Raw genomic sequence first — 55672 nt, 5'->3', positions numbered from 1 at the left:
TTGTAGCGGCGAAGCCGCTACAACCGGTGATCGGCTTCGCCGATCACCGCCGGCCGCTTCGCGGCCGAGAGTGACCCGCTTCGCGGGTCACGATGTCGGCTCTCTGTTGAGTGTGGGAACTAGGTGGAACCCGCCAATCGGTGCACCCCACCGATTTTGATCGTTTCCGCAGGTCAGACGCCATTTTCGACCACACTCAAGCCCTGATACCCACCTGAAGTGATCACCGAAACCGCCAATCTGTGCACGGTTTTTCCACAGTGCGGAAATCGAACAGAGGGGGGGAGGTGCACGGATTGGCGGTTTCGGGCCCGACCAGCGGAAACGATCACTTCCGCCCCCTCCTTACTGGCAACGGTTTCCAAGTAGCTGTTCGAGTAAGGATCGGCACCAAAGTTTCACCCCTTACCGCTTGCAGTGCACGGCATGGCGGGATCGGCAACTCGGCCCCGTTTTCAGGGGAGTTGCCGATCGTAGACACCGAAACCGTCATCTAGTGCACCCCTTTTCCCCAACGTTGTCCACAGCTACCGCCACCAGGAGAAAAGCCCTGTGCGCCCCGTAGCGGCCTCGGCGCCCCGTCCGGCACTCCCGGTCGGACAGGGTACCGAAAGGCCGGGAGAGAGGCGCGCAGGCCCCTTAACGGCCGCGTGGCGCAGGGTGACCCGTCGGAGTGGCGGGAGGTGTTCGAGGGGCGCGGGGGCAGGGTGCGCCGTCGGGCCGGTGCACCCGTGGCGGGGTCGGTGCGCCGGTCGCTCGACATGCAACACAACTCACAGTTGAACTTGTAGTTCACCTACGACTCGTCTAGGGTGGGGACCACAACGAAACACGCCGCGCCGAGCACGGCGGACCGACCGGAAGGAAACCCACCTTGACCAGCACGAACGCACTCCCGATGCCCGTTGCCGAGGCTCTCGCGAACGGTGCGCCCCGGAACCTGGGAGCGCTCGCCGCTACCGCCACCGCCCGTGGATGGGGCGCCATGGTCGAGCGGGACGGGGACGCGTGGACGCTGGTTATCGCCACCCCTTCCGACTCCCGTACGGGTCGGTACACCTGGGTCGGTGGCAAGTGGGGGAAGAACACGCACGGTTACCGCGCAACCGTCGCGTTCTACCAGTCGGACGCGAGCGGGGCGCCCCGCGCCGAGGCGCCGGTCGAGGTTCCGGCGGTCGAGGTTGTCCCGGACCCGGTGGCGGACGCCGAGGAGCGCGCGGAGGCGGAGGCGGCCGAGGCGTTCCGCATCAAGGCGACGCGTGCCCACGACCGTGTGGCCAAGGGTCACAAGCGGGTCGTTGCTGCGGCCGAGCGTGCCGGTAAGGCGTGGGAGCGTGCCGAGGCTGCGCAGGAGCGTGCGAACGCTGCGGAGGCGGCGGAGAGTGAGCGCGCACACGTGCGGGTGGCCGAGGCGGACGCCCTGATGTGGTCGCACACTCCCGGGACGGCGGAGTACCGCGCAGCGTTCGGCGAGTTCCTGACGGCCCGTTTCGACGCCGAGAGCCTGCCCGCTGCCGAGGCGGCCGAGGAGGCGGCGGACCACGCCGAGCGTGCGCGTGCGGCCTCGGCGGACGAGTGGGAGACCGCGGACGGCGAGACCCGTACCGGCGCCGGTACGGCCCTTGAGACCGCCGATCATGCGCGCGCCGAGGTGATGATCGAATACGGGACCTTTGAGCGCTCCACCCCCGCCGGTCGGTTCGACGCCGAAACGGCGTGCGACATCATCTGTGGTCACGCTCGCGACATGTCCGCCGCCGTCCGGCACGCCGAGGCGGCGGCGGACGCTGCGGAGGCTGCGGCCGTTCAGGCGGAGGAGTGGGCGGACGCTGCGGAAACGGAGGCGGACGCCGAGGCGGACGCACTGTTCAGTCTCGGGGCGGCGGACCGGCGACAGGTGGCGTTGGCGCGTGCTCACTGGGGCGTGTCGGACGTCGTGGCGGAGGCTGTGACGGAGGCGGCGGAGACTGCCACGGAGGCGGCCGAGCGTCGGTCCCGCGTGGCGGCGGCCGAGGAGCGCACGGAGGCGCAGCGTTCGGCCGAGCGTCCGGCCGAGCGTGAAGCGGCGCAGCGTGCGGCGGAGTGCGCCGAGGCGGCGGAGGCGGCGGCGGAGCACTCCGGACGGGCGGCCGAGGCGTACGAGATCACGCGCGACCTGATGTTGCACACGTGGAACATCTACGCAGCGCGGCCGGTCGAGCTCCTCCCGCCGGCGGAGGGGACGGAGGCGCGCGCGTTGCTGCGACTCCTCGACCGCCGGTCGCGCGTCGCGCACGACGTCGACTATGCGGCGCGGTGCGACTGGTACGACGGTTCCCCCATCACGGACCCGCAGCGTTCCCGGGACTGCGCGAACCGCGCCCGAATCCTTGCGGACGGGTGCGAGGCTCACGCGCGGCGCGTGGCCGAGCTGTTCGCGTGGGAGGAGCACGCGAAGCGTGAGGCGGAGGCGGAGGCGGAGCGGCTCGCGTCGCTCCGCATGGCCGAGGAGGAGCTCGCGCGCGCCGAGGAGCGCGCGAGGAATCAGACCGGTTACCCGTCCCCCCAGGCTCGCCGGATCGGAGAGGGGAACGCGCGGCGCGCGGTACAGAACGCGCGGTGCGCGCTCGCCGAGAAGAACGGGCGCCCGTTCGTGGCGCTCGCCGAGATCAGCAGTGCGGGACATGATCAGCGTTGGTACGTGGTCGACGCGTCCCGGGGGCGCCGGATCATCGCGTCCGGTTTCGGGTGCATGGCCGAGGCGGAGAGCGACGCCGCGCGGCGGAACGAGGAGCGCGCGGCCGAGGAGGCCGCGGCGGCGGCGGCGGTGCGACGGGCACGGGGACGCGCCGAGGCGGCGGAGGAAAAGGCGGCGGAGGCGCGGCGACGGGCCGAGGGTCTCGACGCTGCGGCGGGGGTGCACTACGGCCGGTTTGCTGGCGGTCAGCCGATCTTGATGGGGCATCACTCCGCGCGGGGCGCACTGCGGGACCGTGCGCGGGGGGACGCTGCGACGCGTAAGGCCATCGAGGCGACGGCCGAGGCGGAGCGCGCGGAGCGTGCCGCGCGGAAGGCGCAGCAGGAGGCCGAGCTCGCCGAGACCGCGCACGGCCGGTCGCGCCCGTGGGAGCGCGCCGACTTCCAGCGGGGGGACGTCGTCGAGGTCCGCAAGATCTATACGGCCTCGTACGTGGTGGTCCGCGCGAACGCGAAGACGCTGACGCTCCGGAACGCGCACACGATCGACGACGTCAAGGGCCGGTACGACCAGGTCCTTTCGAGGACGCGGGACGGCCGGACCATCACCAACCCGGGGCAGGACGACGAGCCGTCGGCAAAGGGACCGGCGCTTCCCCAGGAACTTGACGAGGACACGACAACAACGCGACATGCCCCCGCTGGGGTAGGGGGTTTTTCCCGGGAACTTGATGCGTACGCGTCAAAGCGGTGCGCCCCTGACGTGATCAGCGACCCCGGCGCGGCCGACGCGTGGGAGACCGACGGCGGCGCCGTGCCCGGCGTCGAGACCCCGGCCACGGTCCCGCCGGCGGCCGGTCCCACCGAGGAGGCCGAGGACGTCGCCCCCCTGGACGCGGCGGCCGGTCACCCGGCGCTCGCCGAGTGCCAGGCGGCGGCCGATCTCCTCGTTGCGTACGCCGAGGAGCACCCCCTCGACGAGGCGGCCGAGGGGTGGGCGTTCGAGGCGGTCGAGCGGGTCGCCATGTGCGCGTGGGCCGTCGAGGAGGAGGACGAGGAGCGGGCAGGCGAGTACGCCCGTGCGGCAAAGGGGGAGCGCGCGGCCCTCACGCTCGGTCGGCTCGACGAGGCGGGGCCGATGACCCCGGAGCGTCTCGCCGCTCTCGACGCCGACACGCTCGCGCTCCTCCGGTGGTACGCGGGACCGTGGCCGGTGCGGTGGCTGTGGCCCCCGGAGAAGGACGCGCCGCGCGTGATCAACCTGTTCCACGGTCCCGGTGGTTGGTCGGTCGGCATCCGTGACGTTCTGGGTGCCAACGTGGACATGGTCGGCGTGGACCTCGACGGCGGGGCGGTGGCCACGGCCGAGGCCGCAGGGTTCGAGATGATCCGGGCGAGCGTGACGGACCTCGACCCGGAGTGCCCGGCGCTCCAGTGGGTGACCGGCATCATCCTTTCGCCGCCGTGCCAGGCATTCAGCCCGGCCGGTCTCCGCATGGGCCGGTACGCGTCGGCAATCGAGCTCATCGTCTCGGTGGTCCGTGGCGTGGGGGCGGCGGCCGGATTCCTCGCCCTGGTGGACGCCGAGGGCAGGGACGCGGGCAACGCGCCCCGCTCCGGGGAGTCGTGGGAGGACGTCCGCGCGCCCCTCGCCGAGCTGGACGACCCGCGCGCCGGTCTCATGGCCGAGGTCGTCGTCTGGCCCCTGGCGATGCTCGCCCGGGGCGGTTCGGTCGAGTGGGTCGCCGTCGAGCAGTCCAGCGCCCTCCCCTCCGAGATCGAGCGCGGCTTGATCAACGAGTTCGTACAGGCGGGTTGGGGCACCGTCGAGGCCGAGACCCTCGACGCGGTCCGCTACGGCGCGGCCTCCCACCGGAAGCGCCGTTTCCTCACCGCGCACCGCACCCGCTCGCCGTTCGTGAGCGTGCACCCCACCGAGGCGTTCCCCGTGACGACGTTCGCCGAGTGCGCCGGGTGGGAGCGCGGCCGGTCGGTCAACACCCGGGGACAGCGCGGCATCGACCCCAAGACCGGACGGCCGAAGGGTGGGAACGCGTTCAGCGCCGACCGCCCGTCGACCTGCGTCACGGCCACGGCCTACGGATGGAAGGACGACGAGAGCGGCGAGAAGGTCACACAGGCCACCATCGGCCGACTCGTCGGGTTCCCGGGTGACTACCCGTGGAAGCACGTGGGCCGCGGTGCCGGTATCCGCAACCGGGCGCAGCAGGCGGCCGACGCCGTGTGCCCCATGGTGGCCGCCGCCATCATCGGCCGCGCCCTCGACGTCGAGGAGTGGGAGCTCCGGGCACGGGCGTACGCGGATGCCCTGTACCGCCGCACCCTCCGCCCGGAGGCGCCGCTCGTCGCCATCGTGCCTCGACCGCGCCCCGCCGTCCCGGCCGCCGCCGAGGCACCGGCCGCCGCCTTGATGCCGTCCGCCGCCTCGGCCCGGGTGCCGCTCCCGGGGGCGGCCGGGGGCCCGGCGCCGGCTGCGGGGGCTCCTGTCCCCTGCCCCCTGTCGCGTCGCGCGGACGCAGGGGGGTTCGGGGGTGTTCGCGCAGGTCACAGCACGCGACAGGGCGCCACGCGACAACCCACGCGACAGGGCACGCGACAGCCCACGGCGCCGGGGGCCGGGAGCCGAGGACCCCCTCCTCGGCCCGGGGGTGGCCCCGGTCCGTCCGTGGGCGTCTTCCGGGAAACTTGACAGGAGCACATCAAGACGAGACAACCCCCCTCGGTCACTTCGGGACTCGTCGCACGCCGCGCACCCGGGGTGTGGCACGGTGCCGACATGACCGACCCGACACCCGCCCACCTCACCGTGGACGATCTCCCGATCCGTGTCCCGCTCATCCACGGCGAGACCACCGGATCGTTCCTCGCGCGCACGGCCACGGCCAACGGCGTACCGCTCCCGGCGCTCCTCGACGAGCTCGGCGACGGGTACGAACTCCCCGACGACGGCCTCTCTCCGGGGCGCGAGGAGGTCGACCTCCCCGCCGAGGCGCTCGCGCGCCTGGTGCTCCTGGTGGACCGCGACGCCGACCAACTCGCCCGCGCCCTCCCCGGTCTGACGCCCGACCGGATCGCCGAGACCGAGGCGGGACGCATCACTCCTTGGCCGCAGGAACCCGGCGCGGCCCCCTTGCCTGCCTGCCCCCTGTGCATGGAGCCCGGGGCGTGGCTGGTGGCGCACGGGCACCGGTGGCGGCCGTGCGGGTGCGGGCGCCGGTGGATGGCAGGCGATGACGGCGGGTACCTCGTCGACACCGGGCCGCTCCCCGAGCTCGGCCGCGCACTCAAACGGCACCGGGCCTTGGCGCACCGGTTGGGGCCGACCGGTGACGCCCTCCTCGCCGACGCTCACCAAGTCGCGCTGTGGTGGTGGGTCTCCGGACAGGTCGGCGCCAAGGTCTGGCGCGAGCGCGAGGACACCCTCCGCCTCACCCGACACCGCCGGCGGGCCGCCCCGGTCGTGGTGTACCCCGAGGCGGTCACTCTGGCCGAGGCCATGTGGGCATGGGAGGAGAAGCGCCGGCGGCCGGGCGCCTCGGCCGAGGAGTGGGTCGAGGGCCTGGGACGTCAACTCGCCCCGACCGGTGTCATCTCCCGACGCGAGCGGGCGCCGCTTACCTACTGGCTGGAGCAACACCGAACCGAACCGGCGAGCAAGCCGGTAGGACGCACCACCGCGGATCGCCGATGGAACCGGCTTCCGGACCTTCACCAACGCCCCACCGAGTCGGGTCTCCTGCGGGCGCCGTCCTGCCTCATGTGGGTCTACGGCCTTCCGCTCACCGAGACCTCGGCCGTCTGCCCGCAGTGCGACGGACGCGCCCCGAGCTGCCGATGGGTGCCCTACCCGGGGTGCACCGGGGCGCCTCGGAAGTAGGCCGCCGCCCCGTTCCGTGCTCACCCTCGGACGCGGTCCGATACCGTGCTCCCGAGGGCAGACACCGCCGCCCCTACCGCCGCCCGCGCGCCCACGCCGCCGAGGCACCGACGGTACGAAGGTCCCCCGGGATTCCGGTCGTGAGTCAACAAGCTGCGATCCGTTCCGTACCCCGGGCGGGTGGCGTGGGGACCGAGGCCCGGGTCGGGAAGGTGTCGTATGCCCAAGCGCAACGCCGAACAGAAAGCCGCGCGCGAGCTCCAGCTCGCCGAGGGCCTCGGGTATCAGGACGCACTCAAGCGCGTGAGGGCCGAGACCGCAGCCGGACCGGCCGCCACCGAACCGCCGGCGCCCCAACCGTCCGCCGTGGCGTACGTGCTCCAGCCCACCGCGGCCGAGCTCAAGGCCGCGCCCGGCATCACCGCCGAGGAGCTCGGCGTCCGCGCACTCCCCGCCGATGCCACCCCCGGGCGGCGAGCTCACGCCGAGGCCGTGTGGCGGCCCGAGGTCGACCCCGCCCGGCCGTGCCGGTGCTCGGGGACCGGATGCCACCACGGGAAGCGCTGCCCCGTGGGAGAGGGCGAGGGGGCGGCGTACGGCGTCGACCAACAGTGCACAGGCCGCCTTGTCCACGTCGACCGCCACCCGGGATCGCTCTGGGGTCTGGCGGAGTGGTGGGACACCTACGAATGCGCGGAGTGCGGCGAGCGGGCCGAGGGGGGTGTCGAGCTCCCCGCGATCCCCTGGGGCGAGCAGCGCCCCAGGGATGCCGGCGGGATCACGACCGTGGTGTACGACGGCGTCAGGCATCCGAACTTCCCCGGCTTCGACGAGGACCAGGACGAGGGCGAGCTCGACCCCGACGAGTACCCGACCCCCGAGGATGACCTCTACGGCGACGAGGACCAGGACGACGAGGGACCGCTCGCCGAGGAGGGCCAGGAGGAGGAGCTCGACCACCTCGACGACGTCCCCGAGGACTACGACCCGCCCGAGGACTACGACGGCCCCGCCGAGGAGGAACCGAGTACGCCACCCGGCATCCCGGCAACCGACCTCGACCGGCAACCCACGGCCGCCGACTGGTCCCCGGCTTTCGACCTCGACAACGCGCCGCCCTCCGCATGGTGAGGCGCGGTCCCCTCGACCACGACGAGGAATGCGACGTCCTGATGTACGACGAGGGCGCAATCTGCGGATGCGATGACGAGGCGAGGAGTCCGTCCGTAGTCGAGGTGCCCGAGGCGCGGCGAGCGAGCGCCCCGAGGGAGTCCACGGCGGACCACCTTCCCCCGGGCACGACGGGGCACCCTGATTGCCGGGACTGCAAGGGGGAGAGCATTTGGAGTGTGCCCGGCGGCGGCCGGGCACGACTGTGCCGCTCGTGTCGGTCGTGCTGCGAGTGCTACCACGGCGAGCCGTTCCTATCGGACGTGCTGCCTGATTTCTACGACGAGTAGGCCACGACAGCCGCGCCCGACCTCGACGAGGCCGGGCGCGGCTTCCTTATGTCCCCAGGTCACATTTTGTGAGTGTTGCTCATACCCGCAGTTGGCGAGGGGGTGCACGGTTTGGCGGGTTCGGTCCCAGGGGGGTGCACGGGATGGCGGGTTCGGTCGACCTGCGGTTTCTCCCCCTCGGCCCCGTCGCGCGGCCGGCGGTAGTGCGCACCGTGGCGGGTTCGGCCTTCCCCGGGGTGCACGGTGCGGGGGAGACTCTCCTCGTCGCAGCGATCCCAGGAGGACACCCCCATGACCGACACCGCCCGTCCGGCGAGCACCGCCGAGGCCGAGCTCGCGGCCGAGGAGGAGTGGCTCCTCGCCTCCGTGCGCATGACGGCCCGAGAGCGGGAAGGGTGGGCGTACGGCACCCTCGGCGCCTTGCTCCTCGCACACGGGCGCCTGTTCACCCCGACCCCGTGGCCCGGCGGCGGCAACCCTCCGGGCGAACTCGGGAAGTGCTTCATTGAGGCCGTGTCCTGGGCCTGGGGTTCGGACGGCGCCCTCGCGTACGTCGAAGGGGTGGCGTTGGACGAGTGGGCACGCGAGGAGTCGCACGCGTGGTGCGCAGGACCGGAGGGGGCGGCGCTGGATCTCACGTGGCCCCGGCCGGGGCGGGCATACCTCGGCCTACCCGTCCGGGCGGACGCCGCACAACGCATCATGAGCGAGAGAGGTGGACCTCTGCTGTACGGGGCCGAGGGCCTCATCTCCACCACCGCCGAACAATGGATGCGGGACGGACTACCCGACGGCCTCCTCGTCGACATCGGCCGCCCGGTGCCGCGCGACTGAATCCGCGGCGCACCTTCCCGACGTGCGGCCGGTGGCGGGTTCGGTCGAGGGGGTGCACGACGTGACCGAACCCGCCACACGCCGACGGCCCCGGATTCCTCCGGGGCCGTCGGCGTTGTGTGGCGGGTTCGGTGAGGAGCTACTCCCCGGCGGCCTCGGCCGCTTCCGCTTCCTTCTGGAGTCGGCCGAGCGTGGCGAGCATGACCTCGTGAGGCTCCTGCCCGGTCTTCGCTGCCTGCGCCACGAAGAAATCCGAGAAGTGCCGGACGGCGGCCTCGCCCATCCGCCACGGCGCCCCGTTCCCCGCCGGCGCCTCCTCGTCGACGAGCTCGGCCTCGACGACGTCCTCGGCGTCCTGGGTGACGGCCTCGGCCGCGGGCTTGGCGGCGGCTTGCTGCGTCTTGAGTGTCTTTGCCGCCGCCGCCTCCTTGACGGCCCGGGTGACCGCCTTCTTTGCCAGGCTCGACAGCTTGTCGGCGGCCGGTGCCTTCTTGGCGCCCTGGGTGCTCTCTAGAACACCCTTGACGGCAATGTTGGCGATCTTGGCCGTTGGCTTGCCGTCGGACCCTTCCTTGGCGCCGGACCAGATGGCACGGGCCGAGGCCGCCCCCCACTCGCGGTAGACGGGGACGAACTCGCGGGCGGTGCCCTCGTTCGCGATGGAGAGCTCGCGCATGACGGGCGCGGCGGCAATGAGCCGGTCGGCCTGCGAGGCGGAGAGTCCCCAATGGGTGGACGTGTACTCGGCCCAGGTGAGCCCGTAGTGATGGTGGAGCCCGTCCTCCTTGATCATGTCGAACGCCTCGCCCGCGTCGGCGGCGGCCTTGCCGAACGCGCGGATCTGGCTCTCGGCCTGATTCAGGCGCAGGAGCTCGGCCGAGTTGAGCGGGCCGCGCTCCTTCCCCTTGTTCGATTTCTTATCGAACGCTTTCCCGCCAATTGGCGGGACCGCGACCTCGGCCCCCTTGGCGGGTTCGGTGGCGGAACCCTCGGCGTCGGCCTCCTTGGCGTCCTCCTTGGCGTCCTCCTTGGCGGGTTCGGTGGCGGGTTCGGTCGGGACCGGTGTTTCTATGACGGGGGGTGCGGCCTCGGCCTCTGCCGGCTGTGCCGGGATGCCCGGCTCGGTGAACGTCGCGGGAACCGCCGTGGGGGCGCCCGTGCCCGTCCCCGCGCCCTTGCCCCGGGTGGCAAGGGCGTTGCCGAACATCGCGTCCATGGCGTTCGGTTGGCTCACAGGGACACCCGCCCCAGGATCTCGACGGCGATCTTGTGCATGGGGTCGTCCTCGACGAGCTCCAGCGGCTTGCCGAACGCCCGCGAGTACCCGTCCTCACCCATCTGGTTCGGCACGGCGTTGTCCAGGACCGTGATCCCGCTCCGCTCCATCGTCCCCCGCACCTCCCCGCTCGACTTCGCGTTGTGGTGTACGCGGGTGAACAGGACGACGAGCTCGGGGCGACGTGATCCGGTGTCCTCAAGGTGCTTGAGGGCGGCCCAGACCGACGCGGACCGGTGGAGCTCGCCCTCGTGCGGCTGGAGACACAGGACGGCCAGAGACGCCATAGCGAGCGCCGAGTGATGCGTCCCGCCCGGCCGGTTGGCCCACGACCCGGTGTCAATGCCGAGGATGCCCTCCGCGGGCGTCTCCTCAATGATCGTGCCGGGCAGACGCAGGGCGCTGTACTGCGCCTTGACCGTGAGGGGGCTCTCGTCGTCCGCGTGCTTGGTCGGTACCATCCGGCCGTTCGTCATCTGGTTCCAGGTGACGAGTGAGCCGTCCTCGTCCTCCCCCGGCTCGTCGGAGTCGACGGCCGCCACGGGGATACCCATGCGGGACCAGTGGCCGAGGACGTGCGCGAGGGTGTGAGTCTTGGTCGACCCGCCCTTGCCGATGAACACGACTCGTGCCCCCTCGGTGGGGAGCTTGTGCGTAGGTGTTGGCATGGCGGAAGGCTATCCGCCGCGAGGCCACCCGCAGCGCTCATTTACCGCCGTAGGCGCTTCCGCACAGAGCTACGAGGGACGGGTCGGCCACTCCTTGCGCGGACCGGCAGACGTCGGCCATGCCGTACCCGCCGGTCGACGGACGGCGCACCGGGGCCGGACGGCGCACCGGAGGGCGGACCTCGCGACGAGGGGGCGCCGCCGGTCGGACGCGCCGAGGAGGCTCGGGCCGGTACGCACGGCGCGGCACGACAGGCGCGACGGCCGGGCGCCCCGGCGAATGGGGCGCCGCCGCTGACTCCTCGGGCGGGGTGGCCGCCGTCCTCTTGGGTCGCGCCGGCGGAGAGCTCGGGGCCGACCCCACCCGGACGAGCTCCTCGCGGGCCGGGGCCTGGGTGACGGACTCCGAGGAAGGGGCGGGCCGAGGAGCGGCGGCGGGAGAAAGGCGAGGAGTCGGCCCCTGGGGAGCGACGGACACGCATCCGGTCGACAGGAGGACCAGGGCGACGGAGGCGGCGGCGATCATGGGGCGCATTCGTTCACCGTCCCGCATCACCGAGAGCCTGTCCTCGGGGCGCGCGGCGGTCCACCGGTACGGGTGACAGGTCGGGAGGGCGTCGCCTTGTCCGCCCCTCTGTCGCGTCCGGACCACAGAGGGGGGAAAGGGGGAGTCTGCGCAGCTCACAGGCCGCGACAGGGCCCCGCGCGACAGGCGGCGCGACAGGTACCCCGACAACGCGCGAGGGTGCCGTACGCGGACGAGGGCGGCGGGTGCAGTCTCGACCCGGACCTCGGCCGCCCGCCCGGCGGCGGGACGGGCGAGAGGCTCCTCGGCGAGGCCGAGCTCCTCGGCCTGGTCCTCGACGAGCTCGGCCTCGACGGCGACCCGGTGGCGGTCGGGTGCGTAGATATCGGCGAGACGGCCGAGCTGTTCACCGATCCCCCGAGTCCCGGCGAGCGGCTCGACGACGTCCTCCCAGACCTCGCGGGCGAGCTTGGTGTACGCCCGGCCGCCGAGGACCGTCACGGCCGCCCCCGAGATCCCGAGTGCGTGCGCCTGCCGGCGGAGCGTCTCGCCGTCGACCGTGCCCGGGTCACCGGCCCGAAGGTTGTAGTTCAAGAGGTGCTCGTCCAGCTCGACGAGGCCGTACCTCGCCGACAGGATCACCACTCGTCCGGCGCGGCCGTCCCGGGTGAGGACGTCGGCCGCCCGGCGTGCTGCCCGGTGGTAGCTCCCCACGTAGAGCTCACCGGCCCGCGCGCCGATCACCGGCTCACCCTTGCGGAGCCCGTCGGAATACACCGCCTTCCGACCCCCGCACGCCACGACTACGACGAGCTCGCGCTCCTCGCGCTCGGCACGCTGCCGTCCCGCTGCGGTGATCCGAACCTCGCCGCCGCGCGGCTTCCACACGGCCTCGGAGAGGCGCCCGGCATAGGGGCGGGACGATGACCACTCGGCATACCCGGCGAGGCCGAGCGCGCGCACCGTGCGGAGGTTGACCTCCTCGGGGAGGTGGCCCTCGGGGTGCGCGGCGGCGGTGTGCAGCCAACGCCGCTGTACGCGGGTGAGCGGAACCGCGGGGAGCTCCTCGTCCTCCTGGCCCTCGACGACGTCCTCGGCCGGGGCCTCCTCGACGGCGGGGAGGTCGGCCACGCTCGGGAGTTCCTCGCCGTCGAGCGCGGCGAACAGAGCCACGGACCGGCGGGCCTGCGCGGTGCGCAGCTCGGCGAGCTCGCGCTCGAACGCGACGTCGGCCGGGGTCGGTGCCGGGGCGCGGTCCGCACTGGCGAGGAGCTCCTCGGCCTCGGCCTCGTCGTGCATGGCGTACAGGTTGACCGGCGTCCCGACCTTGACGAGGTCCCACACGATGCGGGCGGCCTGGTCCCACATGGGACGGGACGGGTCGAGGTCTCGGGGCGGAAGGGAAGCGATCCCGAGATAGTCGGCCCCGGCCGTGAACGCTGCGGCGCGGAACTGGGCAGCGTAGGCGCGACGGCCGCCGGCATCGACGTATTCGAGCGCCTCCTCTGCGGCCACGCTGCGGGCCCACTGTCCGTAGACGCGCACCGCCCTGGTGGCGAGGGCCTCGACGGCGGCGAGGTAGCGCGGGACGGCGGACAGGTACCGGGCGACCCGCTCGGGGGTTCCGCTGAGTTCGAGGGTCAGCTCGTCGGGCGTCGGCGCCGGGGCGTCCGGAGAGGCGGGGTTGTAGTGCATGGTCCGCCACGGGTGACGGGCGTCGATCTTGTAAATCACGGCGAGGCGCCGGACGGCGCGAGCGCGGGCCTTGCCCTTCCCGGAGGCCCGGGGGAAGTCGAGGCGGGCCTCGGCGTCGCCTCGACCATCTACGGCGATCCGGGTGCGGGTGACGTACTCGGTGCGCATTCGACGCGGCTCCTGTCTGCGGGGTGGTGGCGTCCGACCACCCTCCCACAGACGCAAGTCAACTACAAGTTTAACTGTGAGTTGTGCTCACGATTCGAGCCGCAGACAGACGGAGGGGCCCCGGCGTCTGCCGGGGCCCCTCCGTCTGTCTGCCCGCAGGTTAGGGAGCGGTGTTGCTCTGCACGTCCTCGGGCTCGATCCCCAGGGCGTAGAAGACGGCCACCTGAGCGCGGAGGGAATCAGCTTCGGAAACGTCCTCGTCCTCCGCCACGCCGTCGAGCCATTGCGTCAGCTCCGAGGGGTGCCAGCGGTCAAACCCCGCCGGGATCTCGACCGTTGTCACGGCCTGGCGCAGCTCCTCGAACTCGGCGGCGGTACGGATGAGGGGAAGGGTCGTCGTCATCGGTGGTGCTCCCTGGTCAGTTGGCCGTGATGCGGTTACGCGCGTGGCTCCGGAGCCCTTCGGGGTCGACCGCCACGCGGCCGGCGTCCGTGATCCACGCGTACCCGCCTCCAACGCGGAACGTCCAACCACCGGGAGCGGACTCGAATCCCTCCGCCTCTGGCCAGACTCCCCGAGCGCTCTCGACTGCGGCCTCTTCCTTCATGATCTTCCCTCTCTGTCGACACTCAGATGACGATGCGCAGGGACCTATTCGCCCTCGCGGGCGGCGTCCCGACCCTCCTTGATGAACCGGGCCGGGTTCGCCTTCTTGGCGGTCATCTCCCGGTACCAGTCCATCGAACGGACGCCCTCCTCTTTCACGTAGCCCGGATTCGGGCCGAGGCGCCACCCGCCCGGAAGTGGCGTTCCGTCATCCTTGCGCGGGACCACGGCGCGCGCGGTCGGGTACGCCGACGGGTACACCACGCAGTCGGACAGGACGGCGAGCGGGACGAGGCCGGACCGGTTCCACGTCTTGACCATCTTCCGGTGGGCGCCGACGCGGGCCGCGCTGATCACCGCCGCCCGAATGTCCGGCCGCCACGTCGGCCGCTTGAGCGCGGACCACGGCGCGTGCTTGCCGGGGCGCTTGCCCTGGGGCCGCTCGCGCATCTTGCCGATGCCGCCCTTTGCGGTCTGCTTGATCGCAGACAGGAGAGCGACGGCCTCGGGGTCGCGCTCCTTCACCGTCGCCATGCCCGCGAGGAAAGCGTCCTCGTCCATGCCGTCCGTGATCCCGAGATCAGCGAGGGTGTCCATGTAGGCATCCCTCAACCGGTTGTGCCACAGGTCGAGGTATCCGCCGGCGTCGGGCCGCAGCCACGCCGCGAGCGGCCGGACCTCGATCCCGAGCTCGACCGCGTACGCCAGGGTCGGCGTCGCGTACCAGGCCGGGCCCGTCGGCCGCTTCCCGTCCGGGGTGAACGGAGAGGGGAACTCGGCGGGGAGCTCGCGCCACTGCTTCGTGGTCAGATCCTTGGTGCGCAGCGTGGCGGCGGAGAAGTCGACGAGCCACGCGCCCGGGATCTTCTTGTCGAAAGCCGGGCCGTCGGTGTAGACGGCCTCACCGAGGCCCACCGTCAAGCGACTTGCAGCCGCGAGGAACGCAACGTTCACGTCGAGGCCGACGACGTGGGGGGCGGCGGCCTCGGCCTCGGTGGGCTCGCGGTACCACGCGAGGGCCTCCTCGACGAGGACGTGTCCGGGGTCCTTGCTCTCCTCGCGCGTCCGCTCGGCGGCGAGCGGGTGCTCGTCCGGGGCCTCGGGCGGCGCCGGGTCGATCGCCACGGACAGGGAGCCGGGAACCGGGGTGCGGCGCATCCGGCCGGTGCCCCGGTCGAACTGGACGCGGGACGGCGGCCGTACGGCGGTCATCAGGGCGAGACTGCAACCGGCGGTCGAGCCGACGGGGCTCACGACCCGCTCGGCGTACAGGCCCAGGGTGTAGGCGAGTGCCCCCGGGTCGTCCGTGGGGACGGCCCACCGCATCTGTTCGTCGAACGCGCCCCAGGGGATGACGGCGACGTGAACCTCGGTGCGGCCCTTGAAAAGGAACGTCCACGGCCCGAGGCCCGCCCGTGACAGGGTCCACCCGGCCTCGTCCAGCTCCTTGACGGCGGGGTGATCGTCCGGCACGCGCAGCCGCTTACGGTCGTCCATCTCGGTCGGGAGGCCGAGGGCCTCGACCGCGGACTCGGTGAGGACCAGGAGCGGGCCGACGTCCTCGCCGTACTGCGAGAGGGCGGCGGCGCCGAACCCCGACGCGAGGGCCCACTCGGCGGCCGACGACAGGTCGGTGACTTCCGCCGGTACGGCGCAGCTCTGGACGTTGGGGAGGTAGGCGACGAGGCGGCCCTCGGCCGTGTCGAGCACGGCGAGCGGGGCGGTGTAAGAGGTCTCGCTCATGGTCAGTTCCGCCAATCCAGCTCGATGTAATCAACGTCCGTGAACTCGACGTCGAGGCTCTCGGCGTCGGTGCCCGGGGTGCGGAAATACTCCTCCGCGAGACCCTCGGCGATCAGCCGTTGTGCCTCGGCCTCGTCGCCGTTGCGCAGGGCCTCGAAAATTCCGTCAACGAGGTGGTCGGGCACATCCTCGGTGAGCCGCCTCAACCGGGCGTCGTCCGTGCTCCCGCCGGCGGCGTTGAACCCGAACCGGGCGCGCGTCTCCACCGTCAAGCCGCGCTGCTTGGCCTCCTTCTGGGCCTTGGCGCGAACCTTGGGCTGATGATCCTTGGACACCTCCTTTTCGAGGCGGGCGACGGCTTCCGGGTTGTTGTCGATCTTCCGCTCGCCCTTGATGTACCGCTGAACCGTGCGGCGCGAGACGCCGAGGCGCTCGGCCACCCGTTGCGTGTTGCCCTTTTCCTTCCTCATCAGGGCGTTGAAGCGGCCCGATGTGGTCTTAGGAATGTCGCGCGTCTGGAACCGCGACTTGATGGCGTCGAGGATCTTTCCCATGGTGACGGCTCCTTTCAGGCGATCTTGAAGACAGGGGCGGCGGGGGCGGAACCCCTACCGGCTTCGTGGCAGAACCCGCCGCCGCACAGGGGGGTACCGGGCAGCGTCGTACGGAAGGCGGTCCGGCAGACGGGGCAGTCGACAACGCGCGGCGCCGAGCGGCCGGTGTACATCTCGCGGGCCGGGACGATGTACTCCGTCGGGAGCTTCCGCAGGAGCTTGGACAGGTAGCCACCCGGACGGTAGGCCCGCCGGTTGAGCGACGAGTCCAGCGCCTTGAGGAGGGGCTCCTCGGGCCACCCGTTCCGCAGGCACCAGGCCACGGAACGGACCGCGAGGACACGCTCCTCGGGCTCGACGTTCACGAACCAACGGACGCGGTCGAGGATGGCCTCGGCCCGTGCGGGCGCCGCCTCCCACGCGGCACCCTCAAGGCGCGGCGCGGGGATGGTGCTCATCAGCGTGAAGCGGTCCGGCCGGCGGCCGTAGTTCTTCCCGTCGTGCGTCTGCACCGGCACCGGGACGAACGCGACAAGGTCCGCGTTCACGAGGTGGGGCCGGTGACGCTCGGCGGTCCGCAGGGAGACGCCCGCCGCCTTGGCGAGATCCTCCATCTTGATCTGTCCCTCCCACCCGATACCGGCGAGCGCGACGAGGCAGCGCGCACACGTCGGGTCCGGGGTGACGACGTTCGCGGCCCACTCCTGGGCCCCGGGGAGGAGCGGCTGACCGATCCCGCCCATGAGGGGCGTACGGCGGTCCGCGTCGATACGGGAGTGAGCGAAGAGGTGCGCGAGGTGATCTTGAGTCGCCCTCTTCTTGAGACCGACGACCTTCCCGAGTTCCTCGGTCGTGAGCCAATTCTCAGGTGCGGCGATCCGGTGATCTTCCAGCGCCGCAAACACCTTGTGGCAGTTGGGGCAGTCATCCGGGCTGATATCGCGGTGGGGTGCCACTCTTTCGGCCTTTCCGGCCGCTGCGGTGTCTCACCACGGGGGCCGTGGGTACACTCACAACAGACCTAGAGCAGGGTCACGCGCGAGCCTCATCGGCGGGAGCGGCTAACTCCCGATAACCCCGGTGGGGCTTTCGCACGTTTGGAGCTGTAGCGGAGATCAGGCTATGCGGCGGGGGTAATCGCGCCGACACCGCCCGTGATCAGGGCGTTAGACCGTAAAAACCTCCTGCGAGCCGCCGACGACGTCCGCCAACCTGACGTGCGGGAGCTTCCGCACGGCGTGCGTCGGACCGGCGAGGAGGTCGGGAACCGGGATGCCGTAGTGCCTCGCGAGCGAGTCGACGTCCCCGAGGCTGTACGCGGCGCGGCCGGTCTGCTTCCGGCTGAGCTGTCCCTGAGTGATCCGCAGACCCCTAGCCAAAGCAGTCTGGTTCTCCCCGCAGGCCCGCATCAGGGCGGCGACCGTCACACGGAGCGTGGACTCGCTAGAACTCATGGCGCTGGCGAACTTGCCCATATGACTTTTCCTCACCGTTTGTGAGCTGGACTCATAACGACAGGCCCACCACTGCGACAGCGGCGAGCGATCACCGCACACTCTTCCACGGTCGCAGGTGAACTACAAGTCTTGCTTGCAGATGACTTGTGTACGTGTCATCCTCGGCCCCATGAGTACACCAACCACACCGACGCTCGCAGACCTCCGCGAACAGGCCGAGCGGGACGCCAAGCAGGCTGAGGAGAGTAAGGCCAAGCTCCTTGAGGCCGCCGTCGAGGCCGCGGTGACCTCCACCGCTTACGGCCACGTAACCAACGTCGCCCGCGAGGCCAACATCACGGCGCAGTACCTCCGGGAGCTCGTCGAGCGCGCACACCCCGGGTGGCTCGCCAAGGCCGCCAAGAAGCGCGACGCCGACAAGGCCAAGGCCGCCGCCAAGGGCACAGCGAAGCGCCGTCCCGCGGGCAGGCGCGGGGGCGCGGCGGCGGCATGACCGAGCGCGTGTCCGATATGGCTCAGTGGGGCGTCGTCCTCCTGGGGAACGTCGTCCTCCTGGTGATCGCCGCCGGCATTTTCAAGGCGTGGATGCGCGCCGAGTGGGGGCGCGCGGTCACGTTCCTGGTGTTCGGATGCGCGTGGGCGGCGGCGGTCTACCTGGGGCCCGACTTCTTCCTCGGCCATGCCGACGAGATCGACTCGGCCACCAAAAAGCCCGCCGACCACAAGAGCGATGACGACGGTTTCGGGTTCCCGCTGTGGCTGCTGTTCGCCGTCGTGGGGTGCGCCGTCTCGGTCGGTATCGCCGCTGTGGCCGCGCCCATCGTCAGCCGCCGGCGGCGCCGAAAGGCCGCGCAACGCGAGCGAGTCGCCGCCACCCTCGACCGCCGCCGCGCCATTGAGGCCGACCACGACGAGGTTCGCGAGGCATACGGCCGGTACGCCGCCGACGTCCTGGCGTTCCTCGACCGCCCCGCCCTCGACGACGTCACAGTCCCGACCACCGCCCGGTTCCATCACGCCATGGACGCGGCCGAGGACGCCCGGCGCGGCGAGGATCTCGCCGCCTACCGGGAAGCCGTCAGCATCCTGAAAACCGCATGGCGGGCGGCCGACGAGCACGCCCGCAAGACCGGCGTCCGCCACCTGCCCAAGCAGGAGCGCGCCACCATCAGCAAGGCCCGCGCCCTCCTGGAGCGCGCCCTCGACGGCGCCGGCGGCGAACACGAGCGTCACGCCGCGTACGCCAAGGCCCGCGAGCTCCTCGACGGCATCCTCGTCATTCCCCGCCAGGCCGCCGCCGAGCTGGAGTCCCGCCACCGCCTCACCCTCACCAAGGCCGAGAGCTGAGAGGACCGAACCCATGAGCGCAGCACCCGCCGAGGAACCCCTCGACCCGTTCCACACGCACCCGCACGGGGGACCGCGGACGCTTACTCAACTGCGGGCCGCCCTCGCCGCCGCGCACCCCTCGGACCGCGAGGAGTTCGAGGCGGCCCTCGGCGAGCTCGACCTCGACGACCCCGAGGAGTACGCAACGCTCGTCCGGGTGTGGCGGCACCGCCTCGTCATGCGCACCACGCCGCGCATCCTCGCGGCCGTCGCCGCGAGCGCCGACCCGCAAGCGCCCCGGTGGACCTCGGACCAGATCCTCGGCGCGGGCCCCCAGGAGTCCGACCGGTGAGCGCCGGCGCCTCCTGGTCCGTCGTCTACAGCGACACCGGCCGGGCCGCCCTCGCCTCGGCCACCGTCGAGGAACGGGCCGCGATCCTGGCGTTCGAGAAGAAGCTCGCCGAGCGCCCGCACCACCTCGGCGAGCTCTACCCGGACCGTGTCGGCGGCCTGTACACCGCGCTACTCGCCGTAGGGGAGCGGCTCGCCTGGACGAGCGTTCTCTACCGGATCGACGAGGCCCGACGAGAGGTGCTCGTCGTCGTCATCGTCTCGGGCCCCTGATGTCCGACCGAGGCCAACACCCCTCGCCCACAGGAGAGTTCCCCATGTCGACGAACCCCGACGGCCAGCAGATCCCGCCCGCAGCCCTCGACCTCCTCCGTGAGCTCGCGAGCATGGGCCGCAAGGACGGCGTACGGCTCGAACCCGGCTTTGAGCTGAACCCGGATTCCGGCCAGCAGTACCGCACCGTCGCCGAGCTGGAGACCGCCGCCGGTGCGGCGCTCTCCACCCGCACGGTGAAGGAACACCTTCCGCACCTGCGCGATGCGGGCCGCATCCGGTCCTGACGCTCGTTGCATGGCAGAGGCCCCGCGCTCCGGAGCGCGGGGCCTCTGCCATGCCCGGGGGACTACTTCAAGGCGACGAGCGGGGAGCGCCGTCCCTTCCCCACGGTTCGCAGGGTCGGCCAATCGACCTCGGGGTGAGCGTCGGGCAGTGCTCCCACGTCGGCGGACCGGTAGAGAGGGACGTCGACCGCCCCGGCCCGGCTCGTTCCGAACCGGATTTCCCGCCACTCGGCCGGTGCGATCCATCCCAGGCGAACCATGTGATCCCAGTCCGTACGGCGGACACCGAGGCGGGCGGCGGCCTGGTCCGGGCCGAGCGGCGAGTCCGCCGCGACGAGCTCGGCGAGATCCGGACGGGCGCAGACCTCGGCCACCTGGGACGGGTGGACGAGGGAGCCGTCGGGGTTGGCGGACAGCTCGGTGAGCATCCCGGCCGCGATGAACCGGCGCACGACAAACGCCGTCACGGCCGGGGGCTCACCGGGAGCGTTCGGCGTGCCGAGGGCCTCGGCGATCCGGTCCGCGGCCTGCCGGCCGGACAGTGGATCGCCGGGCAGTCCGGCCGTGATGGCGTCCGGGTCCATCGCCTCGACGGCCGCCCGGGGCCATGTCCAACCGGGCTCCTCCGCCCGGGGCACGATGCCCGCATGAACGGCCCAGCGGAACGCCGTGATGGGCACGCGGAGCCGTCCGGCGGCCTGCCTCTCGTCGTACTCGGTGCGTCGCGTCATGGGTGATCGACCTCTCTCTCGGTGGGCCCAGGGTTGGGCGAATGGAAACGTGACAGATCATCACTAAACCGTCAAGTACCCGTGAAACGTGACTAGTTGGACTCATGCCGTCAGGCTGCGCCCGCGTACGCGAGGGGAAATCCACCCGTTCGGAGGGCGAGGCGGAGCCCGGGAACGCAAGAGCGCCCGACCCCTTCCGGGGCCGGGCGCTCTGTTCTGCGGGCGGTTCGGTGATCAGTCCAGCGGTACGGCGTAGCGCAGTGTCCAGCCGCGCCCGAGAGTGTGCCGGGTGACCTCGACGGCCCGGCCCTCGGCCGTGCGGCCGACGTGGGTCACGGTGAGGAGGAGCTCGCCCTCCTCGACGCCGAGCGCGGCGGCCTGGTCCGCCGTCGCGGGTCGCTGGTCGACGTCCTCGACGGCCTCGGAACCCTGCGAGAAACCCGCCTCGGCCATGCGCGAGATGATCCCGCCGGCGCCCGTGTCGACCGACTCGACCCCGGCCGCCTCGGCGACGTCCACCGGAATCCATGTGTTGACGAGCTGGACCAGGTCCTCGCCGACGAACATACGGCGGGCCCGGAGGACGGCGGCGCCCTCGACGGCGAGCAGCTCGGCGACGTCGGCCGGGGCCTCGGCCCGGCTCACGGTCACCTCGGCGCGAGGCTCGCCCCCGCTGCGGCGGGTCTCACCCTCGAACGCGCCGTGTGCCCCGCCCTCCTCGCGCTGCGCGGTGCGGTAGCGGCTGCGGGCGTCCCGGATGATTCCGGCGGTGCCGATCGTGTTCTGTGCCATGGGGTCGGTTCCCTTCTTGGGTGGTCAGTGCGTGGGGCCGAGCGGCCAGGAGTAGGACAGGCGCCACAGGTGCGAGGGCAGAACGTGACGGGTCACCTCGACCGCCCGCCCGTCCTCGGTGCGGCCGGTGTGGATGATCTCGATAACGCGCTGATCTTCCGTCATGTCGAGGGCGGCGACCTCCTCGGCCGTGGGGTTCCGGACCTCGATCTCTTCCGTGATCGTGGCCTGTGGGTGGCCGAGCTCGGCCAGTCTGGATTTCGACCCGCCCGGCCCGGTGTCGATCTCTTCGAGCTGCGTTCCCTCGGCGATCTCCAGCGGGAGGTATGAGGTCGCGAGCTGGACGGGTACGTCATCGGCCAGCATCCGGCGGCGCCGGGCGAGCACCGACACGGTGTGTGCGTCCACCCCGAGGGCGTCGGCCACCCATGCCGGCGGCTGGACATGTTCGGTTCCGGTGACGGATGTCGGGGTCATGCCGAGTCCGCGGATCTCGGCCTCGAACGCTCCCCGCGCCTGCCCCTCCTCGCGGCGGGCCCGTACGTACCGTGACGTCGAGTCCCTGACGATCTTGGACACGATCCGGTGGACGTACGCCCCCTTGCGGCCCTTGCTGATCAGCCCTTGTCCCGCAAGGAGGCGTAGGGCCTGCGCCGTCGTTCCCCGGTTGGTGTCGAGCTCGACCGCGAGTTCGTCCTCCGTCGGCAGCTTGGAGCCCGGGGCGTACGCCCCGGTCCTGATCCGTTCGCGCACCTCGTCGGCAACCAGTCTGAAAGTCGCTCGGCGCGGCTCGTCCTCTGTCATGTGGTCACCCTATCTGGAACCCATTCGCACGGCTTTGACTGCCATCACAGCATAGATGGAATCCGAATCGCTAGTAATGGAATCCAAGACTCTTGCAATGGAATCCATTCGATGATTCACTCAAGGCGTGCCGCTCGGCACAGGCAGTAACGGCCTTCGGGCCTGCATTGCTACGGACCGCCACGCCCAAAAGGGCGCGGCCCCGGGGCGTCTAGACCACGCTCCCGGGACCGCTCGGCGGACCGGCCCTGACTGACTCAGAGGAGTGATCCGCGTGAGCAACACCCTGCCCCAGATCGCACCGGAAACGCGACTTCCGATCTCCCCGGACACCCGCATGGACGTGTCCACCGTGATCGGCCTCGACCTCGACCTCGTCCTCGGGTTCGAGTACGAGATCCCCGCCGACCTCACCGAGGCCGAGCAGACCGAGGCCCTCCTCGCCGCGTTCGGCGAGGAGTACGCCCGGGTCGCCGCCCTGGTGGACATGATCGACACCGGGTTCGTGGACGTCCCCCGCTCGTACGGCCGTCTCCTCGTCCTCGCCGACGAGTTGGAGCGCGCCGACACCGCCGACGGGTACGAGTACGACGAGCTCGACGAGGGCCTCGGGCGGTGGGCCGCGTGACGATCACCCGCCGCGCCACCGGCCGCGCGCTGCGCGCCTCCCTCGGCCTCGCCGACCGGCTCCACCCCGCCGCCCTCCTGGCCCTGGTCCTCCTCCTCGGCCTCGCGGCTCACTTCGCCGCCCCCGTCGTGGTGACCCTCCTCGCCGCCGTGGTGACCGTGGCCAAGTCCGCGGCCTACCTCGCCGGGGGTGCCGTACTCCTCCGCCTCGCCGTCCGGTTGGCCGCCGACTTTCGCGCCGGCACCCCGGCCCCGGCCCCGGCCTCGCCCAAGATCCCGGCCCCGACCCCGGCGCCGTGACGGCCGCCGTGTGCGCCCTGGTCCGCGACGTCTCCACCGAGACCCTCGCCCGCCACGGCCTCACCGACCGGACCACCGCCCACCGGGACGCCCGGTGCGCCGAACTCTGGGCCGCCGAAAACCGCCGCCGCGCTGACCGCGCCGCCCTCGACTCCCTCGCCTCCCCCAGCAAGGAGACCCCCCAGTGAACGACTACTACAACGAGCGCCGACAGGACCGCGTCGCCGACCGCGAGCAGGACCGCGCCGACGCCCTCGCCGCCGCCGAACAGAAGCGGAAAGACGCCCTCGCCGCCGCCGAGCTCCGCCGCCAGGACGAGGCCGAGCGCGAGGAGCGCAACCGCCGCGCCCGCCGTGAGGCCGACCGCGAGAAGGCCCGCCGCAGCGCCGAGCGCAAGGCGGCCCGCGCCGCCCTGTACGCCAAGCTGCGCGGCGAGGGCGACACGGGCGGGGCGCTCCTGGTGATGTTCTGCGGGATCATCCCCGCCCTGTACTTCCAGCTCAAGGCGCTGAACGGCGAGAACCTCCCCGGCGTGATCTCCCTGTGCCTCGCCGTGATGCTGGAGGCGGGCGCCTGGGTCGCCACCGTGGCCGGTGAGCGCGCCAAGCGCGAGGGCCGCCCCACCGGCCGGTTCCGCGCCGTGATGTGGGCGTGCGCGTCCTTCGCCGCAGCGATCAACTACGTGCACGCCCCGGGTCCGTCCGGCGGGTGGCTCGCCTGGGTCCTCGCCGCCGCGTCGTACGCCGGCGTCTTCTTCTGGGAGGTCCGCGGCTGGGGCCGCCACAAGACCAAGGCGGGCCGCACCAAGGCGCAGCGCACCGAGGACCGCAGGCGCCGCCGCCACGACCGCAAGCGCCGCCGCAAGTTCCCCAAGGTCTACAAGCGCTACACCGCGATTCTCGCCGCCGCGCCGTACGGCTCCGTCGACACCGAGACCGCGTGGCGGTCCGCGTGGCACGACGTGCACCGGGCGCACCTGGGCATCACGGCCGACGTCCTCGCCGCCCGAGTGACTGCGGACAAGGCCCTCGCCGCTGCCGTCGCCAGTGCGGAGATGACCCCCGAATCCGTCGCCGTCGAGCTGTTCCTCGCCGACGTGTTCGCCCCCGGAACCGGGCCCGACGACGGCCCCCAGGACGGCCCCGGCGGCGGCCCCGACGGGGGCCCCGGAGACGGCCCGATCGGCGGCCCTGGTGGGGGCCGTGGGACCGCTACAGCCCTTGGGCGTAAAAGGAAGCAGGCTTCCGGCCGCACCTCGTCCAAGACCCCGGACAAGCCCCTCGCCGAGGCCGATCTCGACAAGGTTCGGGACCTCGCCGACGCCCTCCGGGACGTCTCGAAACTCTCCGTCGGAAACGTCCGCGCGGCCGTCGGCGGCGGGACGAACGCCTACCTGATCCGGCTGCGCGACGCGGTCAAGGCCGAGAGGAAGTCCAAGTGAGCGCCGCCTCGTTCCAGCCGCCCCGGCGCCTGATCCTCGCCGCCCCCGTCGGCATCTACTCGACGATCACCCTCGCCCCCGAGAACGGGTGGACCGAGGCCGCCATCATCGGCGCCGTCCTCTTCGCCCTGGTCCTCTTCGGCCCCATCCTCATCCGCGCCGCCGCCAAGGCGGCGGCCGTGCGGGCCGTCACCAAGGCCCGCAAGACCGAGAAGAAGGAAGGCGGCAAGAAGTGACCACCGACCGCAACGCCGACGGCGGCAACGCCTTCCACCAGATCGCCCGCGAGCTCGCCGAGACCGCCGACGCCCGCGCCGGCGCCGGGGACCACCGGATCGCCAAGACCGCCGCCGAGCTCGGCCTCCTCTACCTCGAACTCGCCTTGCACGCCCCGGCGGGCGAGCACGGGGCGAAGGCGTGGGAGGCCGCCGCCGAGGCGCGCGACTCGCTCCAGCACGGCACCGCCGTGGACGCCGCCGCCGCCACCGCCCGCGCCCGTCTTCACCTCGGCCTCGACTCCCTCGACCGCCCCGCCGCCCCGGCGCAGAACTGACGCCCCCGGGCCCGGCCGCTTCCCCCGCGCGGCCGGGCCGACGGCCCCTCTTCTTTCACCCCCGGAAGGACCCACGCCATGAGCACCACCACCACCGAGCACGGCGAGTCCGAGGCCGCCCTCGTCGACCTCTCCGCCTACCGCGACCCCGAGACCCTCGACCGCATCGAGGAGATGGCCCGCGCCGAGGTCCGCCGCACCGAGGCCGGTGTCGCAGACCTCCGCACCGGTACCGTCCGCCTCGACAAGCCCGACACGGACGAGGCCGCCGAGGGCGGGGTGTTCGAGCAGCTCGACGAGGAGGAGCTCGACGAGGACGAGCGCGCGTCCTGGGGACTGCGCCCCCTCATCCCCGAGACCTTCACCGACCCCGGCGTGTGGCGTCAGCGCCGCGCCGTCTGGACCAACGCCGCGGCCTACCACTCGTTGCGCAGCCCGGTCTACCTGTGGCGGTTCGCCCGGGTCTCCGGCCTCGGCGCCCGCGTCGGTCTGCGCGACGCGTGGAGCTTCCTTTTCGCGACGGAGTACGGGGACCTCGCCGACAAGGTGCGCAGGGCCAAGGCGGGCGCCGAGCACATCGCCGACCTGCGCGCCGACCGCCGCAAGGAGGCCAAGCAGCGGCGTAAGGAGCCGCTCACCGTCTACGCCCTGACCGGCTTCACCTCGTACGCGGCGGCCCTCCTCGCCCTGGGGGAGACGTGGGGACTGGCCCTCGCCTTCCCCGCGCTCATCCCGCTGGTGGGCCTCCTGTACGCCCTCGGTCACCGGGAGATGGTCCGCCGCACGCCGGACGAGACGTTCGCCCTCCTCGACAACGTGGTTGAGATGACCGACGGCCCGGTGACGGACGAGCGGATCACCAAGGTTCTGCGCGAGATCAAGGTCATTGGCGCCGAGGACGAGATCCGCCCCAACGGCCTCGCCACCCGTGACGAGGTCGGCAACCTCACCATCGGGTTCCGCCTCCCCGCCGGAACCGCGACGTTCGCCGTCCTGGAGCGCAAGGCCGAGGCGTTCGCCGGCGGCCTCGGCCTCCCCCTGGAGCGCATCGAGTTGACCGAGGGGGAGACGTCCAAGGAGGTCGTTCTCTGGGTCGCTCCCGTTGTCCCGTTCTCCGCGCCGGCGCCTGCCTCGCCCCTGGTCACGGCCGAGCGCTGGTCCATCTGGGACGGCGTTCCGTTCGGAGCCAACCGGAAGGGCATCCGCAAGGTTCTGCAAGTCCTGTGGTCGTCCATGCTGTTCGGCGGCGCCCAGGGATACGGCAAGACGGGCGCGATGTACATTCCGGCGGCGGCCGGGGTCCTCGACCCGAATTGCCGAATTCTCCTCGCGGACTTCAAGGGCGGCGCGGACTGGGAGGAGCTCGAAGGGATCGCACACCGCGCGATCATCGGCGCCGACCCGGCATCGGTCGAGGCGTTCGTCGAGCTCATCGACGAACTCATTGAAGAGATGGACAACCGGTTCGCGAAGATCCGGGCAATGCCGAAGCGTGAGCGCCCCGACATGCGCCTCACGCCCGAGATGGCCGAGGCCCACGGGATGCCCGTCCTCATGCTCCTGGTGGACGAGATTCAAGAGGCGTTCGGCGTTCTCCTCACCCGGGAGAAGGGCGCCCAGGAGTTCGCGGCCGTCGTCGAGAAGCTCGCCCGCCTCATCCGACGAGGCCGGGCGTGCGGCCTGATCATCGTTGCCGCCGCGCAGCGCCCCGACGCCAAGTCGGTGCCCACCGCGTTCCGTGACGTCATCCTCAAGCGCTACTCGGTGCACACCGTGGACGACACCTCGTCGGACATGATCCTCGGCGACGGCGCCGCCAAGCGCGGCCACACCGCCGCCGGACTCGGGAAGATCGGCGTGGGCATCCTCGCCGAGGAGGCCGGGGCCGAGAAGATCCAGCCCGACCGGATCACGCCGCAGGCGTTCGAGGAGATTTGCATCCGGGGCCGCGCGCTGCGGATCGCCGCCGGCACGCTCACCGGACACGCCGCCTCGGGTCTGCTGTCGGCGGTCGGCATCCTCGCCCAGATCAAGACCGCGTTCGACACGGCCGGGGTCGACGAGCTCGGCAGTGCCGACGTCGCCCGCCTCCTCAACGACCAGGACCCGGCCGCCGGTTGGGCGCAGCGCGACGGCGAGAGCGACAAGGCATGGTCGAGCCGGATCGGCGCCCGCCTCGGCCGCGAGATCGACGAGGCACTCGACGGCACCGGCCGGACCCTCGACCGCGTCAAGGTCCGCACCCTTGCGGGCACCGAGGGCCGCGGCTTCCGCCGAGCGGACCTCACGCTCGTACTCGGTGCATAACGGGTCGAAATGACGTGTCCGGGAAGGTGTCGCCACCGCAAAACCGCAGGTGGCGACGTGTCCCGGACGTGTCGGCCCCCCGGGCGGGGTGTCTGACGCGGACACCCCGCCCCGAGGCCCGACACCGCCCCGACACCCCCCAGACCTGCACAAATGCGGGCGAATCCCTCCCCAGGACACCGCCCCGACACCCCGAAACCCACGCGCGAGGAGTTCGAGCACCGATGGACGCCAAGACCCGCATTGCCCCCGCCGAGCCGGTTCTCTACCACCCCGAGCCCGTCGCGCCGCTCGTCCCGACCGCGACCCTCCCGTACCTGTCCCCGGTGCCGGTTCAGGGCGCCGTCGAGGCCCAGACCCCCGACGGACACCGGGTGTGGCTCCTGGTCTCCCGGATCGAGCCCACCGGCCCGGCCGCCGCCCCCGAGGCCACCGTTTCCCCCTCCGTCCCGGCCTGGGCCAAAACGACGGCGCTCCTGTCGCTCTCCCTGTCCGGCTCCTCGGTCATGGCCGCGTACGCCCTCGGACTGTTCGCCGAGGGCCTGGCCGAGCTCGTCGCCGCCCTGGTCCTCCTCGCCAAGTTCGGGTTCGTGCTCGCCCTGGTCCTGGGCCTCGTCGTCATCGTCGCCAAGCGGAAGACCGCCGGCGGCAACGTCACCGCGACGGCCACCAGCACGGCCACCGCCCGCGGATTCCTCGCCAAGGCCACCGCAACCGCCACGGCCACCGCCACCGCCAAGAAGTAGGGAGATACCGCCCCATGACCACGATCAAGTTCCGTGGGCAACTCACCGTCGGCGGCAACGCCGTCCGGTGCCCCGGCCGGGACAGTTCCCCGCGCGAGCTCACCCTCATGACGAGCGGCGCGGCCGTCACCGCCACATGCGGCGAGAAGCACAGGGGCGAGGGCGGCGGGAAGCGCGCGCAGTGCTTTTTCCCCGTCGCCGAGCTCACCGCCGCGAACCTCGCCACCCTCGCCCAGGGCAAGCCCGGCGCTTTCCGGCTCACCCTCCCGAAAGGGGCCACGGTCGAGGGTCGGATCGCCGCCGTCGGTGGCGGCGGCGCCGACTCGACGGCGGCCCGCGCCGCAGCCGCAGCGAACGCCAAGTCCGGCAAGACGGCCCCGGCCGGGCCCGCCAAGCCCGCCGGCCGCGCGACCGGCGGCGCGATGACGGCGGCTTTCGGGGCGCTCGCCGCAGTGGCGGGAGCGGTCGGGCAGACGGCCGGGGCCGTCGGACAGGTGGCCACCGCCGGGGCCTCGGCCGTCGGGTCGGTGGCCGACCTCGGCCGCGAAGGGATCGGCGCCGGACGCGACGTCATCCACGAGGCAGGCGCGTACGGCGAGCGCCGTCACCAACGCAAGATGCGCGGCGGCGGGGACGGCGGGGACGGCGGGGGCGAGGAGTAACCCCACCGCGAGGAGGCGCCCCCGAGGAGCCGCTCGTCCGGCTCCCCGGGGGCGCCTCCGCGTCCGGGGGTGCCGCCAATTGGCGGCACATCGTTCGAGGCCACCTCGAACGGGATTCGACAGAAGCAAGTCAACTCACAGTTGGACTTGTAGGTTACCTACTTCCTGTGTCATCGTGGGAACGCACCGACCGACTGACCGAACTTCCAAGGGGAGACCATGACCGAGAAGACCCACACCGCCGCCCCCGTCGGCCCCCTCCTCCTCGACGTCACCACCGACGGCGGCGAGGTCCGCGTCCGTGTCGACGCCACCGCGACGGCCGCACACGTCGTCATCCGCACCGCCGACGAGGACGGCCCCGCGGCCGAGGCCGTGCGAGGCGCCCGGATCATCCAGGACGGACAGCGCCTCGCGGTCGTCGTCCCCAAGATCGAGGGTGCCGACGGAACCGTGACCATCGGGAACATGCAGTTCAACGGGGGATTCGGCGGCGGCGTCCATGTCATGCAGAACGTGACGACCGTCGGGCGCGGCCAGACCATGACCGGCGTCACCATCGTGAACGGCCAGGTGATCGGCGGCGGAATGTCCGGCGGCACCGTCGTGCGGCCGGTCGAGGTTCTCGTCACCCTCCCCGCAGGGTCGGGCGTCCAGATGAAGGCCAAGGACGCCAACCTGACCGTGACGGGCCCGCTCGCCGCCCTCGCATTCGACGGCTACGACGGCAACGTGCGCGCCGGTCTCGTCGGCCGCATCAAGGCCAAGAGCTACAACGGCGACATCGAGGCCGACGGCGTACAGGAGTTCGCCGACGTCGAGACCTACAACGGAGACGTCGAGATCGGCTCGTACGGCGGCGGTGCCGCACGCCTCGTCACCTACAACGGCGACGTGCGGCTTTCCGCCTCGCCCGCCGCCGCCGGTGAACTGGCGGCCCGGACCTACAACGGCGACGTGCGCCTCCGGGGGACGAGTGGCCGCCCCGAGCTGAACGTGAAGGCGAAGACCACCAACGGGCGCGTCAGCAAGTAACGCCCCGCCTGCGGATCGCCAGAAAGGACCCGCGCATGACCCGCGCCCTGTGCCTCGTCGTGATGGTGGCTCTCCCCATCGTGACCGCCGTCATCCTCCTGCACGGCCACGTCTGACCCGCCCGCCCTTCCCGCCCGTCCGCCGGGCCCCGACCGAGGCCCGGCCACTGTTGAGGAGAACCCCCGTGCCCCAGTTCAACGCAGGTGACGAGGTCGAGATCGCCTCGTGCGAGGACGACCCCCGCGCGGCCGGCAGGACCGGCCGCATCGTGGACGAGGTCGAGCCGGGCCCGCTCACCGGGGGCCGGTGGACCGTGAACCGGATCGGTTTCCTGATCGGCCCCGTCCTGTGCCACTCGCACGAGTTGGTCAAGACCGGGCGGTGACGTCCGGTCTCGGTGGCGCCCCCGAGGACCCCCTCCTCGGGGGCGCTGCCGTGTCCGGTGCGTACCGCTATGCGGCAACGCCTTTCCTCGAAAATCAGTTCAACTCACAGTTGAACTTGTAGTTCACCTACTTTCTGTGTCATGGTGAACCCACCGCAGGACGCAACACACCGAAGGAGAAAGAACGTTGAAGCTCACCGCCCCGCAGACCGCCGCCCTCCGCCTCATCCATGACACCCCCGGCCGCGTCGCCGCCCGGGTGAACGGCGCGTCCGGCTGCTGGATCGGATTCCGGACCCTGCACCACCGCACCGAGGCCCGCCTCGTCGAGCTCTCCCTCGTCGAAACGGCCCCCGACGCGATCACCACGAAGGACGGGAACGAGGTCCCCGTCCTGCGACTCACCGCGGCCGGATACGAGGCCCTCGGCATCACCGCCCCGGCCGCCGACGAGACGCCCGCCGCCCCGGCCGCCGAGGACGTCCTCGGCCTGCCGATCTCGGACGGCTTCCGCATCACCTACACCGACGAGATCGGCGACACCCACCTCGACGCGGACAGTGCGACGTACCGCCTCGTCTGGGAGCACGTCACCACGAACCGCCCCACCGCCCCCCGATGGCTCCTCGGCCACCTCGCCGACGTCGCGTCACTCGTCGCGGACCTCGTCGAGGACGCCCAGGAACTCGCCTCCGAGACCCGCGCCCTCCGCCGCCAGTCCTGCGCCGAACTCCTCGGCCTCCTCTTCCACCACGGCGCCCGGCCGTGGCCCCTCACCGGCCACGGCACACGCCCCCTGGACGGCGTCGCGCACTGCGAGGACTGCGCCCCGTTCATCGGCTACGCAGCCCCGGCCGACGTCATCGCCGCCGAGGCCGCCGAGGACAAGAAGCGCGCCGACGAGGAAGCCGCCTACGAGGTGAAGCTCGCCGCCCAACTCCGCGCCGTCGAGGAGGAGATCGCCGCCACGTACGGCGAGCACATGCGGGCGGGACAGGTCGTCAGCTACACCAACCCTGACACCGGCAAGGCCGAACCCGCCGTCGTCCAGTCCGTCTACTACCGCGCGCCGGGCGAGGCGGGCGCCGACATCCTCCTCGTCACCGGACAGCCCGCCGGCGTCCTTGCCCAGGAGCTCGAACCGCTCCCCCCGCTCCCCGACATGGGCGAGCTCATCGAGGGCCGGTGGCTCATCACGGACAAGGCCGGTGAGGAGCTCGCCCGCGTCGAGGGGACCACCCGCGAGGAGGCCCTCGCCGCGGCCCGCCGCATCCCCGCCGTACGAGCCGCCGCCGCCCGGGACGGCGGCCTCGCCTCCCGCCCGCTGTGGACGTCGGACCTCGCCCGCACCTCCTGACCACACCGCCCGCCGGGGCCTCACCCGAGGCCCCGGCCTGCCCCAAACCGAGGAGAACACCCCATGCACCCGCCGCCGCTCCCCGCCCGCCTCTCCGACGCGCTCGCCCTCGTCTTCACCGCGAAGAACACCGTCCGGTGCTGGCAGACCGGTTGCGGCGTCCGCATCCGGTACCGCGCCACCACGGGGACCGAGACCCGACGCCTTACCGAGCTCGGCACGGACCACGACCGCCACTGACCCCGCCCCCCGGGGGGCCTCGAACGAGGCCCCCCGGCACACCGGAAGGACAGCCACATGAACACCTCGACCCGAAACCGCGCCACGCACGCAACCCCCCGACCGGCCGCCCGCCTCGCCCTCGGCCTCCTCGCCCTGGTCCACGCCGCCGTTCCGGCCGCCGGCGCCATCGCCGGGGCCTGGGCCGCCGATTCGCTCCTCGGCCCCGGCGTGACCGGCCCCGCCCGCGTCGCCTGCCTCGCCCTCGCCGCCGTCCTGACGCTCGCCGCCGTCGACCGCACGGTGACCGACCTCACCGACCGCGCCCACCGACGTACGTACGGACTGGTCCACGGCCCCCGCTCCTGGTCCTGCGAGGACTGCGAGACCCGCATCACCGCCCGGCGCTGGACGCCGTACGAGGCCGCCGCGTTCGAGGCGCACGTCTCCGACCCGGCCGCGCACGACTGCACCGCCAAGCCGTAGACGCCCCTTCCGGAACCCATCAGGAGACGAGGAACCATGAGCGAATACGCACCTGTGGACATCACGCCGCCCGAGCTGCGGCCGTCCGCTCTGGCCCGCTACGTGCCCGACTGGGCAGAGGCCGCACCCACACCGACCGACGTGCACGACTGGGACCGCCGCCGGGCGTCCGCGCTCTTTCCGTTTGAGCTCGACCACCGCGGTTGGCCGCTGCACCCTCACGGCCGCACCGGTCGCACCGGCCGCGCCCTCGGCCGCTGGGGGGAGAACGCCGCCGCCGACCCCATCGTGATCGCGGGCAGTGGCCACGGGCGGCGGGTACTGCTGATCACCCGGGACGACATCGAAGAGGAAGCCATCCCCGGCGGAATGGTCGACCCGGGCGAGACCGCGCCCGCCGCCCTGGTCCGCGAGCTGCGCGAGGAAACCGGCGTCGACCTTTCCGACCGCCGCCCGATCATCCTCGGCCGGCACCTCGTAGACGACTGGCGCAACAGCGATAACGCCTGGGTCGCGTCCACCAGTGCGCTCTACCTGTTGCCCGCCACGGTGCCCGCCGTCGGCGCCGACGACGCCCTCGAAGCCACATGGTGGCCCTTCGGTTCCCTCGACCAGCTCGACGCCGCGATCACCGCCGCCGGACGGCGCCTCTACGCCGCGCACCGCCCCCTGCTACAGCGCGCCTTGGACCACGTCGCCGAGTAGGAGCGCGCACACAGATCACGCCCCGCAGTCTCGCCGGGGCCTCGGTCGAGGCCCCGGCCCCACGGAAGGAACCGACAGATCATGAACCGCCGCACCTCGTACCCCGCCGTGTACGCCCTCCTGCGCGTGGCGGCCGACGTCGCCGACCACTGGGTACAGAGCGACCACCAGGCGCAGCACAAGGCCAAGCCGGGCGCCGAGGGACACCTCGCGCTCGCCGGACACGTGGCCTCGTACACCGCCACTCAGGCCGCCGCGCTCATCATCGGAAACCGGGCCCTCGGCCTCGGTCTGCGCCCCCGGAACATGGCCGCCGCGCTCGTCCTGTCCGGCGCGACGCACTACCTGATTGATCGCCGTTGGCCGGTCCGCAAGGCGGCCGAGGCCACCGGCAAGGGCAACTTCTACGAGCTCGGCGGGCCCCTCGGCGGGGCGTACTTGCTTGACCAGGCGACACACCACCTCGTCGAGGGATTCGCCGCGTACCTCGCCGTCCGTGACTGACCCGGTGCCGCGCCTCACCGAGAGGCGCCTAACCGCGCTGCGACTGGCCGTCGCGCACCCCCGGGGAAGCATCGACGCCCGCAGCGTTTCGAAGGCCGACGAGATCGCGCTCGAAACCCTTGGGTACGCCGATTCAATCGACGATTGCGGCCACGTGCAGGGGGCGCCGGACCCCGATCACATCCACCGAGGACACCCGCACTACTTCCGCATCACCGGCAAGGGCCGCGCTGCTTGCGCCACCGCCGGCACCATCGCAGAGGGAGAATCCAAGACCATGTTCCGCACCGGGAAGAACCACCCCGCCGACGCGACGGCGCCGGGAGCACCGGACACGGCGAGCACCGAGACGGACCTCGGCCTCGCGCAGCTCCGGGACCTCGCCGAGCTCCAGCGCGAGGCGGACCGGCTCCTCGTCGCCACCAGCCACCGCACCGCGTACGAGGAGCTCGTCGCCCGGCACGACTACCTCAAGGAACACGGAACCAACCTGCGCGAGTTCGCGGCCGTCCGTAGGGAGCTCGCCCCGTACACCGAGGGCCGCCGCCCGGTTCCGCCGCCGGTTGACCCCGCCGAGCTCATCACCTACCACCGCCGCCGTATCGCGGTGTTCGGCCCGCTCGCCGAGGCCGGGGTCGAGGGGGCCGCGGAGAGCCTCGCCGCCGCCGAGGCCGAGCTCGCCGCGGCCTGCCCCTTCTGCCGCATCGCGGCGGGTGCGGCACCGGCCGTGATGGTGCGCGAGTGGGACGACGCGTTCGCGATCCGCCCCCGCTCGGGGGGAGTCAACGAGGGACACGTCCTCGTCATCCCGCGCCGGCACGTCGCCGACGCCGTGGAAGACCCGACCGTGTCCGGCGCCACCATGACGCGGGCCTGCGAGCTCGGCGCCGAACTGGACTGTGACCTCAACCTGATCACCTCGGTTGGCGAATACGCCACGCAGACCGTGTTCCACCTTCACATTCACCTCGTCCCGCGCACCGCCGGGGACGGCCTGCCCCTGCCGTGGACGCCCCAGCACACCGGCCACCGGGACGGGGGCCACCAGTGACCGCCGTAACCGTGGTGTGGGCCCGAGAGTCCATCCCCTCGCCGTCCAGCCCGAGCGTCTTTCTCGCCGGACCGACGCCCGTCCTCGGCGGTCCCGTCCCCTCCTGGCGGCCGTCCGCCGTCGAGGCGCTTGCCGCCCAGTGGACCGGCGAGCAGACGCTCACCGTCCTGAGCCCGGAATCCCGGGGCGGCAAGCGGGCCGCGCACTATGACGATCAAGTCGACTGGGAGACGGAAGCGCGCGCCGCCGCCGACGCCGTCCTGTTCTGGATTCCCCGGGACCTCAACGGCGGCTTACCCGGCTTCACGACCAACGTCGAGTTCGGTCTCGACGTGGCCACAGGCCGGGCCGTCCTCGGCTGCCCGCCTGACTGCCCCAACCCTGAGCGCAACCGGTATTTGATCTACGTCGCCCGCCGTCACGGTGTGCCGGTACGAGACACGCTCACCGACACCGTGGCCGCCGCCCTCGACCTCGTCAGGGCGAAGGAGGAGGCCCGGCCCGTCGCCGAGAGGTAGGACCGGCTATCAGCTGACAGGAACGCCCGGCCGTCACCGACGGCCGGGCGTTCGCCTGTCCGCAGCGTGCGAGGCTGTGCTCACCAGGGCAAGGGGGAACGGATGACGAACACGCAAGGCCAGACCGCGAAGGACCGGAGGACGGCCGCGCAGTTGCTCGCCGCCGGCACCGCGTGCGCGCTGCTGACCGTCGGCACCGGACAGACATGGGCCGCGCTCCTGGCGGCCGGGTTGCTCGTCGGCGCCCTCATGACGTACCGGCGAACCGTCGCGGGACAGCCGTACGCGTATTGGATCGCCTGGGGCACCGGTACCGTCCTCGCCCTCCTCCTGGCCCAGGTCCAACCGCCGGCACGCCTGCTACTGCTGCCACTGGCCGGGGTCGAGGCCGTCGGCGCCGTCGTTCTGTTCGCCCTGTGGCGCACGCACCAGGGCGGACGGCGCGACTGGCTCGTCTGGAACCCGGAGGAGGGCGGCCTCCTGCGCCGGGAGTCGTTCAAGCGGGACGCGATCCGGTGGGCGAGGAACCATCACCGGCCGTGCCTGATTGACCGCGTCGACCGCGTTCCGGGGTTGGTCGGCGAGACGCCCTTGTACCCGCTCCGCGAGCGGCCGGAACAACAGGTGCCGCGCCCAGAGGCGTGAGCGGAGACAGCGAAGCGCCCGGCCGTCAACTGCGGCCGGGCGCTTGTGAGTTGGGGGAGCGGGGCGGGCTAAGTCGCCCCCGGGCGGGCGGGTGCCGCCTTGCTCCGCGCTATCGCCTGCCGAGTGGCTCGTACGGTGTCGACGGCCAGACGGAGCCGCTCGGCGCGCTCCCACAGTCGTTGCCGGTCATCGCTGCTCATCGCCATGCCCCCGGTTGCACCTCGACATAGGACCACTGGGCCCGCCGGAACGTCGCGTGCGCCGTGTCCCGCGAGTGTTCGGCCATCCAACGGTTGAGGTTCTCCTCGGACTCCTGGGGGCCCGAGTCCGCCCCGCAGTCGGCATCGTCGCCCGTCACGCACACGGCCTGATACGTCGGCAACGTCGACTGATCCGCGGTGAAGTTGTAGGCCCGGAACCGGTACGCGGCCCTCATCGCGGCCGGTCGGCGTGATGAGCGAGGCCGCCGTACTCGCCGGTCATGGGGTCGCGGGAGCTCACCGTCATGGTGATGTTCCACTCCCACACCCCCTCGCGCGCGCCGGGCACCCGGGCGAGCGCGAGGGAGTGCGGTTCGAGGGTGGGAGCCCGCCGCAGCGTCTCGGCCGCCGCGTCCAGTGCTGCCGAGGGCGTCGCCCCGGTGCACACCAGGGCGGTGAGCGCGCTCACGGAGACGTCGCTCGCGCCGCTTAGGTCGAGGCCCGCCACGACTTCGCTCGCCTCGTCGAGGCTGCGGACGAGGTCGTGAGCGAACAGGGGGGCAGTGTCAACGCGGACCGCTTCGACGGCCCCCTCGAACGGGCGGCGGGCGGCGGGCAGATGTCCGCCGGCGGGTGGTTCGGATGGTGGGCTTTGGTGTGTGGTGTGCGCCATGTCCGGACCGTAAGGCCGGTGGCGGCCGGGACGGGCACACAGTGTGTGTGCCTCCTCCGCCCGTCCCTCATATGTCCCCAGCTCACAAAGCATGAGTAACGCGCATAACCGCAGGTAGGCATGAGGAGGCCCCCGGAGCAAGGCGCGAGCTCCGGGGGCCCTGGACCGTGAACGGCCCCCACGGGGGGAGGGGCCGCTCACGGGGTCAACACAAGGCGCGGCCGTCTGCCCGCGCCTCGTCGGCAGTCTTCACGGCGGCACGCAGCGCCGCCGCCCCAAGGTAGCGCTTACCGAACCGAGTTGGGGCACTCAGCCAAGCGGCGTTGTGCGTCCCCAGCTCGCCCCGGGGAACCATGAGGAACGCGCCCCGCCCGAGAGCGCGCACGCCCTGGATCTCCTCGCCGTCGGTCGCGGTGCCGGCGGGCACCAGGACGATGAGCTCCTGGCGGTGATAGTCGGCGATCACCGGGAAACGATCTTCCGGGGTGACGTCGAGAGTGTCGAGAGCGGCAAGGCCGCGCGAGAGCGGCGCGATTGCCACCGCGTCCCACTCCTCGCCGCAGGCGACGAGCTCCTCGGACGACCGACCGGCGTAGCGCAGCCGGTCGACCGTGTCGGCGTCGGGCTCCAGCAAGGGCGCCCACGTACAGGGGGGGATTCCGGACTCGGCCATAAACCGACCGTAAAGCGAGTACAACGGAGGGTAGGCACACAGAGTGTGTGCACTGACTCGTCCGGCCCGGAGCAATCGCCATGGACACACAGCGAATCGGCCGCCGCATCGCCTATTGGCGCGACCGCCGACGCATGACGCAAGCAGACCTCGGCGCCCTGATGGGGAAGTCCCGCCGGTTCGTCCAGTCCCTCGAAAGCGGAGAGCGACAGGCCGACCCGCGCTTGTCCGTGCTGGAGTCCGCCGCCCGCGCCCTGAGTATCCCCGTCACGTCCTTACTCGCCGACGCCCCCGGTACGCAGTGCATTGACGGGGTCGAGCTCGACGCGATCCGTACCGCGCTGCTGCGCCACGACATGCTCACCGGCACCGCCGACGAGTCCGCCGTCGAACCCCTTCCGGTCGAGGTCCTGGAGCGCCGCCTCGTCCACGCCCGCGTGGCCTTCCAAGCGGGACACTTCGCATCCCTCGGCCGCCTCGTCCCCGAGCTCCTGATCGACGCCAACCGGGCCGCCGCCCGCCATACCGGCGAGGCCCAGCTCGGCGCCTTCCGGTACCTCTCCCTGACGCTCGAACTCACCGAGGGTGCGGCGGTGAAGTACGGGGACGTCGATCTCGCCCTCATGTCGGGCCACCGCGCGGTGGCCGCCGCCGAACGTTCACAAGACCCCGTCATCATGGCCTCGGCCGCGCGCCACCTCGCCGACGCCATGACCATGCACGGCCAGACGCACGCCGCCGCAGCGTTCGCCGTGGCCGCCGCCGGCCGCCTCGAAAGCGACCTGCGCGCGCGAGGCGCTGACGGCCTGTCCGTCCTCGGGATGCTCTACCTCAAAGCGGCCATGGCCGAGGCGACGGCCGCGGCTTCCGACGACACCCGCGCCGCCGCCTCCGCCCGCGCCGTGCCCGACCTCCTCGACCAGGCCGACGGGCACGCCGAGGAGCTCGGCGCCGACGGAAACGCGGTGTGGACCGCCTTCGGGCCGACCAACACGAAGTTGTACCGCGTCGCCGCACACGTCCAGCTCTCCGAAGGGGCGGACGCCGTCGCCGTCGCACAGGGCATCCCCAACCCCGCCCGCGCGGCCCTGCCCAAGGAACGCCGCGCCCACCTGTTGGGAGACCTCGCCCGCGGACTGACTCAGGCCGGACAGAGGGAGGAGGCCGTCGACACCCTCCTCGACGCCGAGCGCGAGGCCGAGGAAGAGGTCCGGTGCCGACCGCGCACCCGGGCGCTCGTCGAGGATTTGCGGCTCCTCGGCGCCGGACAGGCCGAGGGACGCTTGCGGGCGCTGGCGGCACGCTGTGGACTGCCCGAGTGACACGAACCCTGTACCTGATCTCATGCGCCGCCCCGCCCGCCCGACGCCTCACCATCCCTATTCGAGCCGCGCAGCGGGACGGGTGGGACGTCTGCCTCATCCTCACCCCGAGCGCGTACCGGTGGGCCACCGAGGACCCCGAGGGCAACCTCGCCGAGCTGCGCGAGCTCACCGGCCACCCGGTGCGCTACGACTACAAGTTGCCCTCGCAGCCTGACGCCCTGCCCGACCCGGACGCCCTCCTCGTTGCCCCCCTGACGAGTAACTCCGTGAACAAGTGGGCGGGCGGAATCTCGGACACGCTCGCCCTCGGCCTCATCACGGAAGGAATCGGCCTCGGCCTGCCCATCGTGGCGCTTCCGCACTGGAACGACGCCCAGGGCAAACACCCCGCCGTCACGCGTAGCGTCGCCGAGCTGCGCGCGGCCGGGGTGACCGTCCTCCTCGACGACGGGCACGAGGAGGCCGCCGGCGGGTTCGTACCCCACCGACCCCGACACGGCGACCTCGACGCCTACCCGTGGGAGACGGCCCTCGCCGCCCTGCCCGCTCACTGACGAGGACCAGCTCCTCGGCCCGCGCCCGGCTCCTCCGAGCCGGGCGCGCGTTGTTGTTCGAGGTTGTCCCGGAAAACCACGCGGCCCCTTGTCGGCACGGTGCGCGAGGATCAAGAGGCACGCCCCGGCCGGGCGTGCGTACGAAAGGGGGAAGCGTGCCGGACCTTCCGGACCTCATCGACAGACTTCCCGGCGGTGTGTTCAGCCTCGGCGGCGGCGGCCTCGTCGGCGCCCTGGTGGTGGTTGCCGTGCTCGCCCAACAAGGCACACCGGCCGACCGCGAGCGGTTCAACCGTCAGATCGAGCAGAGCATCGGCGCCGCCGTGGCGGCCATCGGGCGGTACCTCTCCGGGCGCGAGCTCGTCGGCCCCGCGCGCAGCGAGGCGACGTGGTGGAAGGCGGGCGCCCCGCTCCCGGACGACGAGGCCACCGAGACACCCGTCGAGCAACTCGGGGCGCCGGCGTCTCGCCCGGCAGTGTCGTTCGACAAGCCCAGCCGCGCCCGACGGATCACCCGCGCCGTCACGGCCCCCGTACGGGTCCTGTGCGGCGCTCTCGCGGGACTGTGGCGCGTTCTGGCCGTCTGGCACCGATGGCCGCGCGCCGCGCGTTCAGCGGTCCGCCTGGCCCCCCTCCCGGTGGCGTGGGGGTTCTGGCGATTCCCCGAGGAGACCCAACTCGCCCTAATCGCGCTTGCGTCGGCCGTCTATCTCGCCGCGCTCACCAGTCCGGCCGGACTCGGTTGGTGGCGCGTACGGCCCGTGTGGACAGATGGACAAATCTACGGTCCCGGCGTCTGGGTGGCGGTTCGTCAAGTGCTCCGCATGGAAGACGACGAACCGCGCACCCGGTGGCTCTCCGTACCGGAAAGCGTGAGCGCCGCAGACGCTCGAATCGTGCTGCGAGTACCGGCGAAATGGATGGGCGGCCCCGAGGCCGTCGCCGCAATCGAGCGCGTTATCGACGAGCGGGTACCGGGTGAATGGGTGCCGGAATGGAAGCGCACCGGGCAAGAGCACTACGTCCAGTGGACACCCAAGCCCGCCCCCACGCCGAAACCCAAGCTCCCCGAATACGTCCCGTGGAAGTCGACAGGCGACGCCCGACGGGTGTTCGTCGGCCTGGCTATCGAGGGCGACGTCATCGCGGACGCCATCATTCAGACTCAATCGGCCACCCCGCATTGGGGCGTTGCTGGTGACACCGGTTCCGGTAAGTCGACCGTCCTTTACATTCCAGTTGTCCACGGTCGGCAACACGGCGAACTCGTCGACATCCTCGACACGAAACGCAACTCCTTGCAGGAGGCCGAGGGGTTCTCGGGCGTCCGTATTCACAAGACGACGCGCGAGTGTATCGCCGCGTTCGCCGAATTCCTCACCTCAATGATGGCGGCCGAGGCGGCAACCGAACGAGGCGCCGATCCTGCGCTGAGAAGTCAGCTCGTCCCCCGAACTCTCGTCGTGGACGAGCTCCCGACATTGATCAAGCTCGCTTATACGTGGTGGCGGTACGGGGTAAAGGGGAAGGGGACGCCTCCCTTCCTTGACTGGCTCGGAATCATCCTGCTGCAAGGGCGATCCTCTAATCACCGCGTAGTCGTGGGTACGCAGCAATTCGCTAACTCCTTCTTCGGTGGAACGATGGAGCGCGCGCAGATCGGAACCCGCATCGCAGTAGGGCAACAGGACCGCGTTTCCTGGGGCGTGGCTTTCGGACAGAGCACACCCGTTCTCGGATTCGATACGGATATCAAGGGACGGGGCGCCTACTCGGACAAGCGGAAAGACCCCGACGGCGATTACCTGTACGTCCGCGAAATGCAGCCGAGCTATATTACGCCGGACGTCGGACGCCTCCTCGCGCAGTGCCCGCCCGCGCCTGCATGGTTCGACGCCGGGGAAATGGCCCCGTGGATTACGGCCGAAGTGCTCGACGAGGTCAACGCGACCGCGGCCACCGCCGAGTTCCTGCCCGGAGGCAAGTACGGCCCGGGTGTCCTGCCCGCTGTCGCGTCTCCGGCAGTCAAGGGGATCACGGCTAGTTCTCCCAGCTCACACGGCACGACAGGCCCCCACGCGACACCGGCCACGACAACCGGCACGACAACCGCCGGCGGCGGGACGCCGGACCCCGAGGAGGAGCGCCAGGAGGAGGAGCTCCCCGAGACGTACAGCCTTGCCGACGCCCACGCGCGGGGATTCCTCCCGTGGAAAGCGGCCACCGTTCGGACATATTTCAAGCGAGGCGAGACACGCGGCATCAAGGCCCCCGAGGGAATCACCGACGGGCAGACCTCCTATTACACCGAGGAGGAGCTCGCGGAGTGGCTTTCCGAATGGCGGGAGTGGCAGGAGAAGAACAGTTCCGGGACTCGGAAGGAAGTCCCGGAGCAAGCGAAGGGGGAAGGTGCTTCGCATGTCTGAGAAGGAAAAGGAAGGCGTCTTCCGGCGCGAATACCGCAGCCATGGCGAGGGGGACGTGTCGGATTCGTTGCCCGCCTATGTCAGCGTCGATATGGTCCACGGCTCGATTCGCGTATACAGTGCCGACGAATACGCCCGGACAACTCCCGTACTTGTCGGTTGTTTCTGGCACATGCGTTGGCCTATTCCGCCAATCGGGAACAGTGCAATCAATGCACTAATCGACAGATTGGCGCCTCATGCGGAAAATCTGTTCAAAATGTGCTCCGTGCGGGATGAGCCTCTCGGGGTGATTCTGTACGCGGGTGCTGGAACGTCCGTGGACCTAATCCAACAAGAATGCGCGGACGTGTGGCGTTCGTGGTCGATGGGTTCCGAGAAGCGAGGGTAAACGACCGGCGGCGCCTCGGGACTACCCTCCCGAGGCGCCGCCGGTCTCTCCCTTTGCGCGTGAGGGTGCTAATCCGATAACCGTCTCCGGTGGAACTCCGTAGGCGTTCGACAAGGGGGTGACCCATCGAACCGGGATCTTTTGCCGTCCGGTTTCTACGTCGCAATAGGTCGGCGGACATACTTTCAGGACTGCGGCAATGTCTTTCATCCGCATCCCCGCAGCTATCCGCAACCCGCGCAATGTGACGAACTCGGATTCCTCCGCCTCGACCAACTCCCGGACCGAAACGCCGAAGAACACGCAAAGGGCTTGCAGGCGTTCAGGCAGAGGAAGGCGACCGGTCGTTTCCCAAGTCGAGACCGCTCCCCGGGAACAGCCCAGGACCGCAGCGAGTTGACTTTGCGTCATGCCGCGAAGTCGTCGCAGCTCCCGCAGCCGGTCACGGCGTATGCGCACCCGTCGCGCCCTTCGTCTCGTTGTGCCATTCGGGGCGGCACTCTAGCGCTCCGTGATCACCGCGAGGGCACGCTCGCCAGGGTCGGCCATAAGGAGCGCGGGACCATACGAACTTCTTTGACGCCCCGATCAAGACCGGCATAAGGTCGGTCAACATGCGCCCAATGGGCCCAAGCACGGGGGAGGTTACGGGGAGTGGCATCGTTCGGCACCATCGCCCGGAAGGTCATGGGACTACCGGAGCCAACCGGGCAGAGCAAGGACCAGAAGAAGCCACCCGGGGGAGTGCCCCCGCAGGGTGAGCCGCCGGCGGGGGACCGCCGCTCGAACCCCTGGGAATCGGCAGGGGCCGAGCTCGCCAGGAGGCAGAGCTCGAACCGGACCACGCCCACGGCCGCCATCCCGGCCGCGTCGTCGTCCACCTCGACGGCCCCGACATGGACACCCCAGGACGAACGCTCGGGCGCCGTGTTTCTCCGCCGCCTCGGCCGCGGACTGCTGTGGTTCGTCGTCGTCCTCATGGCCGTGACCGGCGTCCGATCCTGGTTCTTCCCGCCCAAGGCGCAGGCCCCGAAAGCCGAGGCGCCCAAGGCGGCACCGGCGTATCCCGACGCCGAGGCGCAAGCTGTCGCAAGCCGCTTTGCCCGCGCCTACCTCGGGTGGGACGAGGCCAAGAAGGAGGAGCGGGCCGCGCTCCTGGCGTCCGTGCTGCCCGCCAACTCCGATACGGATATGGGTTGGGACGGGAACGGTCGCCAAGACGTCCTGACAGTGCAGCCCGGCGCCGTCACCCCCGGCAAGGACCACCAAGCCCGCGTGCGGGTCGAGGTGCTCATCCGCACCGCCGCCGTCGAGGGTGCCCCGGACAAGGACAAGAAGACGCCGCCGGCCGAGAGCCCCGCTCGTTGGGTCGGCCTCGACGTCCCCGTTGTCCAGACCGCAGGACGCGTGATCGTCACCGGTCCCCCCGGACTCGTCGGCATCCCCACCAGCGGCCCCAAGGCCCCGGAGATCCCCATCACGCAGACGGACACCGAGCTGACCGCCCAGACTCAAGAACCCGTCGCGAAGTTCTTCAAGGCGTACGCCGGGGGAGACACCGAGGCCGTCACCGCACCGGGTGCGAGCGTCCCGCCGCTCCCCGAGGGCGTGATCTATCAGGCCCTCGCCTCCTGGTCCATCGACACGGGGACGGGCGACGACCGCGTTGGTACCGCCCGCGTCTCCTGGACCCTCGGCGGCGCCACCGTCGAACAGGTCTACCGGGTGGAGCTCACGCAGGTGTCGAGCTCGGACGCGCAGCGTTGGCAGGTTGCCGACGTGCGCGGCGGCACCCTCTGACTGTCCGTATGTCCCCAGCTCACAAACTATGAGCGCCCGTCATGACCCCAGGTCACGACGTCAATTCACACCAAGGGGGAACCCGTGCACCACACCGTCCAACTCGCCGCACTCACCACCGGATCGGAGCTCCGGGACTGGATCTTGATTGTGGTCGGGAACCTCTTCGGGGCGTTCCTCGCGATCCGGGCACTCGGCCACTTCCTGAAAAAGGAGTGGGGGGAGATGGTCACGCTCTTTGTGGCCGCCGTGTTCGTCGGCGCCGTCGTCTGGGCCCCCGACCTCGTGAAGGGCGTCCTTACAGGCGTATGGGGCAAGGTCTCGGGGTCGGCCTGATGCGCGTCGGGCACACGTACACCCGCAGTTTCGAGCTGGAGACCAAGCAACACGAACTCCTCGGGATCGACCTCGGGGAAGGTGCGCCGCGCCGCGCTCTCGTCCTTGGCCTCGTTCTCTACGGCATGTGGACCGGCGCTCTCCTGCTCCTGTTCGGCTTCCCCACCAAGATCACATTTACGGCGTACTTCCTGCCGCCGCTGATCATCGCGATCTATGGCACGCAGAAGTCCCGCACGGTCGAGCGCCGGTGGAACATCACCCGGTGGTCGATCGGCATTCGCTATCTCGTCCTCGGACACCGCCCCGTCATCTGCGGAGGGCGCCGGGCCGCCACCCGTAGCGAGTGGATCGGCCGCCGCGCCCGGTGGGCCGGAAAAGTCGAGCTCCTCGCCGAGTCGCCCCTCGGCCCGCTCGTCGAGCGGTGGCTCGGCGCCGAGGAGTCCGTCCCGGCCGGGGCCGGCGGGCCCGTCCGGCTCGCCGCCCGCCCGCGTCTGTACGGCCCCGACGCCGTGGCGAAGGCGTACGGCCGCAAGGCAATCCAGCACCACCAGGAGGACAAGTGAAGGTTCTACAGAAGGTAGGAACGTTCCTCGGCGTGGGCGGGGACCGGTCGGCCGCCGCGCCGCAGTACGTGGGCCTCGCGGACGGCCTGATCATCACGGACACCCACACAGAGGCTTGGTACGTCCTCGCCTCCTCGAACACCGACCTGATGAGCGAGACGGCCCGGGACGGCGAGCTCGACGCCGCGAACTCCGCCCTTGCCCGCACTCTCGCGGGGCATGACTGCCACCTCCGCGTTCTCTGGTCCCCGTTGCACGCCGAGGACTACGCGGCCGAGGCCGCCGGCGGCATGTTCACGTCCGGAGCATGGGACGAGTGGGCCGAGCTCCGTGTCCGCCGCCTCGAACAGATCGGCCTGCCGAGTCGTCACCTCCTCCTCGGCGTACGGCTCACCGAGCGAACCGGGCAGGCCCAGAAGATCAGCCGCCGAGGCGTTCAAGAGGGACTCGGCCTCTCCTCGTCGAGCATCAGCACCCGCGAGCTCGCCAAGCTCGACGCCCAGATGCGCCGCCTCGGCAGGAGGCTGGAGTCCTCCCCGTGGAAGGCCCAGCCCGCGGCCGTCGAGATGCTCGCATGGATGATCAGCCGCGAGCAGCACCGCACCGCACCGCTTCCCGCACCGAGCGCGGCCGGTGTCATCAGCGGTGCCAAACTCGCCGCCCTCACCCGGGGCCGCATCCTCCCGCACCCCGACCACCTCCGGGTGGTCGACGCCCACGGCAAGGTGTCGGCGTGGGTCTCGGTGCTGTCCATGACGGGCTTTCCCGAGCAGATGGAGAGCCCCGGAAACGGCGAGTGGCTACGGGTGTTGAGCGAGATCAACTATGTGCCGGACGTCGACGAGGAACAGCTCGACGAGGACGTCGACCCGGCCGCCCTGATACTCCCGGTGTCCCCCGAGGCATCCGTCCGGTTCCGCGTCATGCCCAAGCGGGACGCCCTCAAGAAGGTGGACCAGGCCCGCCGCCTCGCCAAGGAACAGCGCCGCAGCGCCGCCCGCCAGTCCGCCGAGGACCCCGGCCGGGACATCGAGGAGACAGAGGAGGTCATGGCCGAGCTCACCCGCGACATGCGGCGTGAGGACGTGACCCTCGTCGAGGATCACCCGCGCCTCGTCATCACGAGCACGATCTCGCTCGATGACCTGCGGTCCCAGGTGGACGCGGTGATCACGCACTATGGCGGCCTCGGTATCGAGGTCTCGGTCGGCGAGGAGGAGCAACGCGAACTGTGGATCGAGTCGCAGCCCGGCGACCAAATCCGCGTGCCCGACCTCGGCCACGTCCGCGACGTCACCGCCCTGTCCGGCTCCTGGTGGTGGGGCGGCGCCAAGGTCGGGGACGACAACGGCCCCATCGTCGGGTACCTCACCGGCAGCACACCCGGCGTGTTCAGGAACGACGTCACCGCCGGCAGCGACAGGGGAGACGCGACGACGACGGCGTACGTCGGGCGGTCCGGCCGGGGCAAGACCACGGCAATGATGTTGAGCATGTTGGACGCCGGATTCCGCGGCGCCTACTGCTTGGCGCTGGACTTCAAGGGCGACCTTGGGGGAGTGGTGACGGCCGCGCGACGGTACGGCCTCGACGCCCACCTCGTCGAGACCGGCCCGGCGTTCGCCGGCGTCTGCGACCTCTTCACTCTGCTGACCGCCGAGGGCACCGACGCGGCACGCGGCGAGGTCCCCGCACAACTCAGCATCGCCGCCCCCGAACACCTGCGGGAACGCGGCGCCGAGACCCCGATCACCCGTGCCACGAACGAGGTGATCAAGGCAGGCAACCCGGCCACCTGGAAGGTGATCGAGTACCTGCGACAGATGGACGACCCGCTCGCCCGCGAGACCGGCGAGGCCCTGTGGGAGCTCTCGCAAAACGCCCTCGGCGCCCCGTTCATGGGCCGCCCGACCGGTGACGCCCCGCCGCTCGCACCCAAGGCCGGAATCTGGGTTGTGCAGATGCCGGGCCTCTCCCTCCCCGGGGCCGAGAGCACCCGCAAGGAGTGGAACCCCATGCAGCGGTTGAGCGTGGCACTCATGCACTCGATGTTGGCGTACGGCGTCACCACCGCAGGCCGCCGCGACCTGCGCGGGCTGCGAAAGGCCGTGTGTGTGCCGGAAGTTCACGTTCTCACCGCGACGCGTGAGGGCTCGAACTTCCTCCAGTACATCGCGCGAGTGGGCCGGGCCTTGGCGACGTCGCTACTCCTGGACACGCAGGACCCGGAGAGCCTCGTCAAGCTCGTTGGTGTCATCGAGCAGTTGACCACCGTCGCGGGATTCCAGTTGACCACCAGGGACCAACAAGACGCGCTCGCCGAGCTCCTCGGCCTGCCCAAGGATCAGCACACCCGGGCCCTGATTCAGTCCGTCGGCCTCCTGCCGGACGGCGAGATCAGGCACGGCCATTCGATCATCAGGGACCGGCGTTTCAGTTGCGCCACCGTTCAGTGGGACGTCCCCTCGCTGGAACTCCTCGACCTCCTCGACACCTCCCCCAAGGCGGCCCAGAACCAGGCCGACGGCACCGTGACCATGGAAAAGGCGGGCGTATGAAGCGGTCGACAACGATCTCGACGGCGGCCCTGGTGCTCGCCGCCGGCCTCCTGGCGAGCGGGTGCTCCTCGGGCAAGGACGGCAAGGCCGAGGACAAGCAGGAGGACCCGACGGCCGCCGTCCTCAAGGTGGCCCGCTCGTACCAGGAGGCCGACAACCGCGAGGACTGGGCCGCCGCCTGCGGGATGAGTTCCAAGCGGCTGCGCGGCGGCACCGTCGAGGAGTGCACGGCCAAGCACACCCCGCCCTCGCCGACACCGACCGACGAGGCGTCGAGCAGTCCCTCGCCGTCGTTCGAGCCGCCGACCTATGCCGACGGCTCGACGCCGCAGCCGAGGGCGTCGAGGACGTCGAGCGGTCCCGAACGAGCGGACACCGGGGCCGTGTCCGCCAGTGACGTTGTCGAGGTCGCCGCCGTCGAGGACCACCCGGCCGGGTACGGCGTCCTCGTCACCTACACCTACCAGTGGCCCGACAAGGACCCGGAGACCACCCGCCGCGCGCTGCGCCTGGTGGACGAGGGCGGGTCCTGGGTCGTCGATCAGCACGAGGACGTACAAGACGGCGACATGGGGCACGGTTCGCCGGTCCGTGCCGCCCTGTCCGGGGGGTAACAGTGCTCGTCCAATCCATGCCGCGTATGCGAACCGTGGCAATCCCAGTTCTGTTCGCATTCACCACGTTGATGGTTTTCGCCGGTCACGCACAGGCCGCCGATATCGACCCCACGGGCATCGGTGACCTGATGCCCTCGCCGGACAGCAAGGTTCCCGCAGGGCAGGGAACCATGTACGAGACGTACAGCAATCCGAGTCTCTGGATGCTCGACTCGGATTTCGGTAAGTGGGACGTCCTCGACCCCATGGCCGAATTCGTCGCGGATTTCTGCATGGCGCTGATCACGGTACTCGGAACCGCGTGCATCGTGATCGTCCAGTGGATTTTTCAGCTCACGTCGATTCCGCCGCTCGAAAAGGCCATTACGGACAGCATCGGCGGAGCCGCCAAGGGGCTTACGGCAACACTCCTGCCGTCCGCTCTCGCGGTCGGCGGATTCGTCGCATTCATGCAGCACAAGAAAGGCGGCGGGGGCGGGGGCCTTTCGCAAATCGCATGGGTGCTGATCTCCGGTGTCTTCTCGATCTCGCTCCTGACCAGCCCTCAGACCTGGGTCGGCGGGGTGGACTCCGCCCGGCAAGTCGGCGCGAGTATCACCATGAACGCCACATCGGCCGGTCTCGGCGACGGATCGGGAGACTTCCCGTTCGAGCTCGGCCACGAACCCAAATTCACCGGCAACGGCCGGGACGACATGCTCCGAAAGTCGTCCGATGCCGTGTGGCGCTCGTACGTCGCGACCCCGTGGTGTGTCGCAGAATTCGGAAGTTTCGAGGTCTGTGAGAAGTACGGAAAGCAACTCCTCGACCAGGGAACCAGCAAAGACAAGCGCAAGGAATGGCTACAGGACGAGGTCGACAAAGACGCCGTCGGCGGGGACTCGGTGACATGGCGTCAAGGGCATAGCCCGGTCGGCCGAATCATGGTCACCGTCCCGGCGCTCATCAGCGTGATTCTGTTCGCGGCCCTTATTCTCATGCTCGCCTTTACCTCCCTGGCAAGCCTGTTGGGCGCCCTCATGCTCCTATTGACCGGCGTCATCTTCGCTTGCCTCTGGGTAATCCCCGGGCGTCCCCGGCAATGGGGACTCGCATGGTTCGATCAGCTCCTCGCCCGCACCCTCGAATCACTCATCGCGACCATGACCCTCGGGGCGGTCCTCTCTCTACAGGCCGCCACCACGCAGATGTTCGGCGAGTACGGGTGGCTCCCCACCAGCGGCCTGAGCATCGCCGCGGCCATCGTCGCAATGAAGTTCCGCGACGTCCTCGCGCAAATCTTCGGCGTCCGCGGTGCCACCTCCGGCGGCATGGTCGCCGGACTCCTCGCCGCCAAGATGCTCAACCGAGGCGGCGGAGGGAACCGCCGGCGCGACAACGGCCAGCACAACCAACCCGTTCGCACGCGCGGCGGCCGACCCGGGTCTCGGCCTGGTGGCGGCGGTGGCGGCGGCGGCGGTGGCGGCGGTGCGCCCGCCCTCCCGCCCGGCGGCGGCGGCCTGGCGGACGACTACGGCGTGACCGTGACCCGCGTCCCGCAGCAACGGCCCCCGGCTCCCCGGCCGCTCCCGGTCACGGCCGGTGCCGGCGCCGGTCCCGCCCTTCCGCCCGGTGGTGGTGGTGCCGGCCGCGCCGACGCCCCCGTGATCACACTCGACCGCGACCGACCCGACGTCACCGGGAAGGCCCGCGCCACCCTGCCCCCGCAGCCGACCCGGCCGCGCCCGGCCCTTCCGCCGAGCAAGGACGGAGCCGCCGCGCCCGCAGGAGCGCGACCGGCCATCGCCCCGCCGCCAAGCTCGGTGATGCGCCCGGAGACCGGCGCCGCGCCCAACTACGCGTTCCGGCAGGCGCCCCCGGCCGCCACCCCCGGCCGACCCGATCCCAAGATCATTCAGGGGACCGTCATCCGCAGCACGCCGAACGGGCCGCCGCCGCGCCGCCCCGCCACCACCGCACCGCCGCCCAAGGCCGCCGCGCCCGCTCGCCGTACGGAGACGAGCCGCGTTCCGGCACCGAGGCCCAACAACACCGGCAAGGGGTGAGCCGCCATGCCCAAGAAGGATGACGAGCGCACACCGCAGGAGTGGCGCGAGTTCCTCGCCACGGCCCGTTACCCCGAGGAGGTCACCACCGGCCGCCGCCGAGGCCGCCGGCAGAAGAAGCGCGAGCACCGGGAAGCGGTACGGCGCAACACCCGCGAGTGGGTGCGCGAGGAGCGCCGCCGCGATCCGATCCGGCCCGCCGGGGCGGTGCTCATCCTCGCCGTGATCCTGGGTCTCGGTGTGGGCGCCCGGTGGCTGTGGCCCGGCCTCCTCGGCGCCGAGCGGGACGGGGCCGCCCAAGTCACCTCCTCGGCGAGCGCGACGCCCGGCGCGCAGGACGACAAGCCCGCCCCGGCGAGCTCGGTCTCCTCGTCGCCGTCGAGCTCCCCCTCGTCCTCGGCGCCGGCGGTCGATCTCAGCGACCCCGAGACCGTCGCGGAGAAGGCCGTCCGGCTCTACCTCACCCGCAACCCGCCCCAGGACGAGGAGCACACCGCGCCCGTTCTGCGGGCGGCGCCGTACATGGCGCCGTCCCTCGTCGAGAACCTGACCAGTCACAGTGACCCGGCCTGGGACAAGCTCGTCAGCAGGGGCGGAGTCTCCTCGGTCTCCTCGGTCAAAGTCGCGCCGGCGAAGGACGACCTTCCCGCGGACTCCCCGATCCGGGTATGGCGCGAGACCACGGCGAAAGTCGACGTCGAGGGATACACCAACTACAGCGAAACCGTGGTGTATCAGGTCGAGTTGACCAACTCCAGCGGCGACGGGTGGCACATCTCCCGAATCCTGGGGCTGTAGTGGAAGCACGCGACGCGGCCCGCGCCGCGGCCAACCTCGGGGGGACCGCGCTCAAGCTCAAGGCCGCGGGCGTGGCCGCCATCGTCTTTATCGTCTTCCTCCTGGTCCTCGGCATCGTCGGTGCCGGGGCCGGCGGGAAGGCGTTCGCCGACTCCTGCGGCGAGCGAGGACAACCCGGCGTCGACCTCGACGACGGCGAGGGCACCGCACAGGCGCCCGGCGGCCAGATCCGCAAAGACCAGATAGCGAACGCCAAGATCATTGACGGCGTTGCCGAGGAGGCCGGTCTCCCCGGTCGAGCAACCCTCATTGCGCTGATGACCGCGCTACAGGAGTCGACGCTCCTCAACTTGGATCATGGCCATTTGGACAGCATCGGCCTTTTCCAGCAGCGGCCTTCCTCGGGGTGGGGAACCAAGGCGGACATCATGAAGCCCAAGTACGCCGCCCGGATGTTCTTCCTGGGGGACGACGACGGCTCTCCGCGCGGCCTCACCGACATAAAGGGGTGGTCGACGATGGACCTCGGCAAGGCCGCCCAAGCAGTGCAGGCTTCCGCGCACCCTGACCTGTACGCCGGGCACGAGGACGCCGCCCGGCAGATCGCCGAGGAGGCAGGGCTCGACCTCAACCGCGCGGGAGACGCCGGCACCGGCAACGAGGACCAGGGCGACGACGCCAGCAACGGAGACGAGGACCAGGGCCCGGCCACCGAGGGCGAGTGCTACCCGGAGGGGAACGGCGGCAAGCCGGGCAAGCCCGGAGCCCCCTTCCACGACGGGGATGCACCGTGGCCCGCCGCCGTAAAGAACCCGCGCAGCACCGAGGACGCCATCGCCTGGGCCAAGTCGCAGTCCGGCATCGGAAGTAGCGCCCTGTGGTACCGCGCCTGTCTGGCGTTCACCGCGAAGGTCTACGGCTGGAATTTCTCCGGAGTTCAGTACGCCATCGACCATTACAAAGAAATGCCCGCCAGCATGAAACACGACAAGGACCGGAACCCACCGCCGGGCGCCTTGATGTACTGGGACACCGGGCAACGCGCTGGACACGTCGCCGTATACCTCGGAGACGGAAAAATCGCTAGCAACGACATTCGACGTCCGGGATATATTGACGTAGTCCCCGCAACGGATATCGAAACGAAATGGGGCGCCACCTACCTTGGATGGGCACCGCCTTATTTCCCCAAGGGTGGATAGGCGGAGAAAGAAGAACCATGAACCTTGACCAGATTCCCGCATCGCCGATCTACACAATCATCATCAGCTCAAACGGGGTCGCGTCCATCGACGGCCAGGAGGTCACCGAGCCCGGCCTCACCCCCGACGAGGCCCGCGTCGAGGCGCTCGCCGAGGTCCGGATCAAGGCCGCGTACGTCGGCCGTCCCGTCCGCGTCATCGCCAAGGACACCAGCGGCACCGAGTGGCCCCTCGTGGTGGACGCAGACGGCACCGTCACGACCCTTGACCACCAACACCCGACGCCCCCGGCGCCGCCCGCACAGGCGGCCCCGGAGCCGCCCAGCGCCCCGCCGGCGGATGACGGATTCAGCCTCACGGTAGAGGCCCCCAACTGGGCCCCGCCGTCGCCGTACGCCCAGCAGCCGGACGGCACCCCCGCGGGCTTCACCGACCCGGTGCCGCTCCCGCCCCTGGCGGCACCGGCCCCGCGCATGTCGAGCGAATGGGCCGCGCCCCTGCCCGCGCCCTTTCAGACCCTCTTCCGGGCCCTCGTCGCCCAGGAAAAGGGCGGCGCCCTCGTCGAGGCCATCATCGCCGCGGACCAACTGGAGAACGCCCTCGCCCAGCAGTACGGCCCCCACCACCCGTACACGGTCAACGTCATGACCACCCGCGCAGCGTTCACGCTGCGCACCGCCACGACGGAGTGGGCCGAGGTGACCGAGCTCCTCATCCAGACGGCGCAGCGCCGCCAGGAGGCCAAGGCGCAGCCCGAGGAAGACACCCACAAGATGATCAGGAACGCTCACGCAGCATGGCGAAAGCTCACGGCCGAGGACCCCGAATACGCCCGCGAACTCGCCGATCAGTTGATGGGCCTCCTCGGCGACGACAACAGGCGAGCACGAGACGTCGTCCGCTGGATCGAGGGCGGCGCAGCGGCGTAACAGCGATACGGAGAATCCCCCTTCCGGCACTGCCGGGAGGGGGATTCGTGCTTTCCGGGCGCAGCGAGGCGCAGCAAGGCGCAGCGAAAGGGAGTTGAGGGGCCCTCACGGGCCTTTCTTCCGGGGCGTGGCCCAGGGTGCCACACGGCACGCCGCGCGCCGCCCTGCGGGCCCTGGCGGGCCCTCCGGGCGAATTGCCGGGCGCCTTCGGCGCGTTCACCGGCAATTCGGTCCGCTTCGCGGACCGCCCTTTTGCCTGCGCCTGCGGCGCGCACCGGCAAAAGGGTTTTTGGCCCTGCGCCTACGGCGCGCACCGGGCCAAAAAGCACACGCCGAGCCGTGCGGCCTCCTGGGCAACGCCCCGGAAGCACGCAACGAAAGGCACCTTCCGTGAACGCAACGAGCACGTCGTCCATGACCACCGAGGACACCAAGCCGCGGTACCAGCTCGGCGACGCCGACCAGGAATGCCGCTATCCCGTCCTCATCGACGGGCAGCGCATCGGCCTGATTTTCAGGTGGCACGGCGCATGGTTCGCCGTCCCCGCCGGACAGACCGATGAAATCCGAGTCGCCGCCGGAAGCATCGGCAGCGAGGCCGCCGCGCGCCACCTCGTCGAGGAATTCGACGCCGGGCGCCTCACCCCGCAACAGGAAGGCGAGGACGAACTCGCGCAGCCTCGCGGACTGTTCGGCCCGGTGCCGCTCCTGCATCCGCGTATGCCCGCCACCGCACGGAACACCGAGGGTGCCCGCGTGGCTATGGCCGGACTGGCGGAATACCTCTGGACACCGATGGGCGGATACCCCGGGGCGGATAACCCGTGGTTCATGGTGTGCGGCCTCTGCGATTGGCAGGGCCCCCGCTACTGGTCCCACTTGCGCGGAAGGAACAACAACCCGCCGTCGCCGTTCCGGCACCCCGGATGCATTGACGCCGCCGAAGTGCGCGCCCGGATTGCTGCCTATCAGAAGTAGCCCGGCGTAAGCGAAACACGAATCCCCCTTCCAGCACTACCGGGAGGGGGATTCGTGCCCCGGGGCGCAGCAAGGGCGCAGCAAGGCGCAGCGAAAGGGAGTTGAGGGGCCCTCACGGGCCTTTCTTCCGGGGCGTGGCCCAGGGTGCCACACGGCACGCCGCGCGCCGCCCTGCGGGCCCTGGCGGGCCCTCCGGGCGAATTGCCGGGCGCCTTCGGCGCGTTCACCGGCAATTCGGTCCGCTTCGCGGACCGCCCTTTTGCCTGCGCCTGCGGCGCGCACCGGCAAAAGGGTTTTTGGCCCTGCGCCTACGGCGCGCACCGGGCCAAAAAGCACACGCCGAGCCGTGCGGCCTCCTGGGCAACGCCCCGGAAGCACACGACGAAAGGCACCTTCCGTGACCCCGATTAACTGCCAGCAGTGCGGCGGACTGACACAGTTCCGCATTCAGCCGGACGGCCTGTTCAAGTGCCACGAATGCGGCGACCTCCTCGACCGGCGCGACATTGACCTCGACGGTTCCGAGGTCTGGGCGGTCGACGCCGAGGGAATGCTCGGCTACGTCACCGACCCCGCCGTATCCCTCGCGGAAATGGCCGAGGCCGTCGAGGAATACCTCGACTCTCCGGACAGCACATATGGTCAACTCGCATCCCTCGAAAAGCACCGCTCGGCCTTGATTGCTTTCCTCGACGCAAGGGCCGTCGGAATCAAGGCACCGGCCGCCTATACCTCAACTCAGGTATATGACGCCGTGAACGAGGGCGCCGACGTCGTAAACGACTATCTCGACCTCGGCGAGCCGGAATCAGATGCAATCAACCTCGCGGTTAACGCGGCGATTGCCTGCCTCGAAAAGCCGGGAACCTCGTTCGAGGAAATGGTCGAAAACAGCTACAGCGTCGACACCCCCGACGAAATCCGTTCGTGGTGGGGGTGGGGCAAGTGAGTATCTACGACGACGGCCCGGCCGAGGCCAACAGGACCCGCGCAAGCTGGGCTGTAACCGCCCTTGAGGCGTTCGGCAGGCAGACCGGCCAGAACTACACCGACGGCACTCTGAACGTCGACGAGGAGGCTCTCAGGGAGGTTTCCGGGGACCTCCTCGCGAACCTCTTCCACCTTGCTCGGATCAACGGCGTGGACCCGGAAGAGATCACCCGCGCCGGATACCTCCACTACGAGGAGGAGGTCGCAGAGGAGGAAAACGAGTAACAACTAGGTAAAGAACCAAAGGGCGGCGAGTCTCTCGCCGCCCTTTGCTGTGCCCCAAAATGCGCGGCCAATCGACAGCCCTTCGGGCTGGTCCGCCCTTTAAGTGGCCTTCGGCCACGGGCGGACGTGACCCCGCTTCGCGGGCCCATAGGGGAAACCCGCCCCCTTAAATGGCCTTCGGCCATGGGGCGGAAAAGACTCTGCCCTATCGGGCAGCCGCTAGCGCGGCGGACCCCCTTAAAGGCGCTTCGCGCCTGGGGTCCACCCCTACGGGGTAATAGGAATACGGCCTACGGCCGCCAAAATAAAAGAGGTTCCGCGCGCACGATAAAGCAGTTAGGGTAATTCCATAAAGCCCAGAAAGGCCATTCAATAAGGAGGCGACCACCCCCCTTGATAAAGAAAGCCGGATGATGTATGTTGGGCACATAAAAGAAAAGGGAAAGGAGAAAAGCGGTTGAACCGATACCACGTTCGAGCGGAAACGGAACCGACCAGCTCGACCCCTGCCCTCGTAGCCAGCCAAGCCGCGAAGCGGCTAGGTTTGGCCGCGAAGCGGCAAAACCCCAGGTCAGAGGCCGTGAAACGGCCCCAGCACCAACCGCCGGCACTCGCGAAGCGAGTGTCAGGCTCCGCGAAGCGGAGCCCGGGACGGCGTGAAACGCCGTCAGGTGATCGGCGAAGCCGATCACTGGGCATAGGATGCGAAGCATCCT

General features: G+C 70.9%; 59 protein-coding genes. 44 read left to right on the top strand and 15 right to left on the bottom strand.

What is annotated here, in order from left to right; all coding sequences use genetic code 11:
- Positions 1-874 precede the first annotated feature (874 nt).
- The 4 genes from OOK07_RS42930 to OOK07_RS42915 all read left to right on the top strand — a co-directional run bounded on the left by OOK07_RS42930 (position 875) and on the right by OOK07_RS42915 (position 8868).
- Entirely contained in the window at positions 875-5386 is a 4512-nt protein-coding gene (locus tag OOK07_RS42930) for a DNA cytosine methyltransferase (protein ID WP_266802725.1), read from the top strand.
- A gap of 87 nt (positions 5387-5473) precedes the next feature.
- Entirely contained in the window at positions 5474-6574 is a 1101-nt protein-coding gene (locus tag OOK07_RS42925; RefSeq protein WP_266802723.1) for a TniQ family protein, read from the top strand.
- A 219-nt stretch (positions 6575-6793) separates the two neighbouring features.
- Complete coding sequence (locus OOK07_RS42920) at positions 6794-7705, top strand: hypothetical protein (RefSeq protein WP_266802720.1); 912 nt, start codon at positions 6794-6796, stop codon at positions 7703-7705.
- Between the two features lie 620 nt (positions 7706-8325).
- Entirely contained in the window at positions 8326-8868 is a 543-nt protein-coding gene (locus OOK07_RS42915; RefSeq protein ID WP_266802718.1) for a hypothetical protein, read from the top strand.
- Between the two features lie 139 nt (positions 8869-9007).
- Here OOK07_RS42915 and OOK07_RS42910 read toward each other — a convergent pair whose 3' ends face one another.
- The 8 genes from OOK07_RS42910 to OOK07_RS42875 form a co-directional block, all read right to left on the bottom strand.
- A complete protein-coding gene (locus tag OOK07_RS42910; RefSeq protein WP_266802716.1) occupies positions 9008-10102 on the bottom strand; it encodes a hypothetical protein in 1095 nt (364 codons plus the stop codon).
- Positions 10099-10812: a ParA family partition ATPase gene (locus OOK07_RS42905; protein ID WP_266802714.1), complete on the bottom strand. Its 714-nt coding sequence runs from the start codon at positions 10810-10812 to the stop codon at positions 10099-10101. Before OOK07_RS42905 ends, OOK07_RS42910 begins: the two co-directional genes overlap by 4 nt.
- Positions 10813-10849: 37 nt before the next feature.
- Positions 10850-13201: a DUF6884 domain-containing protein gene (locus OOK07_RS42900; protein WP_266802712.1), complete on the bottom strand. Its 2352-nt coding sequence runs from the start codon at positions 13199-13201 to the stop codon at positions 10850-10852.
- Between the two features lie 160 nt (positions 13202-13361).
- Entirely contained in the window at positions 13362-13604 is a 243-nt protein-coding gene (locus OOK07_RS42895; RefSeq protein WP_266802710.1) for a hypothetical protein, read from the bottom strand.
- A 249-nt stretch (positions 13605-13853) separates the two neighbouring features.
- Positions 13854-15551, bottom strand: a complete 1698-nt coding sequence (tap, locus tag OOK07_RS42890) for a telomere-associated protein Tap (protein WP_266802708.1) — start codon at positions 15549-15551, stop codon at positions 13854-13856.
- 2 nt (positions 15552-15553) lie between these two features.
- Positions 15554-16105 (bottom strand): telomere-protecting terminal protein Tpg, encoded by a 552-nt coding sequence (gene tpg / locus OOK07_RS42885; RefSeq protein WP_266802706.1) that lies wholly within the window; start codon positions 16103-16105, stop codon positions 15554-15556.
- A gap of 14 nt (positions 16106-16119) precedes the next feature.
- Positions 16120-17061 carry a hypothetical protein gene (locus OOK07_RS42880; protein ID WP_266802704.1) on the bottom strand — a complete coding sequence of 314 codons (942 nt, stop codon included), beginning with the start codon at positions 17059-17061 and terminating at the stop codon, positions 16120-16122.
- 210 nt (positions 17062-17271) lie between these two features.
- Complete coding sequence (locus OOK07_RS42875; protein WP_266802702.1) at positions 17272-17559, bottom strand: helix-turn-helix domain-containing protein; 288 nt, start codon at positions 17557-17559, stop codon at positions 17272-17274.
- A gap of 172 nt (positions 17560-17731) precedes the next feature.
- On the opposite strand from OOK07_RS42875, the gene OOK07_RS42870 reads away from it, so the two are divergent.
- The 5 genes from OOK07_RS42870 to OOK07_RS42850 are packed head-to-tail and all read left to right on the top strand — an operon-like array spanning position 17732 to position 19802.
- On the top strand, positions 17732-18055 hold the full coding sequence (locus OOK07_RS42870) for a hypothetical protein (RefSeq protein ID WP_266802700.1): 324 nt from the start codon (positions 17732-17734) through the stop codon (positions 18053-18055).
- Positions 18052-18909, top strand: coding sequence for a DUF2786 domain-containing protein (locus OOK07_RS42865; protein WP_266802698.1), 858 nt, complete (start codon positions 18052-18054; stop codon positions 18907-18909). The genes OOK07_RS42870 and OOK07_RS42865 overlap by 4 nt, the downstream gene beginning before the upstream one ends.
- Positions 18910-18922: 13 nt before the next feature.
- Entirely contained in the window at positions 18923-19243 is a 321-nt protein-coding gene (locus tag OOK07_RS42860; protein ID WP_266802696.1) for a hypothetical protein, read from the top strand.
- Entirely contained in the window at positions 19240-19515 is a 276-nt protein-coding gene (locus tag OOK07_RS42855; protein WP_266802694.1) for a type II toxin-antitoxin system RelE family toxin, read from the top strand. Before OOK07_RS42860 ends, OOK07_RS42855 begins: the two co-directional genes overlap by 4 nt.
- Positions 19516-19559: 44 nt before the next feature.
- Entirely contained in the window at positions 19560-19802 is a 243-nt protein-coding gene (locus tag OOK07_RS42850; protein ID WP_266802693.1) for a hypothetical protein, read from the top strand.
- A 62-nt stretch (positions 19803-19864) separates the two neighbouring features.
- On the opposite strand, the gene OOK07_RS42845 is transcribed toward OOK07_RS42850, so the two are convergent.
- From OOK07_RS42845 to OOK07_RS42835, 3 genes are all read right to left on the bottom strand, one after another.
- The gene (locus OOK07_RS42845) at positions 19865-20533 is read right to left on the bottom strand and encodes a hypothetical protein (protein WP_266802691.1); all 669 of its coding nucleotides are present in this window, start codon (positions 20531-20533) and stop codon (positions 19865-19867) included.
- Positions 20534-20767: 234 nt separating this feature from the next.
- Positions 20768-21325 carry a UTRA domain-containing protein gene (locus OOK07_RS42840; RefSeq protein ID WP_266802689.1) on the bottom strand — a complete coding sequence of 186 codons (558 nt, stop codon included), beginning with the start codon at positions 21323-21325 and terminating at the stop codon, positions 20768-20770.
- 24 nt (positions 21326-21349) lie between these two features.
- Positions 21350-22129, bottom strand: a complete 780-nt coding sequence (locus OOK07_RS42835; RefSeq protein ID WP_266802687.1) for a GntR family transcriptional regulator — start codon at positions 22127-22129, stop codon at positions 21350-21352.
- A gap of 274 nt (positions 22130-22403) precedes the next feature.
- On the opposite strand from OOK07_RS42835, the gene OOK07_RS42830 reads away from it, so the two are divergent.
- The 19 genes from OOK07_RS42830 to OOK07_RS42740 all read left to right on the top strand — a co-directional run bounded on the left by OOK07_RS42830 (position 22404) and on the right by OOK07_RS42740 (position 35670).
- Positions 22404-22757, top strand: a complete 354-nt coding sequence (locus tag OOK07_RS42830) for a hypothetical protein (protein ID WP_266802685.1) — start codon at positions 22404-22406, stop codon at positions 22755-22757.
- A complete protein-coding gene (locus OOK07_RS42825; protein ID WP_266802683.1) occupies positions 22754-23056 on the top strand; it encodes a hypothetical protein in 303 nt (100 codons plus the stop codon). Before OOK07_RS42830 ends, OOK07_RS42825 begins: the two co-directional genes overlap by 4 nt.
- Complete coding sequence (locus OOK07_RS42820; protein ID WP_266802681.1) at positions 23053-23244, top strand: hypothetical protein; 192 nt, start codon at positions 23053-23055, stop codon at positions 23242-23244. The genes OOK07_RS42825 and OOK07_RS42820 overlap by 4 nt, the downstream gene beginning before the upstream one ends.
- Entirely contained in the window at positions 23241-24497 is a 1257-nt protein-coding gene (locus tag OOK07_RS42815; RefSeq protein ID WP_266802679.1) for a DUF2637 domain-containing protein, read from the top strand. Before OOK07_RS42820 ends, OOK07_RS42815 begins: the two co-directional genes overlap by 4 nt.
- Complete coding sequence (locus tag OOK07_RS42810) at positions 24494-24733, top strand: hypothetical protein (RefSeq protein WP_266802677.1); 240 nt, start codon at positions 24494-24496, stop codon at positions 24731-24733. Before OOK07_RS42815 ends, OOK07_RS42810 begins: the two co-directional genes overlap by 4 nt.
- Positions 24730-25050, top strand: coding sequence for a hypothetical protein (locus tag OOK07_RS42805; RefSeq protein ID WP_266802675.1), 321 nt, complete (start codon positions 24730-24732; stop codon positions 25048-25050). Before OOK07_RS42810 ends, OOK07_RS42805 begins: the two co-directional genes overlap by 4 nt.
- 78 nt (positions 25051-25128) lie before the next feature.
- On the top strand, positions 25129-27357 hold the full coding sequence (locus tag OOK07_RS42800; RefSeq protein WP_266802673.1) for a P-loop NTPase family protein: 2229 nt from the start codon (positions 25129-25131) through the stop codon (positions 27355-27357).
- 224 nt (positions 27358-27581) lie between these two features.
- Positions 27582-28103, top strand: a complete 522-nt coding sequence (locus tag OOK07_RS42795; RefSeq protein ID WP_266802671.1) for a hypothetical protein — start codon at positions 27582-27584, stop codon at positions 28101-28103.
- A 14-nt stretch (positions 28104-28117) separates the two neighbouring features.
- On the top strand, positions 28118-28765 hold the full coding sequence (locus OOK07_RS42790) for a hypothetical protein (protein WP_266802669.1): 648 nt from the start codon (positions 28118-28120) through the stop codon (positions 28763-28765).
- A gap of 219 nt (positions 28766-28984) precedes the next feature.
- Positions 28985-29800 (top strand): DUF4097 family beta strand repeat-containing protein, encoded by an 816-nt coding sequence (locus tag OOK07_RS42785; RefSeq protein ID WP_266802667.1) that lies wholly within the window; start codon positions 28985-28987, stop codon positions 29798-29800.
- A gap of 184 nt (positions 29801-29984) precedes the next feature.
- A complete protein-coding gene (locus tag OOK07_RS42780) occupies positions 29985-30185 on the top strand; it encodes a hypothetical protein (RefSeq protein WP_266802665.1) in 201 nt (66 codons plus the stop codon).
- Positions 30186-30372: 187 nt separating this feature from the next.
- Positions 30373-31542 carry a hypothetical protein gene (locus OOK07_RS42775; protein WP_266802663.1) on the top strand — a complete coding sequence of 390 codons (1170 nt, stop codon included), beginning with the start codon at positions 30373-30375 and terminating at the stop codon, positions 31540-31542.
- Positions 31543-31605: 63 nt separating this feature from the next.
- Positions 31606-31782 (top strand): hypothetical protein, encoded by a 177-nt coding sequence (locus OOK07_RS42770; protein ID WP_266802661.1) that lies wholly within the window; start codon positions 31606-31608, stop codon positions 31780-31782.
- Positions 31783-31839: 57 nt separating this feature from the next.
- Entirely contained in the window at positions 31840-32247 is a 408-nt protein-coding gene (locus OOK07_RS42765; protein ID WP_266802659.1) for a hypothetical protein, read from the top strand.
- A gap of 36 nt (positions 32248-32283) precedes the next feature.
- Positions 32284-32952, top strand: a complete 669-nt coding sequence (locus OOK07_RS42760) for an NUDIX domain-containing protein (RefSeq protein WP_266802657.1) — start codon at positions 32284-32286, stop codon at positions 32950-32952.
- An 81-nt stretch (positions 32953-33033) separates the two neighbouring features.
- Positions 33034-33456, top strand: coding sequence for a transcriptional regulator (locus tag OOK07_RS42755; protein ID WP_266802655.1), 423 nt, complete (start codon positions 33034-33036; stop codon positions 33454-33456).
- On the top strand, positions 33449-34507 hold the full coding sequence (locus OOK07_RS42750) for an HIT family protein (RefSeq protein WP_266802654.1): 1059 nt from the start codon (positions 33449-33451) through the stop codon (positions 34505-34507). The genes OOK07_RS42755 and OOK07_RS42750 overlap by 8 nt, the downstream gene beginning before the upstream one ends.
- Positions 34504-35025, top strand: a complete 522-nt coding sequence (locus tag OOK07_RS42745; RefSeq protein ID WP_266802652.1) for a nucleoside 2-deoxyribosyltransferase domain-containing protein — start codon at positions 34504-34506, stop codon at positions 35023-35025. The genes OOK07_RS42750 and OOK07_RS42745 overlap by 4 nt, the downstream gene beginning before the upstream one ends.
- Positions 35026-35127: 102 nt before the next feature.
- Complete coding sequence (locus tag OOK07_RS42740; protein ID WP_266802650.1) at positions 35128-35670, top strand: hypothetical protein; 543 nt, start codon at positions 35128-35130, stop codon at positions 35668-35670.
- Positions 35671-35866: 196 nt separating this feature from the next.
- Here the strand turns inward: OOK07_RS42740 and OOK07_RS42735 are convergent, their stop codons facing one another.
- The 3 genes from OOK07_RS42735 to OOK07_RS42725 form a co-directional block, all read right to left on the bottom strand.
- Complete coding sequence (locus tag OOK07_RS42735; RefSeq protein ID WP_266802648.1) at positions 35867-36106, bottom strand: DUF7848 domain-containing protein; 240 nt, start codon at positions 36104-36106, stop codon at positions 35867-35869.
- A complete protein-coding gene (locus OOK07_RS42730; protein ID WP_266802646.1) occupies positions 36103-36543 on the bottom strand; it encodes a hypothetical protein in 441 nt (146 codons plus the stop codon). The genes OOK07_RS42735 and OOK07_RS42730 overlap by 4 nt, the downstream gene beginning before the upstream one ends.
- Before the next feature lie 205 nt (positions 36544-36748).
- Positions 36749-37216 (bottom strand): hypothetical protein, encoded by a 468-nt coding sequence (locus OOK07_RS42725; protein WP_266802644.1) that lies wholly within the window; start codon positions 37214-37216, stop codon positions 36749-36751.
- An 80-nt stretch (positions 37217-37296) separates the two neighbouring features.
- Between OOK07_RS42725 and OOK07_RS42720 the strand changes: the two genes are divergently transcribed.
- The 4 genes from OOK07_RS42720 to OOK07_RS42705 all read left to right on the top strand — a co-directional run bounded on the left by OOK07_RS42720 (position 37297) and on the right by OOK07_RS42705 (position 41912).
- A complete protein-coding gene (locus tag OOK07_RS42720; RefSeq protein ID WP_266802642.1) occupies positions 37297-38538 on the top strand; it encodes a helix-turn-helix domain-containing protein in 1242 nt (413 codons plus the stop codon).
- Positions 38535-39095, top strand: a complete 561-nt coding sequence (locus OOK07_RS42715) for a flavoprotein (protein WP_266802640.1) — start codon at positions 38535-38537, stop codon at positions 39093-39095. The genes OOK07_RS42720 and OOK07_RS42715 overlap by 4 nt, the downstream gene beginning before the upstream one ends.
- A gap of 155 nt (positions 39096-39250) precedes the next feature.
- Positions 39251-41521, top strand: coding sequence for a type IV secretory system conjugative DNA transfer family protein (locus OOK07_RS42710; protein ID WP_266802638.1), 2271 nt, complete (start codon positions 39251-39253; stop codon positions 41519-41521).
- Complete coding sequence (locus OOK07_RS42705; RefSeq protein ID WP_266802636.1) at positions 41514-41912, top strand: hypothetical protein; 399 nt, start codon at positions 41514-41516, stop codon at positions 41910-41912. Before OOK07_RS42710 ends, OOK07_RS42705 begins: the two co-directional genes overlap by 8 nt.
- A gap of 21 nt (positions 41913-41933) precedes the next feature.
- On the opposite strand, the gene OOK07_RS43545 is transcribed toward OOK07_RS42705, so the two are convergent.
- The gene (locus OOK07_RS43545) at positions 41934-42371 is read right to left on the bottom strand and encodes a helix-turn-helix domain-containing protein (protein WP_353963551.1); all 438 of its coding nucleotides are present in this window, start codon (positions 42369-42371) and stop codon (positions 41934-41936) included.
- A gap of 228 nt (positions 42372-42599) precedes the next feature.
- On the opposite strand from OOK07_RS43545, the gene OOK07_RS42700 reads away from it, so the two are divergent.
- The 12 genes from OOK07_RS42700 to OOK07_RS42645 all read left to right on the top strand — a co-directional run bounded on the left by OOK07_RS42700 (position 42600) and on the right by OOK07_RS42645 (position 54956).
- Positions 42600-43712 (top strand): conjugal transfer protein, encoded by a 1113-nt coding sequence (locus OOK07_RS42700; protein ID WP_266802634.1) that lies wholly within the window; start codon positions 42600-42602, stop codon positions 43710-43712.
- Between the two features lie 84 nt (positions 43713-43796).
- Entirely contained in the window at positions 43797-44048 is a 252-nt protein-coding gene (locus tag OOK07_RS42695; protein ID WP_266802632.1) for a hypothetical protein, read from the top strand.
- Complete coding sequence (locus OOK07_RS42690; protein ID WP_266802630.1) at positions 44048-44614, top strand: hypothetical protein; 567 nt, start codon at positions 44048-44050, stop codon at positions 44612-44614. Before OOK07_RS42695 ends, OOK07_RS42690 begins: the two co-directional genes overlap by 1 nt.
- Positions 44611-47172, top strand: coding sequence for an ATP-binding protein (locus OOK07_RS42685; RefSeq protein ID WP_266802628.1), 2562 nt, complete (start codon positions 44611-44613; stop codon positions 47170-47172). Before OOK07_RS42690 ends, OOK07_RS42685 begins: the two co-directional genes overlap by 4 nt.
- Positions 47169-47786, top strand: a complete 618-nt coding sequence (locus OOK07_RS42680) for a hypothetical protein (RefSeq protein WP_266802626.1) — start codon at positions 47169-47171, stop codon at positions 47784-47786. Before OOK07_RS42685 ends, OOK07_RS42680 begins: the two co-directional genes overlap by 4 nt.
- A 26-nt stretch (positions 47787-47812) precedes the next feature.
- On the top strand, positions 47813-49834 hold the full coding sequence (locus OOK07_RS42675; protein ID WP_266802624.1) for a hypothetical protein: 2022 nt from the start codon (positions 47813-47815) through the stop codon (positions 49832-49834).
- 6 nt (positions 49835-49840) lie between these two features.
- Complete coding sequence (locus tag OOK07_RS42670) at positions 49841-50632, top strand: hypothetical protein (protein WP_266802622.1); 792 nt, start codon at positions 49841-49843, stop codon at positions 50630-50632.
- On the top strand, positions 50632-51834 hold the full coding sequence (locus tag OOK07_RS42665; protein WP_266802620.1) for a C40 family peptidase: 1203 nt from the start codon (positions 50632-50634) through the stop codon (positions 51832-51834). The genes OOK07_RS42670 and OOK07_RS42665 overlap by 1 nt, the downstream gene beginning before the upstream one ends.
- Positions 51835-51851: 17 nt before the next feature.
- Positions 51852-52763 carry a hypothetical protein gene (locus OOK07_RS42660; protein ID WP_266802618.1) on the top strand — a complete coding sequence of 304 codons (912 nt, stop codon included), beginning with the start codon at positions 51852-51854 and terminating at the stop codon, positions 52761-52763.
- A 414-nt stretch (positions 52764-53177) separates the two neighbouring features.
- Positions 53178-53741 (top strand): hypothetical protein, encoded by a 564-nt coding sequence (locus OOK07_RS42655; protein ID WP_266802616.1) that lies wholly within the window; start codon positions 53178-53180, stop codon positions 53739-53741.
- A 397-nt stretch (positions 53742-54138) separates the two neighbouring features.
- Entirely contained in the window at positions 54139-54690 is a 552-nt protein-coding gene (locus OOK07_RS42650) for a hypothetical protein (RefSeq protein WP_266802614.1), read from the top strand.
- On the top strand, positions 54687-54956 hold the full coding sequence (locus OOK07_RS42645) for a hypothetical protein (RefSeq protein ID WP_266802612.1): 270 nt from the start codon (positions 54687-54689) through the stop codon (positions 54954-54956). Before OOK07_RS42650 ends, OOK07_RS42645 begins: the two co-directional genes overlap by 4 nt.
- The last annotated feature ends 716 nt before the right edge of the window (positions 54957-55672 follow it).

It is taken from the genome of Streptomyces sp. NBC_00078 (genome assembly GCF_026343335.1).
Classification (GTDB): Bacteria; Actinomycetota; Actinomycetes; order Streptomycetales; family Streptomycetaceae; genus Streptomyces.
Note: the sequence above shows the minus strand (reverse complement) of the source record. Positions and strands in the feature narration are given on the sequence as shown.

What these genes read in the sequence shown, in the direction of transcription:
- OOK07_RS42845 (WP_266802691.1), bottom strand. Translation starts at nt 20,533, where the DNA reads ATGACGCGACGCACCGAGTACGACGAGAGGCAGGCCGCCGGACGGCTC.
- OOK07_RS42895 (WP_266802710.1), bottom strand. Translation starts at nt 13,604, where the DNA reads ATGACGACGACCCTTCCCCTCATCCGTACCGCCGCCGAGTTCGAGGAG.
- tap (WP_266802708.1), bottom strand. Translation starts at nt 15,551, where the DNA reads ATGAGCGAGACCTCTTACACCGCCCCGCTCGCCGTGCTCGACACGGCC.
- OOK07_RS42700 (WP_266802634.1), top strand. Translation starts at nt 42,600, where the DNA reads ATGGGACTACCGGAGCCAACCGGGCAGAGCAAGGACCAGAAGAAGCCA.
- OOK07_RS42795 (WP_266802671.1), top strand. Translation starts at nt 27,582, where the DNA reads ATGGACGCCAAGACCCGCATTGCCCCCGCCGAGCCGGTTCTCTACCAC.
- OOK07_RS42860 (WP_266802696.1), top strand. Translation starts at nt 18,923, where the DNA reads ATGAGCGCAGCACCCGCCGAGGAACCCCTCGACCCGTTCCACACGCAC.
- OOK07_RS42900 (WP_266802712.1), bottom strand. Translation starts at nt 13,201, where the DNA reads ATGCGCACCGAGTACGTCACCCGCACCCGGATCGCCGTAGATGGTCGA.
- OOK07_RS42870 (WP_266802700.1), top strand. Translation starts at nt 17,732, where the DNA reads ATGAGTACACCAACCACACCGACGCTCGCAGACCTCCGCGAACAGGCC.
- OOK07_RS42720 (WP_266802642.1), top strand. Translation starts at nt 37,297, where the DNA reads ATGGACACACAGCGAATCGGCCGCCGCATCGCCTATTGGCGCGACCGC.
- OOK07_RS42725 (WP_266802644.1), bottom strand. Translation starts at nt 37,216, where the DNA reads ATGGCCGAGTCCGGAATCCCCCCCTGTACGTGGGCGCCCTTGCTGGAG.
- OOK07_RS42790 (WP_266802669.1), top strand. Translation starts at nt 28,118, where the DNA reads ATGACCACGATCAAGTTCCGTGGGCAACTCACCGTCGGCGGCAACGCC.
- OOK07_RS42865 (WP_266802698.1), top strand. Translation starts at nt 18,052, where the DNA reads ATGACCGAGCGCGTGTCCGATATGGCTCAGTGGGGCGTCGTCCTCCTG.
- OOK07_RS42875 (WP_266802702.1), bottom strand. Translation starts at nt 17,559, where the DNA reads ATGAGTTCTAGCGAGTCCACGCTCCGTGTGACGGTCGCCGCCCTGATG.
- OOK07_RS42675 (WP_266802624.1), top strand. Translation starts at nt 47,813, where the DNA reads ATGCGAACCGTGGCAATCCCAGTTCTGTTCGCATTCACCACGTTGATG.
- OOK07_RS42660 (WP_266802618.1), top strand. Translation starts at nt 51,852, where the DNA reads ATGAACCTTGACCAGATTCCCGCATCGCCGATCTACACAATCATCATC.
- OOK07_RS42770 (WP_266802661.1), top strand. Translation starts at nt 31,606, where the DNA reads ATGCACCCGCCGCCGCTCCCCGCCCGCCTCTCCGACGCGCTCGCCCTC.
- OOK07_RS42925 (WP_266802723.1), top strand. Translation starts at nt 5,474, where the DNA reads ATGACCGACCCGACACCCGCCCACCTCACCGTGGACGATCTCCCGATC.
- OOK07_RS42765 (WP_266802659.1), top strand. Translation starts at nt 31,840, where the DNA reads ATGAACACCTCGACCCGAAACCGCGCCACGCACGCAACCCCCCGACCG.
- OOK07_RS42850 (WP_266802693.1), top strand. Translation starts at nt 19,560, where the DNA reads ATGTCGACGAACCCCGACGGCCAGCAGATCCCGCCCGCAGCCCTCGAC.
- OOK07_RS42735 (WP_266802648.1), bottom strand. Translation starts at nt 36,106, where the DNA reads ATGAGGGCCGCGTACCGGTTCCGGGCCTACAACTTCACCGCGGATCAG.
- OOK07_RS42655 (WP_266802616.1), top strand. Translation starts at nt 53,178, where the DNA reads ATGACCACCGAGGACACCAAGCCGCGGTACCAGCTCGGCGACGCCGAC.
- OOK07_RS42680 (WP_266802626.1), top strand. Translation starts at nt 47,169, where the DNA reads ATGAAGCGGTCGACAACGATCTCGACGGCGGCCCTGGTGCTCGCCGCC.
- OOK07_RS42915 (WP_266802718.1), top strand. Translation starts at nt 8,326, where the DNA reads ATGACCGACACCGCCCGTCCGGCGAGCACCGCCGAGGCCGAGCTCGCG.
- OOK07_RS42800 (WP_266802673.1), top strand. Translation starts at nt 25,129, where the DNA reads ATGAGCACCACCACCACCGAGCACGGCGAGTCCGAGGCCGCCCTCGTC.
- OOK07_RS42905 (WP_266802714.1), bottom strand. Translation starts at nt 10,812, where the DNA reads ATGCCAACACCTACGCACAAGCTCCCCACCGAGGGGGCACGAGTCGTG.
- OOK07_RS42705 (WP_266802636.1), top strand. Translation starts at nt 41,514, where the DNA reads ATGTCTGAGAAGGAAAAGGAAGGCGTCTTCCGGCGCGAATACCGCAGC.
- OOK07_RS42670 (WP_266802622.1), top strand. Translation starts at nt 49,841, where the DNA reads ATGCCCAAGAAGGATGACGAGCGCACACCGCAGGAGTGGCGCGAGTTC.
- OOK07_RS42730 (WP_266802646.1), bottom strand. Translation starts at nt 36,543, where the DNA reads ATGGCGCACACCACACACCAAAGCCCACCATCCGAACCACCCGCCGGC.
- OOK07_RS42755 (WP_266802655.1), top strand. Translation starts at nt 33,034, where the DNA reads ATGAACCGCCGCACCTCGTACCCCGCCGTGTACGCCCTCCTGCGCGTG.
- OOK07_RS42835 (WP_266802687.1), bottom strand. Translation starts at nt 22,129, where the DNA reads ATGACAGAGGACGAGCCGCGCCGAGCGACTTTCAGACTGGTTGCCGAC.
- OOK07_RS42760 (WP_266802657.1), top strand. Translation starts at nt 32,284, where the DNA reads ATGAGCGAATACGCACCTGTGGACATCACGCCGCCCGAGCTGCGGCCG.
- OOK07_RS42920 (WP_266802720.1), top strand. Translation starts at nt 6,794, where the DNA reads ATGCCCAAGCGCAACGCCGAACAGAAAGCCGCGCGCGAGCTCCAGCTC.
- tpg (WP_266802706.1), bottom strand. Translation starts at nt 16,105, where the DNA reads ATGGGAAAGATCCTCGACGCCATCAAGTCGCGGTTCCAGACGCGCGAC.
- OOK07_RS42690 (WP_266802630.1), top strand. Translation starts at nt 44,048, where the DNA reads ATGCGCGTCGGGCACACGTACACCCGCAGTTTCGAGCTGGAGACCAAG.
- OOK07_RS42740 (WP_266802650.1), top strand. Translation starts at nt 35,128, where the DNA reads ATGACGAACACGCAAGGCCAGACCGCGAAGGACCGGAGGACGGCCGCG.
- OOK07_RS42785 (WP_266802667.1), top strand. Translation starts at nt 28,985, where the DNA reads ATGACCGAGAAGACCCACACCGCCGCCCCCGTCGGCCCCCTCCTCCTC.
- OOK07_RS42840 (WP_266802689.1), bottom strand. Translation starts at nt 21,325, where the DNA reads ATGGCACAGAACACGATCGGCACCGCCGGAATCATCCGGGACGCCCGC.